Origin of the sequence: Orlajensenia flava (assembly GCF_004801905.1) — a bacterium.
Classification (GTDB): Bacteria; Actinomycetota; Actinomycetes; order Actinomycetales; family Microbacteriaceae; genus Orlajensenia; species Orlajensenia flava.
Map to the genome: position 1 here is coordinate 1 of NZ_SSSN01000004.1, position 56,777 is coordinate 56,777.

General features: G+C 68.4%; 57 protein-coding genes (1 of these 57 running past the window's edge). 12 read left to right on the plus strand and 45 right to left on the minus strand.

Features of this window, described 5'->3' with window-relative positions; all coding sequences use genetic code 11:
• On the minus strand, positions 1-400 hold a 400-nt coding region (locus E6C70_RS07315; protein WP_207670059.1), incomplete at its 3' end, for an ATP-grasp domain-containing protein.
• Positions 401-548: 148 nt separating this feature from the next.
• On the opposite strand from E6C70_RS07315, the gene E6C70_RS07320 reads away from it, so the two are divergent.
• On the plus strand, positions 549-1,364 hold the full coding sequence (locus E6C70_RS07320; RefSeq protein ID WP_136423834.1) for a DUF72 domain-containing protein: 816 nt from the start codon (positions 549-551) through the stop codon (positions 1,362-1,364).
• Between the two features lie 40 nt (positions 1,365-1,404).
• Positions 1,405-3,927, plus strand: coding sequence for an alpha/beta fold hydrolase domain-containing protein (locus E6C70_RS07325; protein WP_136423836.1), 2,523 nt, complete (start codon positions 1,405-1,407; stop codon positions 3,925-3,927).
• Here E6C70_RS07325 and E6C70_RS07330 read toward each other — a convergent pair.
• From E6C70_RS07330 to E6C70_RS07340, 3 genes are all read right to left on the minus strand, one after another.
• Positions 3,924-4,466, minus strand: a complete 543-nt coding sequence (locus E6C70_RS07330) for an NUDIX domain-containing protein (protein ID WP_136423838.1) — start codon at positions 4,464-4,466, stop codon at positions 3,924-3,926. The two genes, E6C70_RS07325 and E6C70_RS07330, sit on opposite strands and share 4 nt — an antisense overlap.
• Positions 4,463-6,889: an ATP-dependent helicase gene (locus tag E6C70_RS07335; protein WP_407921023.1), complete on the minus strand. Its 2,427-nt coding sequence runs from the start codon at positions 6,887-6,889 to the stop codon at positions 4,463-4,465. Before E6C70_RS07335 ends, E6C70_RS07330 begins: the two co-directional genes overlap by 4 nt.
• Before the next feature lie 85 nt (positions 6,890-6,974).
• Positions 6,975-7,988, minus strand: coding sequence for a glycerophosphodiester phosphodiesterase family protein (locus E6C70_RS07340; protein WP_136423842.1), 1,014 nt, complete (start codon positions 7,986-7,988; stop codon positions 6,975-6,977).
• A gap of 145 nt (positions 7,989-8,133) precedes the next feature.
• On the opposite strand from E6C70_RS07340, the gene E6C70_RS07345 reads away from it, so the two are divergent.
• A complete protein-coding gene (locus E6C70_RS07345) occupies positions 8,134-8,952 on the plus strand; it encodes a Bax inhibitor-1/YccA family protein (protein ID WP_136423844.1) in 819 nt (272 codons plus the stop codon).
• A gap of 61 nt (positions 8,953-9,013) precedes the next feature.
• Here the strand turns inward: E6C70_RS07345 and E6C70_RS07350 are convergent, their stop codons facing one another.
• Genes E6C70_RS07350 through E6C70_RS07370 form a run of 5 tightly spaced genes read right to left on the minus strand, consistent with a single transcriptional unit; the run spans position 9,014 to position 13,553 of the window.
• The gene (locus E6C70_RS07350) at positions 9,014-9,961 is read right to left on the minus strand and encodes an L-lactate dehydrogenase (protein ID WP_136423846.1); all 948 of its coding nucleotides are present in this window, start codon (positions 9,959-9,961) and stop codon (positions 9,014-9,016) included.
• 31 nt (positions 9,962-9,992) lie between these two features.
• Entirely contained in the window at positions 9,993-10,712 is a 720-nt protein-coding gene (locus E6C70_RS07355; RefSeq protein WP_136423848.1) for a phosphotransferase, read from the minus strand.
• Positions 10,713-10,728: 16 nt separating this feature from the next.
• A complete protein-coding gene (guaA, locus tag E6C70_RS07360; RefSeq protein ID WP_136423850.1) occupies positions 10,729-12,306 on the minus strand; it encodes a glutamine-hydrolyzing GMP synthase in 1,578 nt (525 codons plus the stop codon).
• On the minus strand, positions 12,303-12,758 hold the full coding sequence (locus E6C70_RS07365; protein ID WP_136423852.1) for a DUF3817 domain-containing protein: 456 nt from the start codon (positions 12,756-12,758) through the stop codon (positions 12,303-12,305). The genes guaA and E6C70_RS07365 overlap by 4 nt, the downstream gene beginning before the upstream one ends.
• Positions 12,759-12,767: 9 nt before the next feature.
• Positions 12,768-13,553 (minus strand): SURF1 family protein, encoded by a 786-nt coding sequence (locus E6C70_RS07370; RefSeq protein WP_235833335.1) that lies wholly within the window; start codon positions 13,551-13,553, stop codon positions 12,768-12,770.
• Positions 13,554-13,862: 309 nt separating this feature from the next.
• Here E6C70_RS07370 and E6C70_RS07375 point away from each other — a divergent pair, with 309 nt between their 5' ends.
• A complete protein-coding gene (locus E6C70_RS07375) occupies positions 13,863-14,828 on the plus strand; it encodes a hypothetical protein (protein ID WP_136423854.1) in 966 nt (321 codons plus the stop codon).
• 179 nt (positions 14,829-15,007) lie between these two features.
• Here the strand turns inward: E6C70_RS07375 and E6C70_RS07380 are convergent, their stop codons facing one another.
• Genes E6C70_RS07380 through E6C70_RS07390 form a run of 3 tightly spaced genes read right to left on the minus strand, consistent with a single transcriptional unit; the run spans position 15,008 to position 19,614 of the window.
• Positions 15,008-16,738: a glycerol-3-phosphate dehydrogenase/oxidase gene (locus E6C70_RS07380; RefSeq protein WP_136423856.1), complete on the minus strand. Its 1,731-nt coding sequence runs from the start codon at positions 16,736-16,738 to the stop codon at positions 15,008-15,010.
• 16 nt (positions 16,739-16,754) lie between these two features.
• Positions 16,755-17,873, minus strand: coding sequence for a GuaB3 family IMP dehydrogenase-related protein (locus E6C70_RS07385; RefSeq protein WP_136423976.1), 1,119 nt, complete (start codon positions 17,871-17,873; stop codon positions 16,755-16,757).
• Positions 17,874-17,928: 55 nt separating this feature from the next.
• On the minus strand, positions 17,929-19,614 hold the full coding sequence (locus tag E6C70_RS07390; RefSeq protein ID WP_136423977.1) for an ABC-F family ATP-binding cassette domain-containing protein: 1,686 nt from the start codon (positions 19,612-19,614) through the stop codon (positions 17,929-17,931).
• A gap of 120 nt (positions 19,615-19,734) precedes the next feature.
• Between E6C70_RS07390 and E6C70_RS07395 the strand changes: the two genes are divergently transcribed.
• Positions 19,735-20,886, plus strand: a complete 1,152-nt coding sequence (locus E6C70_RS07395) for a MalY/PatB family protein (protein ID WP_136423858.1) — start codon at positions 19,735-19,737, stop codon at positions 20,884-20,886.
• Positions 20,887-20,902: 16 nt separating this feature from the next.
• Here E6C70_RS07395 and guaB read toward each other — a convergent pair whose 3' ends face one another.
• The gene (gene guaB, locus E6C70_RS07400) at positions 20,903-22,405 is read right to left on the minus strand and encodes an IMP dehydrogenase (RefSeq protein ID WP_136423861.1); all 1,503 of its coding nucleotides are present in this window, start codon (positions 22,403-22,405) and stop codon (positions 20,903-20,905) included.
• 278 nt (positions 22,406-22,683) lie between these two features.
• Here guaB and E6C70_RS07405 point away from each other — a divergent pair, with 278 nt between their 5' ends.
• Genes E6C70_RS07405 through E6C70_RS07420 form a run of 4 tightly spaced genes read left to right on the plus strand, consistent with a single transcriptional unit; the run spans position 22,684 to position 26,588 of the window.
• Positions 22,684-23,937, plus strand: coding sequence for a branched-chain amino acid ABC transporter permease (locus E6C70_RS07405; RefSeq protein ID WP_235833336.1), 1,254 nt, complete (start codon positions 22,684-22,686; stop codon positions 23,935-23,937).
• A gap of 12 nt (positions 23,938-23,949) precedes the next feature.
• Positions 23,950-24,933 (plus strand): branched-chain amino acid ABC transporter permease, encoded by a 984-nt coding sequence (locus E6C70_RS07410; protein ID WP_136423978.1) that lies wholly within the window; start codon positions 23,950-23,952, stop codon positions 24,931-24,933.
• Positions 24,923-25,837, plus strand: coding sequence for an ABC transporter ATP-binding protein (locus E6C70_RS07415; protein ID WP_136423865.1), 915 nt, complete (start codon positions 24,923-24,925; stop codon positions 25,835-25,837). Before E6C70_RS07410 ends, E6C70_RS07415 begins: the two co-directional genes overlap by 11 nt.
• Positions 25,824-26,588, plus strand: a complete 765-nt coding sequence (locus E6C70_RS07420) for an ABC transporter ATP-binding protein (RefSeq protein WP_136423867.1) — start codon at positions 25,824-25,826, stop codon at positions 26,586-26,588. The genes E6C70_RS07415 and E6C70_RS07420 overlap by 14 nt, the downstream gene beginning before the upstream one ends.
• 153 nt (positions 26,589-26,741) lie before the next feature.
• On the opposite strand, the gene E6C70_RS07425 is transcribed toward E6C70_RS07420, so the two are convergent.
• The 3 genes from E6C70_RS07425 to groES form a co-directional block, all read right to left on the minus strand.
• A complete protein-coding gene (locus E6C70_RS07425) occupies positions 26,742-28,034 on the minus strand; it encodes an ABC transporter substrate-binding protein (RefSeq protein ID WP_136423869.1) in 1,293 nt (430 codons plus the stop codon).
• A gap of 226 nt (positions 28,035-28,260) precedes the next feature.
• A complete protein-coding gene (rarD, locus tag E6C70_RS07430) occupies positions 28,261-29,202 on the minus strand; it encodes an EamA family transporter RarD (RefSeq protein ID WP_136423979.1) in 942 nt (313 codons plus the stop codon).
• A gap of 134 nt (positions 29,203-29,336) precedes the next feature.
• A complete protein-coding gene (gene groES / locus E6C70_RS07435) occupies positions 29,337-29,633 on the minus strand; it encodes a co-chaperone GroES (protein WP_136423870.1) in 297 nt (98 codons plus the stop codon).
• Positions 29,634-29,776: 143 nt separating this feature from the next.
• On the opposite strand from groES, the gene E6C70_RS07440 reads away from it, so the two are divergent.
• Positions 29,777-30,964: a class I SAM-dependent methyltransferase gene (locus E6C70_RS07440; protein ID WP_136423872.1), complete on the plus strand. Its 1,188-nt coding sequence runs from the start codon at positions 29,777-29,779 to the stop codon at positions 30,962-30,964.
• 20 nt (positions 30,965-30,984) lie between these two features.
• Here the strand turns inward: E6C70_RS07440 and E6C70_RS07445 are convergent, their stop codons facing one another.
• The 10 genes from E6C70_RS07445 to glmS all read right to left on the minus strand — a co-directional run bounded on the left by E6C70_RS07445 (position 30,985) and on the right by glmS (position 38,660).
• Positions 30,985-31,305, minus strand: coding sequence for a hypothetical protein (locus tag E6C70_RS07445; RefSeq protein WP_136423874.1), 321 nt, complete (start codon positions 31,303-31,305; stop codon positions 30,985-30,987).
• 46 nt (positions 31,306-31,351) lie between these two features.
• Positions 31,352-32,077 (minus strand): DUF4190 domain-containing protein, encoded by a 726-nt coding sequence (locus E6C70_RS16640; RefSeq protein ID WP_168770879.1) that lies wholly within the window; start codon positions 32,075-32,077, stop codon positions 31,352-31,354.
• A 31-nt stretch (positions 32,078-32,108) separates the two neighbouring features.
• Entirely contained in the window at positions 32,109-32,402 is a 294-nt protein-coding gene (locus tag E6C70_RS07450) for a DUF4190 domain-containing protein (protein WP_207670060.1), read from the minus strand.
• Between the two features lie 90 nt (positions 32,403-32,492).
• Positions 32,493-33,548 carry a tRNA (adenosine(37)-N6)-threonylcarbamoyltransferase complex transferase subunit TsaD gene (gene tsaD, locus E6C70_RS07455; RefSeq protein ID WP_136423877.1) on the minus strand — a complete coding sequence of 352 codons (1,056 nt, stop codon included), beginning with the start codon at positions 33,546-33,548 and terminating at the stop codon, positions 32,493-32,495.
• The gene (rimI, locus tag E6C70_RS07460; protein ID WP_136423879.1) at positions 33,545-34,042 is read right to left on the minus strand and encodes a ribosomal protein S18-alanine N-acetyltransferase; all 498 of its coding nucleotides are present in this window, start codon (positions 34,040-34,042) and stop codon (positions 33,545-33,547) included. The genes tsaD and rimI overlap by 4 nt, the downstream gene beginning before the upstream one ends.
• Positions 34,039-34,689 (minus strand): tRNA (adenosine(37)-N6)-threonylcarbamoyltransferase complex dimerization subunit type 1 TsaB, encoded by a 651-nt coding sequence (tsaB, locus tag E6C70_RS07465; RefSeq protein ID WP_136423881.1) that lies wholly within the window; start codon positions 34,687-34,689, stop codon positions 34,039-34,041. Before tsaB ends, rimI begins: the two co-directional genes overlap by 4 nt.
• A 25-nt stretch (positions 34,690-34,714) precedes the next feature.
• Entirely contained in the window at positions 34,715-35,335 is a 621-nt protein-coding gene (gene tsaE, locus E6C70_RS17290; protein ID WP_407921021.1) for a tRNA (adenosine(37)-N6)-threonylcarbamoyltransferase complex ATPase subunit type 1 TsaE, read from the minus strand.
• Positions 35,332-36,450: an alanine racemase gene (gene alr / locus E6C70_RS07475; protein ID WP_136423883.1), complete on the minus strand. Its 1,119-nt coding sequence runs from the start codon at positions 36,448-36,450 to the stop codon at positions 35,332-35,334. Before alr ends, tsaE begins: the two co-directional genes overlap by 4 nt.
• Positions 36,447-36,806, minus strand: coding sequence for a holo-ACP synthase (locus E6C70_RS07480; protein WP_136423885.1), 360 nt, complete (start codon positions 36,804-36,806; stop codon positions 36,447-36,449). The genes alr and E6C70_RS07480 overlap by 4 nt, the downstream gene beginning before the upstream one ends.
• 3 nt (positions 36,807-36,809) lie before the next feature.
• Positions 36,810-38,660 (minus strand): glutamine--fructose-6-phosphate transaminase (isomerizing), encoded by a 1,851-nt coding sequence (gene glmS, locus E6C70_RS07485; protein ID WP_136423887.1) that lies wholly within the window; start codon positions 38,658-38,660, stop codon positions 36,810-36,812.
• Positions 38,661-38,704: 44 nt separating this feature from the next.
• Between glmS and coaA the strand changes: the two genes are divergently transcribed.
• Complete coding sequence (gene coaA / locus E6C70_RS07490; protein WP_136423888.1) at positions 38,705-39,661, plus strand: type I pantothenate kinase; 957 nt, start codon at positions 38,705-38,707, stop codon at positions 39,659-39,661.
• A gap of 61 nt (positions 39,662-39,722) precedes the next feature.
• Here the strand turns inward: coaA and glmM are convergent, their stop codons facing one another.
• From glmM to E6C70_RS07570, 16 genes are all read right to left on the minus strand, one after another.
• Positions 39,723-41,093 (minus strand): phosphoglucosamine mutase, encoded by a 1,371-nt coding sequence (gene glmM / locus E6C70_RS07495; protein WP_136423890.1) that lies wholly within the window; start codon positions 41,091-41,093, stop codon positions 39,723-39,725.
• 21 nt (positions 41,094-41,114) lie between these two features.
• Entirely contained in the window at positions 41,115-41,600 is a 486-nt protein-coding gene (gene rpsI / locus E6C70_RS07500) for a 30S ribosomal protein S9 (protein WP_136423892.1), read from the minus strand.
• 48 nt (positions 41,601-41,648) lie between these two features.
• Positions 41,649-42,095 (minus strand): 50S ribosomal protein L13, encoded by a 447-nt coding sequence (gene rplM / locus E6C70_RS07505; RefSeq protein WP_136423894.1) that lies wholly within the window; start codon positions 42,093-42,095, stop codon positions 41,649-41,651.
• A 168-nt stretch (positions 42,096-42,263) separates the two neighbouring features.
• Positions 42,264-43,157 carry a tRNA pseudouridine synthase A gene (locus tag E6C70_RS07510; protein ID WP_235833337.1) on the minus strand — a complete coding sequence of 298 codons (894 nt, stop codon included), beginning with the start codon at positions 43,155-43,157 and terminating at the stop codon, positions 42,264-42,266.
• A gap of 150 nt (positions 43,158-43,307) precedes the next feature.
• Positions 43,308-43,859, minus strand: a complete 552-nt coding sequence (rplQ, locus tag E6C70_RS07515; protein ID WP_136423896.1) for a 50S ribosomal protein L17 — start codon at positions 43,857-43,859, stop codon at positions 43,308-43,310.
• A 45-nt stretch (positions 43,860-43,904) separates the two neighbouring features.
• Positions 43,905-44,894, minus strand: coding sequence for a DNA-directed RNA polymerase subunit alpha (locus E6C70_RS07520; RefSeq protein ID WP_136423898.1), 990 nt, complete (start codon positions 44,892-44,894; stop codon positions 43,905-43,907).
• 149 nt (positions 44,895-45,043) lie between these two features.
• Entirely contained in the window at positions 45,044-45,442 is a 399-nt protein-coding gene (gene rpsK, locus E6C70_RS07525; protein ID WP_056008094.1) for a 30S ribosomal protein S11, read from the minus strand.
• Between the two features lie 45 nt (positions 45,443-45,487).
• On the minus strand, positions 45,488-45,862 hold the full coding sequence (rpsM, locus tag E6C70_RS07530) for a 30S ribosomal protein S13 (protein WP_136423900.1): 375 nt from the start codon (positions 45,860-45,862) through the stop codon (positions 45,488-45,490).
• Between the two features lie 136 nt (positions 45,863-45,998).
• The gene (gene rpmJ, locus E6C70_RS07535) at positions 45,999-46,115 is read right to left on the minus strand and encodes a 50S ribosomal protein L36 (protein WP_055821300.1); all 117 of its coding nucleotides are present in this window, start codon (positions 46,113-46,115) and stop codon (positions 45,999-46,001) included.
• An 80-nt stretch (positions 46,116-46,195) separates the two neighbouring features.
• A complete protein-coding gene (gene infA / locus E6C70_RS07540) occupies positions 46,196-46,417 on the minus strand; it encodes a translation initiation factor IF-1 (RefSeq protein ID WP_021759551.1) in 222 nt (73 codons plus the stop codon).
• A 146-nt stretch (positions 46,418-46,563) separates the two neighbouring features.
• Complete coding sequence (locus E6C70_RS07545; protein ID WP_136423902.1) at positions 46,564-47,709, minus strand: mannitol-1-phosphate 5-dehydrogenase; 1,146 nt, start codon at positions 47,707-47,709, stop codon at positions 46,564-46,566.
• A complete protein-coding gene (locus E6C70_RS07550) occupies positions 47,706-48,146 on the minus strand; it encodes a PTS mannitol transporter subunit IIA (protein WP_136423904.1) in 441 nt (146 codons plus the stop codon). Before E6C70_RS07550 ends, E6C70_RS07545 begins: the two co-directional genes overlap by 4 nt.
• A gap of 98 nt (positions 48,147-48,244) precedes the next feature.
• Positions 48,245-49,741, minus strand: coding sequence for a PTS mannitol transporter subunit IIBC (locus tag E6C70_RS07555; protein ID WP_136423906.1), 1,497 nt, complete (start codon positions 49,739-49,741; stop codon positions 48,245-48,247).
• 22 nt (positions 49,742-49,763) lie between these two features.
• Positions 49,764-51,443: a phosphoenolpyruvate--protein phosphotransferase gene (gene ptsP, locus E6C70_RS07560; RefSeq protein WP_136423908.1), complete on the minus strand. Its 1,680-nt coding sequence runs from the start codon at positions 51,441-51,443 to the stop codon at positions 49,764-49,766.
• A gap of 46 nt (positions 51,444-51,489) precedes the next feature.
• Complete coding sequence (locus tag E6C70_RS07565; RefSeq protein ID WP_136423910.1) at positions 51,490-51,762, minus strand: HPr family phosphocarrier protein; 273 nt, start codon at positions 51,760-51,762, stop codon at positions 51,490-51,492.
• A gap of 91 nt (positions 51,763-51,853) precedes the next feature.
• The gene (locus E6C70_RS07570; RefSeq protein WP_136423912.1) at positions 51,854-52,156 is read right to left on the minus strand and encodes a PTS sugar transporter subunit IIB; all 303 of its coding nucleotides are present in this window, start codon (positions 52,154-52,156) and stop codon (positions 51,854-51,856) included.
• Positions 52,157-52,327: 171 nt separating this feature from the next.
• Here E6C70_RS07570 and E6C70_RS07575 point away from each other — a divergent pair, with 171 nt between their 5' ends.
• Entirely contained in the window at positions 52,328-54,223 is a 1,896-nt protein-coding gene (locus tag E6C70_RS07575) for a BglG family transcription antiterminator (protein ID WP_235833338.1), read from the plus strand.
• A gap of 8 nt (positions 54,224-54,231) precedes the next feature.
• On the opposite strand, the gene map is transcribed toward E6C70_RS07575, so the two are convergent.
• The 3 genes in view from map to secY are tightly spaced (at most 4 nt apart) and all read right to left on the minus strand, a layout consistent with a single transcriptional unit that may run on beyond the window.
• Positions 54,232-55,077, minus strand: coding sequence for a type I methionyl aminopeptidase (gene map, locus E6C70_RS07580; RefSeq protein WP_136423916.1), 846 nt, complete (start codon positions 55,075-55,077; stop codon positions 54,232-54,234).
• Positions 55,078-55,081: 4 nt separating this feature from the next.
• The gene (locus tag E6C70_RS07585) at positions 55,082-55,726 is read right to left on the minus strand and encodes an adenylate kinase (RefSeq protein WP_235833339.1); all 645 of its coding nucleotides are present in this window, start codon (positions 55,724-55,726) and stop codon (positions 55,082-55,084) included.
• Positions 55,723-56,777 carry the 3' portion of a preprotein translocase subunit SecY gene (gene secY, locus E6C70_RS07590; protein WP_136423918.1) on the minus strand. It continues 268 nt past the right edge of the window, so 1,055 of the gene's 1,323 nt are visible here — the last part of the coding sequence; the start codon falls outside the window, past its right edge; its stop codon occupies positions 55,723-55,725. The genes E6C70_RS07585 and secY overlap by 4 nt, the downstream gene beginning before the upstream one ends.

The following is a 56,777-nucleotide window of genomic DNA, read 5'->3' on the forward strand; positions in this document are numbered from 1 at the left end:
CGGGCCGCTCGACGGCGAGCACCTCGATCTCCACGCCGCCCTCGTAGCTGGTCAACGAGAGGTAGGACCGGTTGGCCCGATCGAGCAGCACGGAGAAGTAGAACTCCTGCGCGATCCGCGCACCGCCGGCGACCATGACGCGCTGCACCGTGTGGCCCTTGATGTCGAGGCCGAGGATGGCCTGCGCGGCCTCGAACGCCTCGTCGGGGTTCTTCGCGACCTTCACGCCGCCCGCCTTGCCGCGGCCGCCGACCTTCACCTGCGCCTTGACCACGACGACGCCGCCGAGCTTCTCCGCAGCGGCGCGCACCTCCTCGGGCGTGTCCGCGACGATGCCCGGGAGTACCGGGACCTCGTATTTCTCGAACAGGTCTCTGGCCTGGTACTCGTAAAGATCCACGCTGTACTTCCATTCCGTAACGAGGCGTTGTCGGCGCTTATTGTCGGGGTGATGGCCGCGAAAGTATCTCGATGTCGAGAGGGAATTGGGCCGTAGAGAACTCTACTCTCCCTGACTGCGCGGCCCGTTCACGTGGTTCACTGGTGCCATGGCGCAGGCGCGCATCGGCATCTCCGGGTGGACGTACGCTCCGTGGCGCCGCGTGTTCTACCCGCCTGGGCTGCCGCATCGCCGCGAGCTGGAGTACGCGTCGGGTCAGCTGGGTTCGATCGAGATCAACGGGTCGTTCTACGCCCTGCAGCGCCCGACCAGCTGGGAGCGCTGGCGCGACGAGACGCCGGACGGCTTCGTCTTCTCCGTCAAGGGTCCGCGCTACATCACCCACATCAAGCGTCTGCGCGACGTGCGCGCGGCGCTCGCCAACCTGTTCGCATCGGGCATCCTCACCCTCGGCGGCGAGCTGGGCCCGATCCTGTGGCAACTGCCGGCGACCTTCGCCTACGACGAAGCCGTGCTCCGTGGGTTCCTGGAATTGCTCCCCCGCACGACGGGGGATGCCGCGGCCCTCGCCGCCGAGCACGACCAACGGATGGAGGGCCGCACCGCCTTCGCCGTGACCGGGTCCACCCCACTCCGCTACGCCGTCGAGGTCCGCAGCGCGAGCTTCGAGAACGCCGCCTGGCCGAGCCTGCTGCGCGAGCACGGTGTCGCGTCCGTGACCGCGGACACGGCGGGGAAGTGGCCGTTCATCGATGAGGTCACGGCCGATTTCGCCTACGCCCGCCTGCACGGCGACACCGAGCTCTACGCCAGCGGTTACGACGAGGCCGGCCTCGACCGCTGGGAAGCGTGGTGCCGCGCGCATCTGGCCGCCGGCCGCGACGCCTACGTGTACTTCGACAACGACACCAAGGTGCGCGCTCCGTTCGACGCGATGGCGCTGGCCGCGCGGCTTCAGGGCTGACCCCGTAGCCCGCAGCATCGGCCGGCCACTAGCATCCCGGGTGACTCACAACAACGGAGAGGCCGGCATGCCCGAGAACACCGCAGCCGATGACGTGCTGGAACTGCGCATCCACGGCGTCAACAACATGCCTCCGTACGAGCTCCTGGATCTCGACAAGGCCGACACCGAGTTGCTCATGGGCGACCCGTTGGGCAGCTTCTGGCAGCCGACGGCCGACGCACTCCATCGCGGTCGCCAACCCCAGGTCGAGGGCATCGGCCGACGGGCAGTGGTCGACCCGTCCGAGTCTCCGCGCGGATCGGTGCCTCCCGGCATCCACCGCGAGGCGTACTCATGGGGCGGAATGGTGCGGACGATGCCGCCGGACGGAGGAAAGGGTGGAGCCGTCCTCGCGGTCCTGGCTCGGGCCTGCTGGACGCTCGTCCTGCCGTTCTCGATGGCCAACGCCGGAATCTGGGCGTGGCAACTGCCGACGGATCACGCCGGCGCCCGCTTCCGATCCGGCCTCATCCGCATCTTCTGCGTCTTCCTCACCCTTCTGCTTGTGATGTCGTTCGCCTCGGTCGCAATGGACATGATCGCCGCGCAGTGCTTCCGCGGAAGCCGTCTGGTCTGCACGGCGCTTCCCGAGGTGCTCTCCAGCACGGCTCGGTGGAGCGGGGCGCAGCGCGTCGCCGCCGGTTCGCTCGTGCCCATCGCCGTGGTCATCGCCGTGTTCGTGGTCACCGGGGGCGCGCGACTGCGCTACAACGTCGCCGGAAGCATCCTGAAGCCGACGGCGCAGGACGACGGCGAGCCCCTGCTCGGCCAGCCTCGCTTCTGGCAGACGCGCAGTGAGACCCACCGGCTGGCCATCACCCACCTCGCGAGCGCGATCGCCTTCGTGGCCATGCTGTGCGGGGCGGCGCTCATCGCGGCCCAGCTGCCGGGCGCGGGCATCCCGGTGATCGTGGTGTCGGCGCTCGTGCTCCTCGTCGCGCTGGTGCAGGCGTACCTGACCGACACGATGCCGTTCGAGCGGGTCGACGCCTCGCCGCGGGCCACCGTCACGGTGCTCGGGGCAGCGGTGGCCGTCTACCTCGTCGCCGCCATCGTCCTGGGTTTCGGACCCCACACCGTGCTCGACGGCTACGCCCTGCGTCAGGCCTTCAACTGGGTGATGGTGACGACGGTCCTGGTGTCGGCACTGCTGATCGCCGCCACCCTGTTCTTCCGCGTGAGTGTCGACCGTCGCTTCCGCGTCTGGCACGGATTCGGGCCAGCCGTCTTCCTCAGCATGGGCTTCCACGTGGGGCTGATCTGGTCGAGTCTCGTCAACGTCCTCATCGGCAACTGGCTCAACGGGGCCCGGTCGGCAGCGTCGCTCGCCCGGGAGGCGCCGGTCGTCGACCCGCGCTGCCTGGAGGCCTACTGTCGAACCGGCAACCCCGACATCCGCATCGGCACGTTCTACCCATGGCTGCTCGGCATCCTGCTCATCGCCCTCATCGTCGTGCTCGTCTACCTCGCCATCGGCCTCTCGTTCCGCCGCGATGTCGACGACCGCCTCGAACATGAGGAGCGAGCCAACCTGACGCTGCCGCCGACCGAGCCGCGGTCGAGCCTGCAGGGCCGGCTGGCCGGCGAGGTGGCCAGCAAGCGCGCGGCCGCTGCACGGTTCCATCTCGTCGAACCCGTCCTCGGCGCCCTCATGATCGGCGCGGGGGTCGCCGTGATCCTCACGCTCGGCGCGGCCTACGGCTCGATTCTGCCGTTGGGGGACATGCCGCCGTGGGTCATCGCGTATCGCACGTTCGTCGTCCACTTCATGGCCCTGTGGATCGGGCTCTCCCTGGCCACCTGGGCGGTCATCGGACTCGCTGTCATTGCCGGACTCGTCTTCGGCGGCTCGAAGGTCGTGCGTCCGCTGGGCCTCATCTGGGACCTGGCCTGCTTCCTGCCGACGGCCGGGCACCCTCTGGGAGCGCCGTGCTACACCGAGCGCGCGGTCCCCGAGGTGACCCGGCGCATGATGTGGTGGCTCGATGCGCCCGCCCAGCATCCGGGCCAGCGGCGCATCGTGCTGGTCGCGCACAGCATGGGCGGCGTGGTGGCCGCCTCGGCTCTGTTCGCCCTCGGCAACGAGAAGAACGGCGACGACTATCGCGAGAGGGTGACCCTGCTGACCTTCGGAGTGCAACTACGGCCCTACTTCGGCCGCTTCTTCCCCGAGGTGCTCGGGCCGGGAGTCATCGGCACCGTGCCGTGCCGCGCGCCACGTCTGTGGGCACGGGACCCGTGGAGGAGCGATCGCGATTCGGTCCGCTCCGGGCGGGCGGTCGCCGTCCCTTCCGCCCTTCCCACGTCGAAGTGGATCAGCCTGTGGCGGGCGACCGACTACCTCGGCTTCCCCGCGGGTTCGACCATTCCCAACGATCGCGATCGCTACGCCCAGGAGGTCGACGCGGGCGGATACGTCGGTGCGGTCGACACCCACAGTTCGTACATGCGAACCCCCGTCTACCGATCGGCGCTCGGTGAACTGGCCGAGCTGCCGCCGCGGGCGCCCGGCGCCCCCTAGCCGAGGCGCCCGAGTGCGATCGCCGCGTACATCAGCGCGGCGACCGTCTCGCCGTCGGTGATGGTGCCATCGGCGATCATCCCCATCAGGCGGGTCCACGGCACGGCGCGGACGTCGGTGACGCCCTCCTCGAGCTGCCCACGGCCCTCGTCTGCCGACATCCGCAGGTCACGAGCCAGGAACACGGTCTCGGGCGCCCTGCAGATGCCGTTGAGCGCCGTCATCCGCCCGATCCGCTGCCACGATTCGGCTTCGTATCCGGTCTCCTCCGCGAGCTCGCGCTGGGCTGCGCTCAGCAGGTCCTCGCCGTCGCTGCCGCCGGCCGGCACCTCCACGGACGCGCCGACCGTGTGTCGATCGACGGTCACCAGGATCACCTCGTCGGCCTCGGTCATGGCGACGATGAAGACAGCCTCATTACGCACCTCGACGACGCCGTAGATGCCCTGTGATCCATCGGGCCGGGTGACCTGGTCCTCCGAAACGACGATCCAGGGGTTCTCGTAGACGGTCCGCTTCGAGGCGATCGGCCAGGTCACGCGATCTTCTCGATCGGTGCGATCTTGATGAGCAGCTTCTTGGGGCCGGCGGCATCGAACTGCACGTGGGCCACCCGCTTGCTGCCCTCACCCGTGACCTGGGTGACGCGACCGTCGCCGAAGTTGGCATGCCGGATGCGATCGCCGGCCACCAGCTCGAGGTCGCCGTTGTCACGGACCTCCGCCGTGATGCGGTTGGGCCACTCGGTCTTGGGCTTCAGTCCCGGCGTCGGAGCGTCACGGAACCCGCCGCCGATGCCGGGGCCGAGGCTCCGACCGTCGCGACGGGCGTTGAGGGCGCGCGGCTGCGTTCCACCGCGCGAGTTGGCCATGCCTGGCGACTGCCGCCAGTCGATGAGCTCGGCCGGGATCTCCTGCAGGTAGCGGCTCGGCATGGCCACCGAGGTGTCACCGAACTGAGACCGGGTCATCGCCAGGGAGAGGTGCAGCCGCTTCTTCGCGCGCGTGATTCCCACGTAGAACAGGCGGCGCTCTTCCGCGAGCCCGCCGGGCTCGTTCGTGCTCATCTTGTGCGGCAGCAGCTCCTCCTCGATTCCGGTGAGGAACACCGCGTCGTACTCGAGGCCCTTCGCGGTGTGCAGCGTCATCAGCGAGACGGTGCCCGACGAGTCGTCAAGCTCGTCGGCGGCGGCGACGAGGGAGACCTGGGTGAGGAAGTCGACGAGCGTCGCGCCCGGGTTCTCGCGGTCGAAGTCCTTGGTCTGCGCCACGAGCTCCTCGACGTTCTCGGCTCGCGTCTCGTCCTGCGGGTCCCGGCTGGTGCGCAGGGTCTCGTGCAGACCACTCTCGGTGACCAGGAAGGTGAGCAGGTCGGAGACGGATGTCACGCCCGCCGGATTCTCGGGGTCGACCTTGGCTGCGCTCTCATCGAGCACGGCGGCCAGCGCGAGGATGGCGGTGGTCACCTTCGGCCCGAGCCCGAGCGCCCCCGCCGAGCGCATCGCCTCCCGGAACGAGATCTCGTTCGTCTCCGCGAACGACTGGAGGGCGGTCTCCGTCGCGGGTCCGATCCCGCGCTTCGGGGTGTTGAGGATGCGTCGCAGGGCGAGCTCGTCGATCGGGTTGGCGACGGCGATGAGGTAGGCCATCGCATCCTTGATCTCGGCACGCTCGTAGAACTTGGTGCCACCGACCACCCGGTAGGGCAGTGCCGAGCGCACGAAGATCTCCTCGAGCGGCCTCGTCTGCGAGTTCACCCGGTAAAACACGGCGATGTCGCGGTACGCCATTCCCGCGCGGTGCAGGGTCTCGATCTCGTCGGCCACGAACTGGGCCTCGTCGTGCCCCGAGTAGCCGGTGTAGCCGACGATCTTCTCGCCGTCGCCGACCGTCGTGAAGAGGTTCTTGGCCTTGCGGTCGAAATTGTTCGAGATGACGGAGTTGGCCGCCGAGAGGATGTTCTGGGTCGAGCGGTAGTTCTGCTCGAGCAGCACGACGCTCGCGCCCGGGAAGTCCCGTTCGAACTCGGTGATGTTGCGGATGTCTGCTCCGCGGAAGGCGTAGATGGACTGATCGGAGTCGCCGACGACTGTCAGCGAGGCGCCCGGGATGCCGCCGGTCGAGTCGAGCAGGCGCTCGACGTGCAGACCGTCCCGCTGCATCTGCGCCGAGAGCTCGGCGGTGACGGGCTCGGTGAACTCGCGGATGAGGGCGTACTGGGCGTGGTTGGTGTCCTGGTACTCGTCGACGAGCACATGCCGGAATCGCCGGCGGTAGAGGGCGGCCACATCGGGGAAGGCGCGGAACAGGTAGACCGTCTCGGCGATGAGGTCGTCGAAGTCCATCGCACCCGCCGCACGCAGGATGCGCGTGTAGTCGCGGTAGATGGCGAGGAACTCCACCTCCTTGGGGTCGCCCATGTTCGCGTTGCGTGCGAAGGCCTCGTCATCCGTCAGCTCGTTCTTGAGCTTCGAGATACGGCTCGAGACACCGCCCGGCGTGAACCCCAGGGTGTCGGCGTCCCGCGCCTTGATGATGCGCTTGATGACGGTGCGACTGTCGGCTGAGTCGTAGATGGTGAAGGTCGCCGGCAAGCCCATCTTCTGCGCCTCCCGCCGGAGGATGCGGACGCACGCCGAGTGGAACGTCGAGATCCACATGCCGTCGGAGGCCTGGCCGAGGAGGGCCGCCACGCGCTCGCGCATCTCGGCGGCCGCCTTGTTGGTGAAGGTGATGGCGAGGATCTGGCTGGGCCACGCCTCGCGCGTCTCGATCAGTCCCGCGATGCGATGCGTCAGCACCCTCGTCTTGCCCGATCCGGCGCCCGCGACGATGAGCAGAGCCGGGCCGCGGTACTCAACGGCCGCCTTCTGCGGCGGGTTCAATCCGTCGGTGAGGCGGCCGGAGGGCTTCGGACGCTCGCGCTCACCGTGGCCGGAACCCGGGGCGTCGTGCACGATCATCGGGGCGGTGCCCTCGGTCTCGGGTGCGGGTTCGTGGAGAGTGCTCATGACTGCTGTAATTCTAGGCTCGACCGCCCACAGCGCCTCAGTCGGAGCGGCCGTCGCGAGCGAGCACCGCGAGGTCGGGATGATCGGTGAAGACACCGTCGACGCCCGTCGAGAGGATGAGGTTCCACTCCTCCTCCCATGCTCCGAAGTCGGCGGCACGCACGCCGGACCTGAAGGGGGCGGACAGGAAGTGATTCTCGGGCCGGAGCGTCCAGGTGAAGACACGCAGATCGTGCCCGTGCGCCTGCTCGACGAGAGCGAACCCGCTCGGCCCCCCCGCCGCGTCCTGTCTGAGGAGCATCGCCTTGTCGACGCTGACGCCCTGCACGCGGGCCCCGAGATTCCGCAGTCCCGTCTCGGTGAGGAAGTCCGCGTATTTCGGCGCCTTCGAACCCGAGGCGGCCACGGCATCCGCCGGTGAACCGGCCTTCTCGATCAGGAACACGCGCGGCGCACCGACGCCATGCTCCCGCAGCTGATCGAGCACGGTCAATTCGAAGCTCTCGATGGTGAGCCGCTCGTCGTCCGTCGCCCAACCCGCCGCGGCTAGTTCGGCCGCGAACAGGTCGGCGAGCGGCAGACCGATGGAGTCGAAGTAGGTCGCGTGCTTGATCTCTGCGACCATGCCGATCGAACGTCCGGCATCCTCCGCGTCGACGAGCGCGAACAGATCGCGCAACCGCAGCAGCGGAAGGCGGTCGTCGAAGCCCGCATTCGACGGCCGGAGCTTCGGGATGCGCTCGCGGGCGCGGAGGGTCGACAGTTCCGCCCACGTGAAGTCCTCGGTGAACCATCCGTGCAGCCGCTTGCCGTCGACGGTCTTCGCCGTTCTCCGGTCGGCGAACTCGGGATGCGCCGACACGTCGGTCGTACCCGAGATCTCGTTCTCGTGCCTGATCACGAGCACGCCGTCGCGCGTTGCGACGATGTCGGGCTCCACGGCATCCGCCCCCATGGCGAAGGCGAGCTGGTAGGCCGACGCGGTGTGCTCCGGCCGATAGCCGCTGGCACCACGGTGACCGATGATGAGCGGATGAGGGCGGCCGACCATGTTGCAACGCTAGCGTCCGGCCCCGGCCGCCGCTGATCGCCCCGGGCGAACCCGATGCGGATTCTCAGGCCGGCCCGGTAGATTTGCTGGAAGCGATTCTCGGAATCGCGCCCCGTCCCGCCTGAGAGCGAAGGATCACACGCACATGGCAATGACCAACCCGGCGTTCAGTCGGAACAAGGCCTTCTCCGAAAAGGGAGGGACCACGAGCGCAGCCGTCCTCAACGGCGCATCCGTGCAGCAGTTGCAGGACATCTACAACCAGCCGTCGGCGAATGCGGTCGACACGGATCGCATGACCGTCGAGGACACCACTCTGAAGACGGCGATCTGCTTCGGGCTGTTGATCGTCGGAGCGGCTGTCGGATGGTTCCTGGCACCCACCATGCCGGCCGTCATCTGGATCGCCGCCATCATCGGCTTCGTTCTCGCGATGGTCAACATCTTCAAGAAGGAGCCGTCCCCTCCGCTGATCCTGGCCTACAGTGCCGCGCAGGGAATCTTCATCGGCGGAATCTCCTTGGTGTACGAGACCCAGTGGTCGGGCATCGTCGCTCAGGCCGTCATTGCGACGATCGTCGTCTTCGGCGTGACGCTCGCCCTGTTCGCGAGCGGAAAGATCCGCGCCTCGAAGCGCGCGACGAAGGTCTTCCTCATCGCGATGGTCGGCTACCTCGTGTTCTCTCTGGTGAATGTCGTACTCATGATCACCGGCATCAACAAGGATCCGTGGGGCCTCTTCGGCGCCGAGATCTTCGGCATTCCTGCCGGACTCCTCATCGGGGTGCTCGTCGTCATCATGGCTGCGTACTCTCTCGTCCTCGACTTCGACGCCATCCAGCAGGGCGTGAAGAACCGCGCTCCCCGCAAGTACGGCTGGAGCGGAGCGTTCGGCATCATGGTCACGGTCATCTGGCTCTACCTCGAGATCCTGCGCATCATCGGCATCGCGCGCAGTAACTGACGCGCCGGCGAGCGAAGGGCCGCTCCCGATGGGGGCGGCCCTTCGTCATGCTCCGGCCGGCCTAGAAGCCCAGGGAGGCCAGGGAGGTCCGGAGGGCCGCCGCCGAGTCGTGCAGCAGCCGATGCTCCTTCTCCGAATACGGGGTACCGGCCACCGGGACGGCTCCGGCCGCGCTCACCACGCTCGGCACCGACAAGGCAACGCCGCTGATGCCCTGGTAGTCGTCGAGCACGGTGCTCACCGGCATCACCGCGTGCTCGTCGCGCAGCACGGCCTCCACGATGCGCGCGCCCGACAGGCCGATCGCGTAGTTGGTCGCGCCCTTGCCGTTGATGACCTTGTAGGCCGCGTCGCGCACATCCAGCGCGATGCCGTCGAACTCGCTCTCGGTCACGGCTCCCGCCCTGCTCCAGTCCAGCAGCGGCACCGGTCCGACGGATGCCGACGACCAGAGCGGGAACTCGGTGTCGCCGTGCTCGCCCACGATGTACGCGTGGATGCTCGACGTGGAGACGCCGAGCCGCCGACCGAGCTCCCAACGCAGCCGCGACGTGTCGAGCACGGTTCCCGACGCGAACACCCGGTTGACCGGGAGACCCGAGATCTTCTGGGCGATCACCGTCAACACGTCGCAGGGATTCGTGACCAGGATGTAGGTGGCGTCGGGGGCGTGCTCGAGCAGTTGCGGCATCATGCTCTGCAGGATCCGCACGTTGGTCCCGGCCAACTCGAGGCGTGTCTGTCCCGGTTCCTGCTTGGCGCCCGCCGTGATCACGACGACGTGCGACCCCTCGATGACGGAGAGGTCGTCTCCGCCGATGATCTCGCTCGATCCGGTGAACTGCGTGCCGTGCGCGAGATCGAGCACCTCGGCCTCGACCTTCGCGGTCTGGATGTCGTACAGCGCGACCGTTCTGGCGGACTGACGGATGAGGGCGGCGTACGCGAGGCTCGAGCCCACGCTTCCGGCACCGATGACGGTCAACTTGGAGTTAGCGATCTCAGCCATGACCCCATCCTGTCGTCTGGGGCTCGGCGCGTCACCCCGCTGCGGCGAGATGGGCGGCGTCGGCTCGATACTGCTCGGCGTGACGCGCGAAGTCCGGCTCCGCCTCGTCGACCGCGCGACGGTCGCTGAACGCGGCCAGTTCCAGCAGCCGCTCGAACGCCACGGCTTTCAGCGAATCGGCGGTCGCATCCGTTCCGTAGGCCGTGAGGAGAAGCTCCAGCCGACGCTCGCGTTCGCTCGTCGAGAGGTCGACGTCGTCCTCCGTACCCGGGGCGGTCAGGGGCACGATGCGATAGGCGAGGTAGGCGAGATCCCAGAGTCGCGGCCCGGGCGACACGGTGTCGAAGTCGATGGCGCCGACGCAGATCCCGTCGCGGTAGGCGAGGTTGTACGGCGCGAAGTCGTTGTGGCAGATGACCTCGACGGGGTCGTGGATGGGCGAGCGCCAGACCTCATCGCCCATGAGCGCCGCGACGAGGGGAGCCGATGCGTCATGCAGCTTCCGCAGCAGACTCGCGGACGACGTGACGGCGGCATCCGTCCACAGCCATGGCGGCATGGGGAAGTCGGGAACGACGCCGTCCACGAACGAGAGCACCTCCCGGCGCTGTTCATCGAACCCGAGAACGCGCGGAATGCCGGCGATGCCGGACCCCTCGAGCGCGCGCAGCACGGCATGTACGCTCGGCGTCCACTCCCCCGTCGAACGGTGGACACCGTCGGAGAGCACGGCGACCTGCGAGTACGTCACGGTCGGCGCGCTCCGCTCACTCCCACTCGATGGTGCCCGGCGGCTTGCTCGTGACGTCGAGCACCACCCGGTTGACCTCGGGCACCTCGTTCGTGATGCGGTTCGAGATGCGCGCGAGCACGTCGTAGGGAAGCCGAGTCCAGTCCGCCGTCATGGCGTCCTCACTCGAGACCGGGCGCAGCACGATGGGGTGACCGTAGGTGCGGCCGTCACCCTGCACACCGACGGAGCGCACGTCGGCGAGGAGCACGACGGGGCACTGCCAGATCTCGGCGTCGAGGCCCGCGATGGTCAGTTCGGCGCGGACGATGGCGTCGGCCTGGCGCAGCAGGTCGAGCCGGTCCTGGGTCACCTCTCCGATGATGCGGATGCCGAGACCGGGGCCGGGGAACGGTTGCCGGGCGACGATCGCCTCGGGGAGTCCGAGCTCCCGGCCGATCGCCCGCACCTCGTCCTTGAAGAGGGTGCGCAGTGGCTCGATGAGTTCGAACTGCAGGTCTTCGGGCAGACCCCCGACATTGTGATGGCTCTTGATGTTCGCCGTGCCGGTTCCGCCGCCGGACTCCACGACATCCGGATACAGGGTGCCCTGCACGAGGAAGCGGATCGGCTCGCCGTCGGCCTCCGCCTCGGCGATGAGGTCGGCCTCCGCCTGCTCGAAGCTGCGGATGAACTCGCGCCCGATGATCTTGCGCTTGGTCTCGGGGTCGCTCACCCCGGCGAGCGCCGAGAGGAACTGCTCGCGGGCGTCGATGGTGACGAGACGGATGCCCGTGGCGGCGACGTAGTCCTCCTCCACCTGACGCCGCTCGTCCTGGCGGAGCAGCCCGTGGTCGACGAAGACGCAGATCAGCTGATCGCCGACGGCCTGGTGGACGAGAGCTGCCGCGACGGCGGAGTCGACGCCTCCGGAGAGGCCGCAGATGACCCGCGCCGAGCCGACTTGCGCGCGGATCTTCTCGACCTGCTCGGCGATGACGCTTCCGCTGTTCCAGTCGGCCGGGATGCCGGCCGCCTTGTGCAGGAAGTTGACGATGACGTCCTGGCCGAACTGGGAATGCTTGACCTCGGGGTGCCACTGCACGCCGTAGAAGCCCTTCTCGTCGCTCGCGAACGCCGCGACCGGCGTCGACGCGCTCGAGGCGAGCACGTCGAAGCCCTCGGGAGCGATCGCCACGGAGTCACCATGGCTCATCCACACGATCTGCGCTTCGGGCTGGCCACCGAGCAGCGAGTTCTCGTCATCCGTCCGCACCGTGACGGCGGTCGATCCGTACTCGCGCTGACCGGTGTGGGCGACCTCACCACCGAGCTGGCGGGCCATTACCTGGAAGCCGTAGCAGATGCCGAGCGTGGGGATGCCGAGCCCGAGGATTCCCTCGTCGAGCGCCGGCGCTCCCTCCTCGTACACCGAGGACGGCCCACCGGAGAGGACGATGCCCACGGGGTTCTTGGCGGCGACCTCGGCTGCCGTGATGGTGTGCGGCACGATCTCGGAGTAGACGGATGCCTCGCGCACGCGCCGCGCGATGAGCTGGGCGTACTGGGCGCCGAAGTCGACCACGAGGACGGGACGCTGCTCGGTGTCGCTCACTGTGCGGCCTCCGCGGACTCGACGGTGACGGTGGTCGCGGCATCCGCTTCGCGGGCGGCGAGGTAAGCGCGGACCTCGCGCGAGAAGCGTGCCTCGAGGAAGAACGAGAGCAGCGGCACGACGCCGCCGAGCGCGATGACGATGAACCGCGAGAACGGCCAGCGCATGAGGCTCCAGAGGCGGAAGTCGGCGAACAGGTAGACCACGTAGAACCAGCCATGGACGATGAGGATGCCCGTGGAGAGGTTCACGGCCGTGACGGTGTCACGCGGCACGAAGCCGAGGAAGCCGGCCGGCCCACCGAGCTCGAGCTCGTAGCCGAAGCCGTACTTGATGAGCACCTCGGCGCAGAGCGCCAGCAACAGCACTCCGGTGATGATCGACGACACCTGATAGAACGTCACCGCCCCCCGGATGCGCGGAAAGTCACGGGGTTTGGGTTCGAGGGCCATGCAACGATTCTACGGCGCGGTAGAGGATGCTCCGGCCTGCTCGCGCGCCTCCTCCGCGTCGTCGAGCTCGTCCTGCTCGCGCTGGTACGCGTCGCGCACGAGCCGGTACCAGAGGAAGATCGCGAAGCCCGCGAACACCGTCCACTCGATGGCGTAGAACACGTTGAGCCAGTTCAGCTCCACCTCCTGCGACGGCGGTGGCGAGTCGATGCGGTCGAGGCCGGAGACGACACCGTGGTCGACGATGTAGGCCTCGTAGACGTCGTGTTCGTCGTACTGGGTCCAGAGGTTCATGAGCGCCGCGACGGCGACGGTGGTCATGGTGTGCGGGTCGGCGCCCTCGGCCGGCTGCTCCGGCGCCTCGGTCGGCAGCAGGCGACCGGTGACGGAGGTGTCGGATGCCGGCTCGGCGGCCAGCGAGCGCGCCGCCGACGCCGCCTCCTTCTCGGTGGCGGCCCATCCGCGTGCCACCGGGATGCCGGCGTCCATTCCGTCAACCTCGAAGTGGCCGACGACCCACCAGCCGGTGGCGCCGCCGTTCAGACGCCCCGACACCAGTTGCTCGTCGCCCGGCACCCAGCGCCCGTCGGCCTCGACCATCTGGCCCGTAGAGGTCTGGCGGATCGGCGCGGACGGTGCCGCGGCATCCGCCAACGGCATGACCGTCTCGGTCGGCAGCTTCTCGACGTGCCCCGACTGCACGGCCCGCCCGAGCTGCCACTGGCCGAGCAGGGCGAAGCCCGCGGCGATCGCGAGGGCGAGCAGCAGCATGAGCACCCAGCGCGGGCGCACCATCATTCGGAGCATGGAGGGTCGGGGTTCCTGTTTCTTTCGCCGGAGGCGGCTCGTTCCATTCTCCTCCACTCGCCTGCTCGCTCCGTCTGCGGTGAATCGGCCGGCGAGGCACGCTCACCGCGTACCGCGGCCGGACGCGCGTTAGCGCCAGTTGATCGGCCTCCGCGCCATGCCGAATGGCGCGCTGGCCGATGAAGTGGCGCGGCGCTCTACGTCGTCGGCTCCTCCACAGGCGCGAGCTCAGTGCCGCTCTCCCGCAGACGCGCGCTCAGCGGCGACTCCGCACGCCCGTCGCGAGATGCTCGGGCCATGGATCGCCCACTTCCGTCGTCCGAGCTGTTGCTGGCGCGGGATGCTACGTCCCTCGGCACGCACGACGCATTACTCACCGCCGCTCGACACGGGAGCATCGTGCCGCTTCGTCGCGGGGTCTATATCGCGGCGCAGACTCTGGAACTCTCGGGACCGGCGGAACGACATCGCGCGCTCGCGCTCGCCGTCGGCCACCAACGGGTCGCGCCCGTCTTCGCGGGTTTCACGGCGGCGGTGCTGTGGGGTCTGCCCGTGGTCGGTGCGACGCCTGCCGAGGTCTTCCTGCTCTCGCCTTCGGCATCCGGCCGGCGGCGAGGCGGGGTCGTCGAGTTCGCGCGCACGCGCCGGATCGACCTCGTGCAGTCGGACGGCATCACGCTGACGTCCCTGCCAGACACTCTCATCGACGTCGGCCGCACGATGCCGCATCTCACCGCGCTGGTCATGCTCGACGCGGCCCTGCACCGAGATCGTTTCAGCACGGACGAGCCGCTCACCACGATCGACGAATTGCGCGAGCAGTTCGTTGCGCGGTTGCCGTTCCCGGGGAGCAGGAAGGTTGCCGCCCTCTTGGACATGGCGACGGAGGATGCGGACTCGCCGTTGGAGACACTCAGCAGGTGGAGAGCGCGCGAGCTCGGCTTCCCCGAGCCGGAGTTGCAACGAAGGGTATGGATCCCGTCGCTCGGGATGTACGTCTATCTCGACCTCGCCTGGCCGGAGTTCGGGGTCTGGGGCGAGGCGGATGGGGCGGGCAAGTACCTCGGTGCCTTCTCCGCAGACGGCCAAGATCGACCGGCAGCCGACGTCGTCCTCGACGAGAAGCGGCGCGAGAATGCCGTGCGCCGCGCGACCCGATGGAACTGCGCACGGTGGGGGTGGCCGGAGGCGTGGAATCCATCCGCTTTCCGGAGCATCCTGCTCGAGGCCGGTCTTCCCATCCTCGGTCGGCGACCGCGCTGAGGCGGCGCGGCGGGCTGAGTGAAGCGTCGGAAGCGGTCGCCGGAGCAGGTTCGGTCTCAGCAGCAGCGCCGACTGAGCGGCTCCCGCGCCAGTTGATGTGGCGCACGGGGCGCCGAACTGGCGCGGAGGCCGACGACTGCCGGGCCCGGCCTCGCGGCCTACTCGACCGCGGGCGGCGGTCAGTCGGTGGGCTGGATGTCAGGTGCCTCCAGCCGCACCCGGTCGGCCGACTCGTCGTCGGGCTGCTCCTGCGACTCCCGCTCGGCGGTCACGCGCTTGAGGTAGTTGGCCACCTCGGACTCCTGACGCTCCTTGTCCCAGCCGAGCACGCCGGCCATCAGCTCGGCCGCGACCGGAGCGGCCGAGACCCCGCGGTCCCACGCCTCGATCGAAATGCGGGTGCGACGCGCGAGCACGTCCTCGAGGTGCAGTGCTCCCTCATGAGAAGCCGCGTAAACGACCTCGGCCGCGAGGTAGTCGTCCGCACCGGGCAGCGGCTCACCGAGCTTCGGATCGTCGCGGATGAGGTCGAGCAGCTCATCCGTCAGGGTTCCGTAGCGGTTCAGCAGGTGCTCGATGCGTACGCGGTGCACGCCGAAGGCGTCGGCGATGCGGCCGCGCTTGTTCCACGCGGCCCAGTACCCCTCGGCGCCGAGCAGCGGGATCTCCTGCGTGGTGGACTGCGGGACGCGTCCGTCGAGGGCGTCCACCGCGGCGTCGATGGCGTCCTTGGCCATCACGCGGTAGGTCGTCCACTTGCCGCCGGCGATCACGACGAGACCGGGAACGCTGTGTCCGACGAGGTGTTCGCGCGAGAGCTTCGACGTCTGGTCGCTCTCGCCCGCCAGCAGCGGCCGAAGTCCGGCGTAGACACCCTCGACGTCTTCGCGCGTGAGCTTGACGGCGAGCACCTGGTTGACGTGCTCGAGCAGGTAGTCGATGTCGGCTGCCGTCGCAGCGGGGTGCGCCTTGTCGAGGTTCCAGTCGGTGTCGGTCGTTCCGACCAGCCAGTGCCGTCCCCACGGGATGACGAACAGCACGCTCTTCTCGGTGCGGAGCAGCAGCCCCATCGACGACTGGAAGCGATCGCGTGGCACGACGAGGTGGATGCCCTTCGAGGCTCGCACGTGGAACGTGCCGCGCTCGCCGACCATGCGGGCCGTGTCATCCGTCCACACGCCGGTCGCGTTGACGACCTGCTTCGCGCGCACCTGGAAGTGCTCACCGGTCTGTAGATCGTGGGCCTCGACGCCGACGACGCGCTGGCCCACCTTGATGAAGCCCTCGACCCGCACACGCGAGGCGATGTGAGCCCCGTAGAAGGATGCCGTGCGCGCCAGCGACGAGACGTACCGCGCGTCATCGACCTGGGCGTCGTAGTAGGTGATGCCGCCGACGAGGGCGTCGTTGGCGAGCGACGGGATGGAGTTCATCACCTGACGCTTGGACAGGTGCTTGTGGTGGGGCACGCCAGGAGGCCGCCCACCGCTGTAGCTGAAGATGTCGTACAGCAGCATTCCGGCGCCGATGTAGAGGCGCTCGAACACCCGCTTCTTGAGCGGGTAGAGGAAGCGGACCGGCTTGACCAGGTGCGGTGCGATGCGCTGCAGCAGCAGACCGCGCTCGATGAGGGCTTCGCGCACGAGGCGGAAGTCGAGTTGCTCCAGGTAGCGGATGCCGCCGTGCACCAGCTTGGACGACCGGCTCGAGGTTCCGGAGCCCCAGTCCCGCTGCTCGAGCATTCCGACGGAGAGTCCGCGTGTCACCGCGTCGAGGGCCGATCCGGTGCCCACGATGCCGCCGCCGATGACGAGGACGTCGAGTTCTCGGTCCTTCATCCTCTCCAGGGCGGCAGCCCGCTCCTCCGGTCCGAGCTTCGACGACCGGCTGACCGTGTTCTTCTCTGCCATCGTGTACCTCCCTGGTTCAGTTGCCTTGATACGGCGCGACGACGACCTCGACGCGCTGGAACTCCTTCAGATCCGAGTATCCCGTCGTCGCCATCGACCGACGGAGCGCTCCCACGAGATTCGCAGTTCCCTCTGCCACGGGGGCCGGTCCGTACAGGACCTCCTCGAGCGGGGCGATCGTTCCGACCTCGACCCGATTGCCGCGTGGGAGCTTGGAGTGGTGCGACTCGGCGCCCCAGTGGTAGCCACCGCCGGGAGCATCGCTCGAGCGGGCGAGGGCCGTGCCGAGCATGACGGCATCCGCTCCGCACGCGATCGCCTTGACGATGTCGCCCGACGTTCCGAGGCCGCCGTCCGCGATCACGTGCACATAGCGGCCGCCCGACTCGTCGAGGTAGTCGCGGCGAGCGCCGGCGACATCCGCCACTGCCGTCGCCATCGGCGCGTGGATGCCGAGGGCCGCGCGGGTGGTCGATGCCGCGCCGCCGCCGAAGCCGACGAGTACGCCCGCCGCCCCCGTGCGCATGAGGTGCAGGGCGGCCGTGTAGGTGGCCGCGCCGCCGACGATGACGGGCACGTCGAGTTCGTAGATGAACTTCTTGAGGTTCAGCGGCTCGGTGCCCTTCGACACGTGCTCGGCCGACACGGTGGTGCCACGGATGACGAACAGGTCGACGCCCGCGGCGACGACGGTCTCGTAGAGCTCCTGCGTGCGCTGGGGCGACAGAGCTCCGGCCACGGTGACGCCGGAGGCGCGGATCTCGGCGAGGCGCTCGGTGACGAGCTCGGGCTTGATGGGCTCGGTGTAGATCTCCTGCATGCGGCGGGTGGCCTGATCCGCCGGCAATGTGCGGATCTCGGACAGCACGGACTCCGGGTCCTCGTAGCGGGTCCAGACTCCCTCGAGGTCGAGGACGCCGAGGCCGCCCAGCTGGCCCATCATGATGGCCGTGCGCGGCGAGACGACGGAGTCCATCGGGGCCGCCAGGAAGGGGATGTCGAACTGGTAGGCGTCGATCGACCAGGTGACTGAGACGTCTTCGGGGTCACGGGTGCGCCGGCTCGGCACGACGGCCACGTCGTCGAAGGCGTACACCCGGCGGCCGCGCTTGGCACGACCTATCTCGATCTCCATGCTCACCTGACAACCCTATCGTCGCGACCCGACCGCACAGCCGGGTTGCGCCTGCTCAGCGAGCGCGCTGCACGCGCCGCTCGTCCCACACCGGCGCATCCGACTCGTAGACCTCGCCGTCCGACCCGAACACGAGGAAGCGGTCGAATCCGCGTGCGAACCACCGATCGTGGGTGACCGCGAGCACCGTGCCGTCGAAGGCGAGCAGGGCCTCCTCGAGCGCCTCGGCCGAGACGAGGTCGAGGTTGTCTGTCGGCTCGTCCAGAAGCAGCAGCGTGGCTCCCGACAATTCGAGCAGCAGGATCTGCAGACGGGCCTGCTGGCCGCCCGACAGGGATTCGAAACGTTGCTGCGCGGATGCGACCAGTCCGTACCGGTCGAGTGCCCCACTCGCCGCCTCGCGTGCCATGCCGGCGCGGTCGTCGTCACCGCGGTGGAGGATCTCGAGCAGGGTCCTGCCCACCAGCTCGGGATGCTCGTGCACCTGGGCGAACCACCCCGGTACCACGCGGGCGCCGAGCACAGCCCGACCGGTGTGCGGCACGGCATCCAGAGTCTCGGCGACGCTCGTCACATGCCCGAGCAGCCGATCCGGTTCCGTGCCGCCTCGCGCCAGCAGGCGGAGGAAGTGCGACTTGCCGGATCCGTTCGAGCCGAGCACAGCCACCCGATCGCCGTACCAGACCTCGAGGTCGAACGGCTGCATGAGGCCGGTCAGCCCGAGCCGCTCGGCGATCACCGCCCGCTTGCCGGTGCGCGCCCCGCGCAACCGCATGGAGACGTCCTGTGCCTGGGGTCGCTCCTCGGGCGGTCCGGCATCCTCGAACCGGCGCAAGCGGGTGAGGGCGGCCTGATACCGGGATGCCATGCCGTCGTTGTAGGTCGCCTTGACCTTCAGCGACTGGACGAGTGCCTTGAGCTTGGCGTGCTCCTCGTCCCAGCGCCTGCGGAGCTCGTCGAGTCGATCGAACCGGTCGGAGCGTGCCTGGTGATAGCCGTCGAAGCCGCCACCGTGCATCCACGTGGTGTTGCCTGCCGCCCCGAGCTCGACGGTGATGATGCGGTCGGCCGCACGCGCTAGGAGTTCCCGATCGTGCGAGACCAGCAGCACGGTCTTGCGCGTCTCGCGCAACTGCTGCTCGAGCCAGCGCTTGCCGGGTACGTCCAGATAGTTGTCCGGCTCGTCGAGCAGGAGCACCTCCTCAGGACCCCGCAGCAGGGCTTCGAGGGCAAGGCGCTTCTGCTCGCCGCCCGAGAGGGTCGTGACGTCGCGATGGCGCGCCCGCTGCCACGGCACTCCGAGCGCAGCGATGGTGCACGTGTCCCAGAGCGTCTCCTGCTCGTAGCCGCCTGCTTCCGCGTAATCTGCGATCGCCGTCGCGTAGCGCATCTGCGTGTCTGTCTCGTCCCGCTCGATGAGCGCCTCCTCCGCGGCGTCGAGCTCGACGGCGGCGATGCGGACCCGGGCCGGCGCCACGGAGACGAGCAGGTCGTGCACGGTTCCGGATGCCGCATGCCCGACGAACTGGTCCATCACGCCGAGGCCGCCGGAGACCGTGACGACGCCGTCGTCAGGTGCGAGCTCGCCCCGGATGATGCGCAGCAGTGTCGTCTTGCCGGCGCCGTTCGCGCCGATGAGTGCGGCGGTGACGCCGTCGCCGACCCGGAACGAGACGTCGCTGAGCAGCGGACGCCCGTCGGGGAGGCTGAGGGAGATGAGGGAGGCGTCGATGTGACCCATGGGCGGTGCTTTCGTCGGGCTGGCGGCTCGGGCCGCCCATCGGGCAGCCGACCAGAATACAGCCTCGGCCATCCGCTCGTGCCCTTCCCGTCTGTCACCCGGATGCGGAAGGCTGGAGGCATGACGAGGATCGACGCCGAACCGCTGGCCGCCCTACGCACCCGCACGAGCGAGAAGTGGACGTCATTCCCCGACGACGTGCTTCCGCTGCCCGTCGCCGAGATGGACTTCCCGCTGGCCGAGCCCATCGTCGAAGCGCTGCAGGCCGCCATCCGCCGATCGGACACGGGATACAACTCGGGCAGCCGCGCCGTAGCCGAGGCTTTCGCGCCGTTCGCCATCGACCGCTGGAACTGGCAGGTCGACCCGGCGCGCGTGACGTGCACCGCCGATGTGAGCATGGGCATCGTCGAGGTCTTGCGTCAGGTCATCGAGCCGGGTGACGCCGTGATCATCACTCCCCCGGTGTATCCGCCGTTCTTCCTGCTGGCACCCGAGGCGGCGGGACGCATCGTCGAGGTGCCGTTGCTCGGAGGCATCGACGAGGGCTGGCGGCTGGACCTGGACGGCATCGACGCCGCATTCGCCGCCGGCGCGCGGTCGATGGTGCTGTGCAACCCGCACAACCCCGTCGGCCTGTGTCACAGCGCAGACGACCTCCGCGCGCTCGCCGAGATCGCAGCGCGTCACGACGTCACGATCGTGAGCGACGAGATCCACAATGCCCTGCTCATGCCCGGCGCGAGCTTCACGCCGTTCCTGTCGGTGTCGGATGCGGCTCGCGAGCACGGAGTGACCGTCACGTCGGCGAGCAAGGCCTTCAACATCGCGGGACTCAAGTGCGCGCTCATCGTCACCGCGAGCAAGCGGACGGATGCCATCCGCGCCGGTTTCGCCATCGAGGTCGAGTGGCGCACGAGCATCTTCGGGGCGATCGCGAGCGTCGCGGCGTTCCGTGACGGCGGCCCGTGGCTCGACGGCGTGCTCGAGACCCTCGACGGCAACCGTCGGCTGCTCGCATCGCTGCTCGCCGATCACCTGCCCGAGGTGCGCTATCGGCTGCCCGACGCCACCTACCTGACCTGGCTCGACTTCTCCGCGCTCGGGTGGGGGGACGACCCGGCCCGGTTCACGCTCGAGCGCGCTCGGGTCGCGCTGGCCAACGGCCCCGAGTTCGGAACCGCTGAGGGTCGGGGGCACGCGCGCCTCAACATCGGCACGTCACCCGAGGTCATCACGGAGGCTATCGAGCGCATCGCCGCCGCCCGCTGATCGACCGGCAGGCGCGTCAGCGGGTGTAGTTGGGGGCCTCGACCACGATCTGCACATCATGCGGGTGCGACTCTTTGAGACCGGCGGCCGTGATGCGCACGAACCGACCCTTCTCCTTGAGCTCGGCGACCGTGCGAGCGCCGACGTAGAACATCGACTGGCGCAGGCCGCCGATGAGCTGGTACGCCACCGCCGAGAGCGGCCCACGGTAGGGCACCTGACCCTCGATGCCTTCGGGGATGAGCTTGTCGTCGCTCGGCACATCCGCCTGGAAGTAGCGGTCCTTGGAGTAGGAGGTCTTCTTGCCGCGCGTCTGCAGCGCCCCGAGGGAGCCCATGCCGCGGTAGGTCTTGAACTGCTTGCCGTTCTGGAAGACCAATTCGCCGGGGCTCTCGGCGGTGCCGGCGAGCAGCGAGCCGAGCATGACGGTGTCCGCGCCGGCGACGAGGGCCTTCGCGATGTCACCCGAGTACTGCAGGCCGCCGTCGGCGATGAGCGGAACACCCGCCGGCATGGTCGCCTTCGAGGCCTCGTACACGGCGGTCACCTGCGGGACTCCGACGCCCGCGACGACGCGGGTGGTGCAGATCGAACCGGGCCCGACACCGACCTTGACGGCGTCGGCGCCGGCATCCACGAGGGCCTGAGCGCCTTCGCGGGTCGCAATGTTGCCGCCGATCACGTCGATGTGCGCGAAGCTCGGGTCGCTCTTGATGCGACGGATGATGTCGAGCACGCCTGCGCTCTCGCCGTTGGCGGTGTCGACGACCAGCACGTCGACTCCGGCGTCGCGCAGTGCCTCCGCGCGCTCCCAGGCGTCTCCGAAGAAGCCCATGGCCGCACCGACGCGCAACCGACCCTCGGAGTCCTTGGTCGCGTTGGGGTACTGCTCGCTCTTGTCGAAGTCCTTGACGGTGATGAGGCCGGTCAGGCGGCCGTCGTCGTCGATCAGGGGCAGTTTCTCCACCTTGTGCTCGGCGAAGATGGCGATCGCCTCGTCGGGGTTCATGCCGACGCGGCCGGTGATGAGCGGCATGGGCGTCATCACGTCGCTCACAAGCGTCGTCGACTTCTCGAAGTCGGCCACGAACCGCATGTCCCGGTTGGAGATGATGCCCACGAGCTTGCCGTCCTCGTCGATGACCGGCAGTCCGCTCACGCGATACGTCGAGCACAGGGCGTCGACATCCGCCACCGAAGCGTCGGGAGTCGTGGTGACCGGGTTGGAGACCATGCCCGACTCGCTGCGCTTGACGCGGTCGACCATCTCGGCCTGGTCGGCGATCGAGAGGTTGCGGTGCAGGATGCCGATGCCGCCCTGGCGAGCCATCGCGATGGCCATGCGCGACTCGGTGACGGTGTCCATCGCCGCCGAGAGGAGCGGGGTGGCGACCTCGATGCGTCGGGTCAGCCGGGAGCGGGTCTCCGCCTCGCTCGGGATGACGTCGGTGTGCCCCGGCAGGAGCAGGACGTCGTCGTACGTCAGTCCGATGAAGCCGAACGGATCGTGCTCGCCCATGTGATTCCTTCGCAGTTCCAGATCGTCGTGAAATCGGTGATCTGCGCTGATCCTTCCGAGTACTACATCTTAAGTCAGTTTGCATCCGCGGCATTCCCCGACCACAATCGGGCAACACGAAACGCGCAGTGTCGAAACACATGCGACATAATCAGCACGTACTGTCGACGGAGTTGTCGACGGAAATGACCCGGTGCCCCGCTGCGGCGCCACATGGAGGTTCAGTGAGACCCACTGATGTGGTTCAGACGAGATCACCGGGACGAGTAGTCCTCCTGTTGTGTCTCCTTCTCGCGGCACTGGGCCTCAGCCTGTTCTCCGCTTCTCCCGCGGACGCCGACACGGTGGGAGGCGATCTCCCGTACCAGTTCGTGGGCAACGTGCAGAACAACCAGAAGCCGCTCGCCGACGTGGAGATCACCGTGCAGGGCAACGGCTACAAGGCGACGGCCAAGACGGATGAGAAGGGCCAGTGGAAGATCGGCGTGCCCACGAAGGCCGCATACAAGGTGACCCTCGACGAGGACACGCTCCCCAAGGGCGTCGTCGTGGTCAAGGGCGGCGCGACCACCACCGCGGAGTTCGGCCTCACCAACACCAAGGCGGTCAACTTCTTCCTCGGCAAGGGTGAACGCGTCACCACGGACTTCTTCAGCCAGCTCTTCGGCCGTATCGTCAACGGCCTGCAGTTCGGCCTCATGCTCGCCCTCGCGGCCATCGGACTCTCGCTCATCTTCGGCACCACCGGGCTTTCGAACTTCGCCCACTCCGAGATGATCACCTTCGGCGCCCTGATGACGCTGACCTTCTCGAGCATCCTCGGCTGGCCGCTGTGGATCGGCATCATCATCGCGCTCGTGCTCAGCGCGTGCCTGGGCTGGAGCATGGACGCGGTCATCTGGAAACCGTTGCGGCGCAAGGGCGTCGGCCTCGTGCAGATGATGATCGTCTCGATCGGCCTCTCGCTCGCCATCCGCTACGTCTTCCAGTACTTCTACGGCGGCGCAACACGTCAGCTGCCCGGGGCGACGCTCCCCTCCACCATCCGGTTCGGCGCCGTCGCGCTGTCCTGGGTCGACATCGCGAGCATGATCATCAGCCTCGTGGTGCTGGGCGGAGTCGCCTACTTCCTCCTCCGCACCCGCATCGGCAAGGCCACCCGGGCCGTCTCGGACAACCCGAGCCTCGCGGCGGCGAGCGGCATCGACGTCGACCGCGTCATCCGCATCGTCTGGGTGCTCGGCGGCGCGCTCGCGGGCCTCAGCGGCATCCTGTACGCCTACTACCGTCCCGGGGTCTCGTGGGACATGGGCTTCCAGATCCTGCTGCTCGTCTTCGCCGCGGTCACCCTCGGCGGTCTCGGCACCGCGTTCGGCGCCCTGGTCGGCTCGCTCGTGGTCGGCCTGTTCGTCGAGCTGACGACGCTGTGGCTGCCCTCGGACCTCAAGTACGTCGGGGCTCTCGTCGTCCTGATCCTGGTGCTGCTGTTCAGACCTCAGGGCATCCTGGGTCGCAAAGAGAGAATCGGATAGGGGCCGGCCATGATCGACTGGGGAGCAATCTTCTCGAACGCGGCGCAGGAGCTCATCAGCCCGACGACCGCCGCCTACGCCCTCGCGGCACTGGGCCTCGCCATCCACTTCGGCTACACCGGCCTGCTCAACTTCGGTCAGGCCGGGTTCATGGCGCTCGGTGCCTACGGCTACGCCATCTCCACCCTGACGTTCCACTTCCCCGTGTGGGCAGCGGTGCTGGTGGGCGTGGGGGCGTCCGTCGTGTTCGCCCTCATCCTCGGTATCCCGACCCTGCGACTGCGAGCGGATTATCTGGCCATCGTCACCATCGCCGCTGCCGAGATCCTGCGCCTGCTGTTCACCACCAACACCTTCGACTCGGTCACGGGCTCGGCGACCGGCCTGCAGGGCTACAAGGGCGGTTTCGCGGCACTCAACCCGTTCACCTTCGAGGGCACCGTCGGCTTCGGCCCGTGGCAGTACAACGCCTACGACTGGTGGATCCGCCTCGTCGGGTGGATCGTCGTGATCCTCGCCGCTGTCTTCACGTGGCTCATCATGCGGGCGCCGTGGGGTCGCGTCATCAAGGGTATCCGCGAGGACGAGGACGCCGTGCGCGCACTCGGCAAGAACGTCTACTCCTACAAGATGCAGAGCCTCATCCTCGGTGGCGTGTTCGGCACGCTCGCCGGCATGATCTTCGTGCTCCCCCGAGCGGTCGTCCCGGCCAACTACCAGACGTCGCTGACATTCTTCATCTATGCGATCCTGCTGCTCGGCGGCGCAGCCACCATCCTCGGACCGATCGTCGGCTCGATGGTCTTCTGGGTCCTGCTCTCCTTCTTCTCGGGCTTCATCGCGCGTGCGGTCGCCGCGGGCTGGCTGCCGTTCATGTCCCAGGTGCAGGCCGGTCAGCTGCGCTTCATCCTCGTCGGCGTGGCCATCATGCTGATCGTGATCTTCAGACCACAGGGCATCCTCGGAAACAAGAAGGAGCTGGCCTTTGTCAAGTGACGTCACTCCCACGGCAACGCCGGTCAAGACGACCGGCCTCCACATCGGCTACGCCGAGCCCGGGTGCCGCAAGGTCGACCCGATCCTGGTGGCGGATGGCGTGAAGCGCACCTTCGGCGGTCTCACCGCCGTCGACGTGCAGCACGTCGAGGTCCCTCGTGGAGCCATCACCGCACTCATCGGGCCCAACGGTGCCGGCAAGACCACGTTCTTCAACCTGCTCACCGGCTTCGACAAGCCGGACGAGGGCTCGTGGGAGTTCGACGGCCGGTCGCTCGCCCACATCCCGGCGTACCGGGTGGCGCGCATGGGCCTCATCCGCACCTTCCAGCTGACCAAGTCGCTCGGCCTGCTGTCGGTGCTCGACAACATGAAGCTCGGCGCGAAGGGCCAGACCGGTGAGAACCTGTTCCGGGCCATCCTGCCGTTCCTCTGGCGCAGCCAGGACAAGGAGATCGAGGCGAAGGCCGAGGACATCCTCGCCCGCTTCAAGCTCGACACGAAGAAGGAGGACTACGCGGCGTCGCTCTCGGGCGGCCAGCGCAAGCTCCTCGAGATGGCACGCGCCCTCATGAGCGACCCGACCCTCGTGATGCTCGACGAGCCGATGGCCGGCGTCAACCCGGCGCTGACGCAGTCGCTGCTCGACCACATCCTCGATCTCAAGACGCAGGGCATGACCGTCCTGTTCGTCGAGCACGATATGCACATGGTGCGACACATCGCCGACTGGGTGATCGTCATGGCCGAGGGCAAGGTGGTGGCCGAGGGCGACCCGCACACGGTCATGGCCAACCCCGCCGTCATCGACGCCTACCTGGGCAGTCACCACGACAGCGACCTGGGTGCAGAGGATCCCGAGCACGAGCACGTCTTGAAGGAGCTTCTCGATGACCAGCAGTAGCCCCATGGCGCCGGAGGCGCCGGCATCCGTCGCCACGCCCGTCGTCGAGGTGAGGAACGTGACCGCGGGCTACCTGCCGGGCGTGAACATCCTCAACTCGTGCTCGCTCGTGGCAAACGACGGTGAGCTGATCGGGATCATCGGGCCGAACGGCGCCGGCAAGTCGACGCTGCTGAAGGCGATCTTCGGGCTCGTCAAGGTGCGCGACGGCGACATCCGTCTGCGCGGCGAGGTCATCACCAACCTCAAGGCCAACAAGCTGGTCGCCCAAGGCGTGGGCTTCGTGCCGCAGACGAACAACGTCTTCCCGTCGCTGACCATCCAGGAGAACCTCGAGATGGGCATGTTCCAGAAGCCCAAGGGCGTCAAGGAGCGGCTCGAGTTCGTCACCGAGATCTTCCCGGAGCTGCGCAAGCGACTCGGCCAGCGCGCCGGATCGCTCTCGGGCGGCGAGCGTCAGATGGTGGCGATGTCGCGGGCGCTCATGATGGGTCCGCACGTGCTGCTGCTCGATGAGCCGTCGGCCGGCCTCTCCCCCGTTCGACAGGACGAGGCGTTCCTGCGCGTCAAGGAGATCAACAAGGCTGGCGTGACCACCATCATGGTCGAGCAGAATGCTCGTCGCTGCCTGCAGATCTGCGACCGCGGCTACGTGCTCGATCAGGGCAAGGATGCCTACACGGGCACCGGCCGCGAGCTGCTGAACGATCCCAAGGTGATCGGGTTGTACCTGGGCACCCTGGGCGACTGAGCCACTCGTAGGAACCGGGGGCGGATGCTGGTGCATCCGCCCCCTTTTTCTATGCACGCCACCGATCATCCGTTGGAGGACGGGTGATCGGGGCGGATGCTCAGGGCACGCAGAAGGGCCCCGGCCGAAGCCGGGGCCCTTCTTCACTCGCGTCTAGTTGATGCGGGTGTACTTGTTGTCGGCACCGTACTGGTAGATGCCGATGGTGGCCTCGGTCGGGTCACCGTGCTCGTCGAGCGTGATGGGTCCGCTGAGACCGTCGTAGTCGATCTGCTTGCCCTGCTTGAGGAGCTTGATGCCCTCTTCGTAGGACTTGACCTTCTCGCCCTTGCCGCTGCCGCCTGAGACCTGCTGGAGGTACTTGGCGATGTCGGTGCCCTTCGTGCTGTTGGCCGCGTAGGAGGCCAGCGCGATGAGCACCGTGGCGTCGTAGGACTCGGGGCCGTAGCTGAAGTCCGTCAGAGCCGGGTCGGCGCCGAGCAGCTTGTTCTTGGCCTCGTCGCCCAGCTTGGGGCCGGGGAGCGTTCCCTTCGAGCCCTTGATGAGGCCCGGAGCGAAGTCCTTCGAGTAATCGGCCAGGTTGCCGTCGACGAAGTACAGCTTGTCACCGGGGTAGCCGCTGCCCACGAGGGCGGGGACGGCGACCTTGGCCTCGTCGAAGGTGATGACCGCGACGGCGTCGGGCTTCGCGGCGTTGATGGCCGAGAGCTGCGAGTCGAAGTTGGAGTCACCGGAGTTGAACAGCTCCTGCGCGACGACCTTGCCGCCGGCCGACTCGAACGCCTTGGTCGTCGCCTTGGCGAGACCGGTGCCGTACGGGTCGTTGAGGACGAGCAGACCGAGGGTCTGGTTGCCGTCCTCGGCGATCAGGTTGCCGAGCACCTCGCCCTGCAGCAGGTCGGACGGTGCCGTGCGGAAGTACAGGCCCTTGTCGTTGTAGTTCGTGAAGTCCGGCGAGGTGTTGGCCGGGGAGAACTGCACGACGCCCGCGCCGACGATCTGGTCGATCACCGTGAACGAGACACCAGACGATGCCGCACCGACGATAGCCGAGACGTCCTGCGAGAGCAGGTCGGTGACCGAGACGGTCGCGGTGTCGGTGGTGGTGTCACCCGAGTCGCGGAAGATGACGTCAGCCTTGAGACCGTCGCCCGCCGCGTTGATGTCCTTCGCGGCCGCCTTGACGCCGGCCTCTTCGGGCGGGCCGAGGAAGGCGAGGGTGCCGGACTCGGGGAGGATCGTTCCGATCTTCAGGGACAGATCGCGGTCGCCCGCCTTGATGGGGAGCGCGCTCCCCGCATCGGCCGACGCTGTGGCGGTCGAGGTCGACCCGCCGCCGCCGCTGCTGCACGCGGTCAGTAGGAGGGCGGAGACGCCGATGACGGCGATTCCGCTCAGTACTGCCCCGGCAGAGCGCGAGGTCTTGGCCTTCGCAAATACGCTCATGTTGCTCCTTGGGCGCTTCGAATGTGAACACAGATCGGCGATCCGACCGGACCGCCGTGCTGTCACAGTATTCGGCAAGCAGACGCCAGACAAGCGAATCACGTCACAGTCCGGCGATCCGGCCCGAATCGTTACATCGGCGCAAAAAAACCCGCTCGCCGCGACGGAATCTGTACGGGAACCGCTCCGTTCACGACGTTTTCCGGCGTCAGACCCCGTCGCGGCGCTACGCCGTCTCGACGACCGCCCGCCGTGAGGAGCGCGAGTTGCGAATGAGGTCGACCGTCAGCACGGCCAGCGCGAGCCACACCAGCGCGAATCCGAACCAGCGCTCCGGCGGCATCGACTCGTGCAGGATGACGACGCCGACGAGGAACTGGATGAAGGGCGCGAAATACTGGATGAACCCCATCACGATGAGGGGAAGGCGACGGGACGCCGCGGCGAAGAACAGCAGTGGCACGGCGGTGATGACGCCCGCCGCCACGAGCAGGAGGGCGTTCGGCAGGCCGGCATGGCCGAACGTGAGCCCCGTCGTCGCGCCGACGATCGCGATCACGACGGCCGCGACCGGGGCAAGCCACAGCGTTTCGAGGGTGAGGCCTCCCACGGCGTCGACACGGGGTCCGACGCGTTTCTTGATGAGGCCGTAGAGGCCGAAGGAGAGGGCCAGCGCGAGGGCGACCCACGGCAGGCTGCCGTAGCCGACGGCGAGGACGACCACGGCGATGATGCTGACTCCGACGGCCGCCCACTGTAATGGCCGCATCCGTTCGTGCAGGACGAGGACGCCGAGGAAGACGGTGACGATCGGGTTGATGAAGTAGCCGAGCGCGGCCTCGACGACCTGCCCGCTGACCGTGGCGTAGACGTAGGTCTGCCAATTGATGAAGATGAGCGCACCGGCCACGCCCATCGTGAGCGTGATGCGCGGCTGACGCAGGAGCGCGAAGAACCCCGGCCATCCGCGCGTGACGGTGAGCAGCAGTGCGCAGAAGACGAGTGAGAACAGGATGCGCCACGCGACGATCTCGAACGGTCCGGTCGGTGCGAGCGCGATGAAGTAGATCGGCAGGAAGCCCCACAGGCCGTAGGCGGCGATGGCGTAGACGAGCCCGCGGGAGGTGTCGTGTTCGGGAAGGGCGGATCGAGTCGAATCAGGTTTCACGGACACTCCACGCAGCCTACGCCGTGCCGACGGAGCGCCCGACGCACGGGCCTGCCAATGGGGCGCGATCTCCTGCCACAAGCGAAGGGCCCCGGATGCATCAGCATCCGGGGCCCCTCAGGAAGAACTGCGGCTCAGCGCACGACCACGGCGAGCACGTCGCGAGCGGAGAGGACGAGCAGGTCGTCTCCGCCGAACTTGACCTCGGTTCCGCCGTACTTGGAGTAGATCACCTTGTCGCCGACAGCGACGTCGAGGGGGATGCGGTTGCCGTTGTCATCGATGCGACCCGGTCCGACGGCCACGACCTCGCCCTCCTGGGGCTTCTCCTTGGCGGTGTCGGGGATGACGAGACCCGAAGCAGTGGTCTGCTCCGCCTCGACCTGCTTGATGACGATGCGATCCTCGAGCGGCTTGATGGAGACCGGCACGGTTGACCTCTTTCTTGAGCTAAGACTGGGTTAGCAGACTCGGTATGAGAGTGCTAACACGAGTGTAGGGGTTGGCTGGCACTCATGCAATGTGAGTGCCAGCGCATCGCGACGCGGCCGCGTGGGTGCGTTAGCGTCGGATCATGCAACGCTCGGAGCTCGTGGCCCTGCTCTCTCCGGAGGGCCTCGCACTGCTCGACTCCCTTCCCGCGTGGAACAGCACGGACGACGTCGTCCGCATGGTGAGCGGACTGCGCGCGGCCGGTCACGCCCCCGCGCTGGTGTCCGCTGTCCTCAGCCAGTCCAAGCTGCGCTCCCGCGCGGCAGCCAAGTTCGGGCCGTTCGCCGAGCGGATGCTGTTCACCTCCGCCGGGCTCGAGCAGGCGACCCGACTGCCTGTCGCCGCCATCCACGCCGGACGGTTCTCGCGTGCAGGGCTGCATCGGGTGGCCGACCTCGGTTGCGGGATCGGAGGCGACGCCATGGCGTTCGCCGCCCTCGACCTCGACGTTCTGGCTGCCGATGTCGACGAGGTGACCGCCGCAGTGGCCAGTTACAACCTCGCCCCCTTCCCGGACGCCCGGGTGGAGCAGGCGGCCGCCGAGGATGTCGACCTCGGCGGCATCGACGGCGTCTGGCTCGATCCGGCCCGCCGCACTCCGGGGCACGGTCAGACCGAGCGCATCACCCGGCCGGAGGACTACTCCCCGTCGTTGGCGTTCGCCTTCGACGTCGGTTCTCGGCTGCCGACGGGCGTCAAGCTCGGCCCGGGTTTCGACCGTAGCCTCATTCCCGAGGACGCCGAGGCGCAGTGGGTGTCGGTCGATGGCGACCTGGTCGAGATGAGCCTGTGGTTCGGCAACCTCGCCCGGCCCGGCATCCGTCGATCCGCCCTGCTCGTGACGGATGCGGGAACCGTCGAGCTGACGGCCCCGGCCGACAGCGTCGACGAACCCGTCGGGGCTCAGGGCGACTACCTGTACGAACCCGATGGCGCCGTGATTCGAGCGCGCCTGATCGGCGAGGTCGCCCGCGGCATCGACGCGCGCATGCTGAGCGACGGTATCGCCTACCTGACGGCCGACGAGTACCGCCCCACGCCGTTCGCCACCGGATTCCGCATCATCGAGGAGCTCCCGACCGACGAGAAGCGTCTCAAGGCCGCGCTGCGTGCACGCGACGTGGGAGTGCTGGAGATCAAGAAGCGCGGCGTCGACGTGGATCCCGCCGCGCTGCGCAGACGGCTGCAGCCGCGCGGTGCAGCGTCTGCCACGATCGTCATGACCCGTCGGGCGGGGCGTCATGTGACCCTGCTCGTCGAGAGGATGTGACACCCGCGTCTTCGCGCCCCCTAGAAGTTGTCGCCCGGCACCATGCTCGCCGCCAGCAGGACCACGGTAACCCAGACGACCGCGACGATGATGCCGACGAACCCCGTGATGATGGCGGTGAGTCGTGCGCCGCGGGTCTCGGGAAACCCCCGACGGGCGACGAACCCGAGCACGACCGCCAGGACGGAGAGCACCGCGCCCCACGGCATGAACAACGCCACGATCAGGCCGACGACGCCGAGGAACGCCGCCGACCAGGCCGGGCCGGGTGAACTCTCCGTTCCGATCGGATCGAACGGCGCCGGCGCCGCAGCGGGCGCTGCGGCTGTCGTCTGCGTCATGACACCCCCGTGCGCGGCGGCCGGGGGACCCGGCCGCCGCTGCCCGTCAGTAGTTGTTGTAGTCCCGGTAGTTCGCCACGAACACACCCCAGAAGATGAGCGAGATGATGGCGATGGCGATGCCGACGAAGCCGAGGATGATGCCGGTGAGCCACATTCCGCGAGCCTGGGGTTCCTTGCGCTTGCCGAGGAAGCCGAGCACGACCGCCGCCGCCGGGATGAACAGCTGGAGCACGCCGCCGACGAACGGGAAGACCACGACGAACGATCCGACGAGGCCCACGATTCCGGCGATGAGCGAGATGATGCTGAGGACCGGTGACTTGGCAGTCGGGCCGGGCGCTCCGTAGGCGGGAGCTCCGTAGGCTCCGCCCGCGGGAGCGCCGTAGGCGGGCGGCGCGGGCGGGCCACCGTAGGCCGGCGCAGGAGCCGAACCGTTCGCGCCGGGAGCTCCGGGAGCGCCAGGCCCGCCGGGCGCTCCGTACGCAGGCGGCGCGGGCGGAGCGGGCGGAGCACCATAAGACGGGCCCGCAGGCGGCACAGGAGGCGCCGGAGGTGCGGGCGGAGCCGGGGGCGCTGGCGGCACGGGAGCCTCCGGCGGGGTCAGCGGTTCGGCCGGGCCGACCGGCTCGGGTGCGACTCCGGGCTCGGTGCCGGGGTCGGTGGCCGGCTCCGGCTCGATGGCCGGCTCCGGCTCGATGCGCGGTTCCGGGGTCAGCGGCTCGCCCGGCTCGACGGGAGGCTCCGGGTTGGTGTCCTTCGGATCGGTCATGTCTTCGTCCCCTTCGAGGCGATGTGGGTGGTCAGTGGGAGGTGGGCGACGCGGCGGCGAAATATCCCCAGGAGACGATCGCCACCACCCAGAACAGGAACCATAGTGCGACGCCGATGTAGCCGATCACGAGTCCGGCGATGGCCAGGCCCGCTCCCTGTTCGCCGGACCGCCGTGTCTGCGCGACACCGATGTGTCCGCAGACCACGCCGACGACGCTCAGGCCGACGATCGCCGTCACGAAGGCGACGATCGAGAGGGCGTTCCAGCGCGCGGGCACGTCGGTGCGGGGCACTGCTTCAGGCGGCGCGGCGATATCCGTCACCACGACCCCCTCTCGCTCGGCACGTCCCGATTTCACCCTAGCGGGGCCCGCTGCAACGCGAAAGGGCCGGTGGTCGGCGCATCCGACGGCTCAGCGCACCTGGATGTCGGTGACCGGCAGCGTCGAGTCCGCTCCGAATCCCAGGCTCGACGGAGCGTGGCCGGCCATCATCAGCCCGGCGCCGAGAGCCGCGATCATCGCGCCGTTGTCGGTGCAGAGCTCCAGCGGCGGGATGCGCAGCTCGATGCCGACGGCAGAGGCGCGCTCCTCGGCGAGGCGTCGTACTCGCGCATTGGCGACCACACCGCCCCCGAGCAGCAGTCGGGGCACGCCGAGGTCGGTGCAGGCGGCGATCGCCTTCGTGAGCAGGACGTCGGCGACGGCCTCGCGGAAGCTGGCCGCGACATCCGCCACGGGAACCTCCTCGCCGGCATCCTGCTTCTTCTCCACCCAGCGCGCCACCGCCGTTTTCAGGCCCGAGAAGCTGAAGTCGTACCGGTGCGCGGCCATGTCCTTCGGCTGCGACAGTCCTCGGGGGAAGCGGATGGCCTTCGGATCGCCCGCCGCAGCGAGGCGGTCGATCTGGGGGCCGCCGGGATAGGGCAGCCCCAGAACGCGCGCCACCTTGTCGAAGGCCTCCCCCGCCGCATCGTCGATGGTCTCGCCGAGCAGCTCGACGTCGCTCACGAGATCGCGGACGAGCAGCAGGGAGGTGTGACCGCCGGACACCAGCAGCGCGATGGTCGGGTACTCCAGATGCTCGGTGTCGTCCAGAACGTCGGCGCCCACGTGTCCGACCAGGTGGTTGACCGCGTACAGCGGCTTGTCGAGAGCGACGGCCAGCGCCTTGGCCGCACCGACTCCCACCATGAGCGCCCCGGCGAGGCCGGGTCCGCTCGTCACCGCTATCGCGTCCAGGTCATCGAGACGGATGCCCGCCTCTGCGACGGCCGCCGAGATGGTGGGGGTCATCGCCTCGAGGTGCGCGCGAGCCGCCACCTCGGGCACCACGCCGCCGTAGCGGGCGTGCTCGTCCATCGACGAGGCGATGACGTTGGCAAGCAGGTCGGTGCCGCGCACGATACCGACACCGGTCTCGTCGCAGGAGGTCTCGATACCGAGCACGAGCGGCGCGTCAGGCGTCATCGTGCGGACCCCTCCGTCGTGGGCGCCGTGCGGGCAGGCGTCACGGGAGCGCGCATGACGATGGCGTCCACCCCGTCGGGCTGGTAGTAGCCCCTGCGCACCGCGATGTCGGCGAATCCGAGGCTCTCGTAGAGACCGTGGGCGATCGGGTTGTCTGCTCTCACCTCGAGGAGGATCTCGCCCACACCCCGCCGACGTGCCTCGTTGACGAGCGCGTTCATCAGGCCGCGTCCGAGCCCACGTCCGCGGTGGGCGGGCTGGACGGCGATGGTCTGGATGTCGCCGCCACCGCCGCGGGGCGCCGCCAGGCCGGCGTAACCGACGATCGTGTCGGGCGCATCCGGGTCGAAGGCGACGAGATAGTAGGTGTGCGAACTCGCCAGCTCGGCGCGCATGGTCTCCGAGGACCAGGCATCCGTCGTGAAGGTCGCGCTCTCGATGGCCATGATGGACTCGAGGTCAGCGGAGTGCGCACGCCGCAGCTGCCAGCTCACGCACTCACCCGCTTCGGGCCGGCCGACAGTGTCACATCGGGTGAACGCAGGTAGAGCGCCTCGTCGGCAGCGAACGGACGACCCGCCGCGAACGCGACCTCGGCGATCATCCCGAGTCGCCCCGCGCTCACGCTGGTCGCGTCGACACGGAACAGGTCGTCATGGGCGACGGCGTCGGGCTTCGCGAGCGCCGGTCCGTCCTGCCGAACCGGAAGACCCACTTCGTCTAGACCGGAGTAGGCCGACCAGTACAGCTCGCGACGGCGAGCGTCGGTGACGACGAGGATGCCGCGGGGCCCACCGGGTCGGTGCTCATCAGCGGTGTACAGCTCCGAGACGAACGCCTCAGCGGCCACGGCGTCGTGGCTGACGACGGGGATCAGGGGCCGGCCGATCCCGAACGCGAAGGTACGAGCCGCGGCGATGCCGACCCGCAATCCCGTGAAGGGGCCGGGGCCCATTCCGGCGACGACCCCCGACAGGTCTAGGGGACGGACGGATGCTGCGTCGAGTGCCCGGGCGATCAGGTCGCCGATGACCTCGGCATGGCGCATGCTGTCGCCGCTGTCGAACTCGGCGATGACACCGGCGTCGCGGTCGACGACGGCGACGCTCGATCCCGCAGAGGTGTCGATGGCCAGCAGCACCCTACGAGCCTAGATCAGCGGCGCCTCAAGCGAAGCGGGTGCCCGCCCAGCGTTGGCCGATACCCCGCACGGTGATGGTGCGCGGCTCGTCGTCAGCCGCATCGTCGTCGGCGGCGGCGGCGTCGGCCGCGGCGTCGTCGGCCGCGGCGGCGTCGGCCGCGGCGGCGTCGGCCGCGGCGTCGTCGGCCGCGGCGGCGTCGGCCGCGGCTTCGTCGGATGCAGCGTCGTCGGATGCGCCATCGTCGGCGCCCGCATCCGTCCCGCCCATGGGGCGCTCGATGTCGATCTCCAACCACGAATCGCTCACGCCGTCGAGCATTCCGCCGCCCCATTCGACCACGACGACGGAACCGGCGAAGTCGATGTCGAGGTCGTCGAGCTCGAGCGCGCTACCCAGCCGGTAGGCGTCGACGTGCACGAGCGCTGGGCCATCCGCGAGCGGAGGATGCGTGCGGGCGAGCACGAAGGTCGGACTCTGCACCCTCCCGCGCACGTCCAGGCCCGCGCCGAGCCCGCGTGTGAAGGTGGTCTTGCCTGCGCCGAGCGGCCCGGTCAGGACGAGCAGGTCTCCCGCTCGCAGCTCGGACGCGAGGGACTCGCCGAAGGCGGTCATCCGCTCGGCCGTCGCCACGGTCGCGCTGATCACGCGGCGCCGTAGGTGCGCGGCACCCGGTTGCCGATGCGCGTCACGATCTCGTAGTTGATCGTCCCGGCGGCGAGTGCCCAGTCGTCGGCCGACGGGGGCCCGGTCGCGGGATCGCCGAAGACGACGACGGTGTCTCCGATGCCAACCGGGGTGTCGCCGACGTCGACGATGAACTGGTCCATCGCGATGCGCCCGACCACGGGGTGCCTGACGCCGCCGATGGACACCTCGGCCGAACCCGATGCCTGTCGGGGAATGCCTTCCGCGTAGCCGAGCGGCACCAGCGCGAGCGTGGTCTCGCGCTCGGCCCGCCAGGTGAGGTCGTAGCTGGCGCCGGTGCCCGGCTGCACCCGGCGGAGGTGCGCGACGCGACCCCGCAGGGTCATCGCGGGCCGCAGGTTCGCGCCGGCATCCCTTCCGGTCCACGGCGAGAGGCCGTACATGCCGATGCCGATGCGTACCAAGGAGAAGCGACTGTCCGGCTGGGTGATGGCGGCGCTCGTCGACGCGAGGTGGAGCAGATCGGGACGGATGCCTACCGTATGGGCGGCTTCGACGGCGGTCTCGAAGGCGGTGCGCTGCACGGAGTCTTCCTCCGGCGACGCGCCGGACAGGTGGCTGAACAGCCCGGTCACCCGCACCCGTCGGTCCTCCTGCAGGCTCGCGGCGCGGTCGAGCACCGCTTGCCACTCCGAGCGGGGGATGCCGTTCCGGCTCAGCCCGGTGTCGAACTTGAGGTGCACGTCGGCGACTACACCGTCGCCTGCTGCCGCCGCGGCCGCCTCGAGCTGATCCAGCGACGAGACCCCGATCGTCACGCCGGAATTCACCGCGTCGGTGAAGTCGGTGTCCGGGTCGTGGAGCCATGCGAGGATCGGCGCCGTGATGCCGGCACCGCGCAGCTCCATCGCCTCGGCGATCTCGGCCACTCCCAGCCAGTCCGCTCCCCCGGCGAGCGCCGCCCGGGCCACCGGCACGGCTCCGTGGCCATACGCGTTCGCCTTGACGACCGCCATGGTGTGAGGGGTGCCGACGACGGCTCGGATGGCGCGCATGTTGTGCTCGATCGCCGCAAGGTCGACGAACGCCTCGCGGAAGAGCGGAGGGCCGGTCACGGGGCATCCGTCTCGGCGATGACGAAAGCCGTCGCGACGCCGCCGTCGTGACTCATCGACACGTGCACGCGACCGATGCCGCGGCTCTCGGCTGCGCGAGCGACGGTGCCGGTTAACTGGAACGACGGATCTCCGTCGTCGTTCTGGGCGATCACCATGTCGTGCCAGCGGAGGCCGTCGTCTCCCCCGAGCGCCTTGATGAGCGCTTCCTTGGCGGCGAAGCGGGCCGCCAGGGAGCGTGGATGCCTCCCACGTTCGCTCTCAGCGAACAGCCGCTCGATCAGCCCCGGGGTGCGGGCAATCGCGCGCTCGAAGCGCGCCAGATCTACCACGTCCACCCCGATGCCGACGATCATGCGTTACTCGACGGTGACCGACTTGGCGAGGTTGCGCGGCTGGTCGACGTCGAGGCCCTTGGCGGTCGAGAGCTCCATCGCGAACAGCTGCAACGGCACCACCGCGAGGATCGGCTCGAACAGAGGAGCGGCCAGCGGAATGCGGATGACCTCGTCGGCGAACGGCAGGACGGCGACATCCCCCTCCTCGGCGATGGCGATCACGCGAGCCCCGCGGGCACGGATCTCCTGGATGTTCGAGACCACCTTGGCGTGCAGCAGCGCCGAGTGACGCGGGCTGGGCACGATCACGAAGACAGGCTGACCGGGCTCGATGAGGGCGATGGGTCCGTGCTTGAGCTCGCCGGCCGCGAACCCCTCGGCATGGATGTAGGCGAGCTCCTTGAGCTTGAGCGCCCCCTCCATCGCGACGGGGTATCCCACGTGGCGACCGAGGAAGAGCACCGACCGGGTGTCCGACATCCAGTGCGCCAGGGTGCGGATGGATTCGCCGACGCCCAGCACGCTGGAGAGCTTCGCGGGGATCGCCTCGAGCTCGGCGAGCTGCTCGCCGATCTGGTCTGCCGAGAGCGACCCGCGCACGCGCGCCAGGTGCAGGCCGAACAGGTAGAGCGCGGTGATCTGCGCGACGAAGGCCTTGGTCGACGCGACGGCGACCTCAGGGCCGGCGTGGGTGTAGATGGCCGCATCCGATTCGCGGGGGATGGTGGCGCCCTGCGTGTTGCAGATGGAGAGCGTGCGTGCGCCGGCCTCGCGGGCGTACTTGACGGCCATGAGGGTGTCCATCGTCTCGCCGGACTGCGAGATGGAGACGATGAGGGTGTCATCACTGATCACCGGGTCGCGATAGCGGAACTCGTGGCTGAGCTCCACCTCGACGGGCACGCCCGCCCAGTTCTCGATCGCGTACTTGGCGACGAGGCCGGCGTATGCGGCCGTTCCGCAGCCGATGATGATCACGCGACGGATGGCGGAGAGCGCCTCGTCGCCGAATGCGGTGAGCTCCGGCACGTCGACGACGCCGTCGACGATGCGACCGCGGATGGTGTTGGCCACCGCGTCGGGCTGCTCGGTGACCTCCTTGGCCATGAAGCTCGGCCATCCGCCCTTGTCACCCGCCGCCGCGTCCCAGGCGACGTCGAACTCCTCGGTCTCGACCGGTTCGCCGTCGAAGTCGGTGACCTCGACCGCGTCGGCGGTGATGGCCACCATCTGGTCCTGGCCGATCGCCATCGCGCGACGCGTGTGCTCGACGAATGCCGCGACGTCGGAGCCGAGGAAGTTCTCTCCGTCACCGAGGCCGATCACGAGCGGCGAGTTGCGGCGTGCACCCACGACGAGGCCAGGCTCATCCTGGTGCACGGCGAGCAGGGTGAACGCTCCTTCGAGCTGACCGACGACGCCGAGGAAGGCGCTGCGCAGGTCGCCGGTCGCACGGTACTCGCGGCCGAGCAGTACAGCGGCGACCTCGGTGTCCGTCTCGCTCTCGAAGGTGTAGCCCTCGGCGAGCAGCTCGTCCTTGAGGGCGGAGAAGTTCTCGATGATGCCGTTGTGGATCAGCGCGAGCCTGCCGTCGTCGCCGAGGTGAGGGTGCGCGTTGCGATCGGTGGGGCCGCCGTGCGTGGCCCAGCGGGTGTGGCCGATGCCAGTGCCGCCGTCGTTGATGGGGTGCGCCAGCAGCTCGTCGGTGAGCTTGACGAGCTTTCCGGCCTTCTTGGCGGTGGCCAGTCGGCCCTCCCCGTCGATGACGGCGACGCCCGCCGAGTCGTACCCTCGGTACTCGAGACGACGGAGTCCTCCTACGAGCACCTCCAACGTCTTGTCCGAGCCGACATAGCCCACGATTCCACACATGCCATCGATTTTAGGGGGCGGGACGGCCGCTAAGCTGTGAGGCGATGTCCGAGCCGCTGCACACGAACGGCGTGCCCGTTCACCCCTCCCCCTTCGTCGAACTCGACCGGGGCGACTGGGCGGCACTGGCCCGATCGACGCCGCAGCCGCTCAACGAGATCGAGCTCGTCCAACTGCGGGGCCTCGGCGAACCGCTCAGCGTCAGCGAGGTGAGCGAGGTCTACTTGCCCATCTCGCGGCTGCTCAACCTCTACGTCACGGGCAGCCGACGCCTGCACGAGGCGACCAACGACTTCCTCGGAGAACGGTCGGAGCGGACGCCCTTCGTCATCGGCATCGCCGGATCCGTCGCCGTCGGAAAGTCCACCATCGCGCGCCTGCTCCGCGAGCTGCTGGCCCGCTGGGACAATACGCCTCGGGTCGAGCTCGTCACGACCGACGGGTTCCTGTTCCCCAACGCCGAGCTCGAGCGGCGCGGCCTCATGGCGCGCAAGGGCTTCCCCGAGTCCTACGACCGACGGGCGCTGCTGCGCTTCGTCAGCGACGTGAAGGCCGGCTCCGCGGAGGTGCGGGCGCCGTTCTATTCGCACCTGACCTACGACATCGTGCCCGACGCGCAGATCACCGTGCGTCAGCCCGACGTTCTCATCGTCGAGGGTCTCAACGTGCTGCAGCCGCCAGGGCCCGGCCATCGGCTGGCCGTCAGCGACCTGTTCGACTTCACGATCTATGTCGACGCCCGCACGGCCGACATCACGCGGTGGTACGAGGAGCGCTTCCTCAAGCTGCAGCGCGGCGCGTTCAGCGATCCGAAGTCGTACTTCCACCGCTACGCGTCGCTGTCGGAGGCCGAGGCGCGCGCCCGTGCCGGGGAGATCTGGCGCTCGATCAACGAGCCGAACCTGCTGCAGAACATCCGCCCTACGCGGTCGCGGGCCACGCTCGTGCTGCGCAAGGACGCCACGCACGCGGTCAGCAGCGTGCTGCTTCGCAAGCTCTGAGCGCTGGCGGCTGGCCGGCAGCGCCGAGCGGACGTCCGGCGCCGTCGGTTAGGAACGAGGCTCAGCCGACGGGGAGCGCCAGGCGCTCGAGCACGACATCCGCGAGTCGATGTGCGAGTCGGTCGGCGGTCGCCTGATCGGCGGCCTCGACCATCACCCGCACCATCGGCTCGGTGCCCGACTTGCGGAGGAGGACACGGCCGGAGTCGCCCAGCTCGGCCTCGACCTCGCGCACGGCGGCCGCGACGACCTCATCGGACTCCAGAGCGTGGTGGTCGACTCCGCGCACGTTGACCAGGATCTGCGGGAAGACGGTCATGACCTCGGCCAGCTCGGCGAGCGACTTGCCGGTCCGCGCCATCTCCGACACGAGGTGGAGTCCGGTCAGGATCCCGTCACCGGTCGTGGCGTGCTCGGTCATGATCACGTGCCCGGACTGCTCTCCGCCCAGCGCGTAGCCGTGCTCGTTGAGCTCCTCGAGCACGTAGCGGTCGCCCACGGCGGTCTGGATGACACGGATGCCCGCATCCTCCATCGCCTTGTGCAGTCCGAGGTTGCTCATCACCGTCACGACGAGGGTGTCATCGGTCAGGTGGCCGCGCTCCTTCATTGCCACGGCGAGGATGGCCATGATGCGATCCCCGTCGATGACGTTGCCGTCTGCGTCGACGGCGAGGCACCGGTCGGCGTCTCCGTCGTGGGCGATGCCGACGTCGGCTCCCGCCTCGCGGACGCGTGCGGCGAGGTGATCGAGATGGGTCGATCCGACACCGTCGTTGATGTTCACGCCGTCGGGATCGGCTCCGATGAGAGTCACCTGTGCGCCGGCGACGGTGAACACCTCGGGCGAGATGGCGGATGCCGCGCCGTTGGCGCAGTCCAGCACGACGTGCACGCCGTCCAGCCGATGCGGAAGAGTGCCGAGCAGGTGCACGACGTAGCGGTCCTCCGCGTCGGCGAACCGACGGATGCGACCGACGTCGCCTCCCGTGGGAAGCAGCTTCTCGATGCCGAGGTGCTCCTCGATGCGGTCCTCGACCACGTCGGGCAGCTTCGTGCCGCCGACGGCGAAGAACTTGATGCCGTTGTCGGGGGCCGGGTTGTGCGAGGCGGACACCATCACGCCGAAGTCGGCGCCGATGTTCCCGATGAGGAATGCGGCCGCGGGGGTCGGGATGACGCCGGCGTCGAGCACGTCGACGCCCGACGAGGCGAGTCCCGACGCGACGGCGGCCGTGATGAACTCGCCCGAGACGCGCGGGTCACGTGCAACGACGGCGACCGGCCTGCGGCCCTCCGCGCGACGCTCCTCAGCTCGTCGCCCCTGCGTGAGGACGAACGCGCTGGCTTGGGCGAGGCCCAGGGCCAGGTCAGCCGTGAGTTCACGGTTGGCCAGGCCCCGGACGCCGTCCGTACCGAATAGACGAGGCATGTCTGCCAGTCCCGGCGAGGTTTAGCGCTTCGAGAACTGCGACGCCTTGCGGGCCTTCTTGAGACCGGCCTTCTTGCGCTCGATGACGCGAGCGTCACGGGTCAGGAAGCCCGCCTTCTTGAGGGTGGCGCGGTTGTTCTCGCGGTCGATCTCGTTGAGCGAACGCGCGATCGCCAGACGCAGCGCGCCGGCCTGGCCGGAGGGGCCGCCGCCGGTGATGCGGGCGATCACGTCATAGCTGCCGACGAGGTCGAGGACGGTGAACGGGTCGGTGATGAGCTGCTGGTGCAGCTTGTTCGGGAAGTAGTCCGCGAACTCACGGCCGTTGACCGTGAGCGTGCCGGAACCGGGCACGACGCGCACGCGGGCGATGGCCTGCTTGCGGCGGCCGACGGCTGCGCCGGACACGTTGAGGACGGGACGGGGAGCGCGGGGCGCATCCTCGGCCGGGGTTTCGGTGCTGTAGCTCTCGGGAGCCACGTCGATCTGGTCTGCGATCTTCGCCACGGTGATGGGAATCCTTTGTCTGTGAGTCGAGAAGTCGGGGGCCGCGCGCTACTGAGCGACCTGGTTGAAGACGAACTGCTTGGGCTGCTGCGCCGCGTGGGGGTGCTCCGGGCCGGTGTAGACCTTGAGCTTCTTCAGCTGGGCGCGACCGAGCGAGTTCTTCGGCAGCATGCCGCGGATCGCCTTCTCGACGGCGCGGGTCGGGTTCTTCTCGAGCAGCTCCGAGTAGCTGACGGCCGAGAGGCCTCCCGGGTAACCCGAGTGGCGGTAGGCCTTCTTCTGCTCGGCCTTCGAACCGGTGAGCGCGACCTTGTCCGCGTTCACGATGATGACGAAGTCGCCCGTGTCCATGTGGTTGGCGAAGGTGGGCTTGTGCTTGCCGCGCAGGAGGGCGGCGGTGTGGCTGGCCAGACGACCGAGCACGACGTCGGTCGCGTCGATGACGAACCAGTCGTGAGTGATCTCACTGGCTTTCGGGGTGTAGGTGCGCGTCACTTCAGTGGCTGCTTTCTGTTCGAACGGAGGTGTTCGTGAATCCCACTCCGGGTGGATTCCTGATGAGGAATCGTGTCGATGGAGGGCTCACGTTCGCGGGCCGCGCCGCCAAGGCGCAGGCACCAAGGAGCTATGTTACGGCATCCGGATGCGGCGGGCAATTCGAGGTCACAGCACCCGGCGGGCTCGAGTCTGCTCGGCGCGGCTTGCCAGCTGGAGGTCGTCGGGATAGCCCACCTGCGTCAACACGAGCCCGCGGGCTGGCATCACTTGGAAGGCGCTGGTGCGAAGACTCGCATCACGCAGGGCGATGAGGTCGTCGGGGGCGAGCCGCCCCTCCCCCACAACGACGCAGGCCCCGACCAGGGCACGCACCATGCTGTGGCAGAACGCGTCGGCCTGGAGGGACGCGACCAGCACTCCATCGGCCTCCCGCGCCCAGCGGAAGGACTGCAGCGTTCGAATGGTCGTGGCGCCCGCGCGCGGCTTGCAGTAGGCCGCGAAGTCGTGCAGGCCGCAGAGAGCGGCTGCAGCGCCATCCATCCGCTCCACGTCGAGAGCGCCCGGATACCACGCGGTCGACCGGCGACGGAGCGGATCCTTCGTGGCCACGGCGTCGGCCACCCGGTACTCGTAGCGACGCCAGATGGCGGAGAACCGCGCGTCGAAGCCGGGCGGCGCGATCCGCGCGCCGGTGAGGACGACATCACCGTCCTGGCCCATGATGCCGTTGAGCCGGCGCTGCAGTGCCACGGCGACGTCGGTGTCATTACCGCGATTGCGATCGCGCTGCGGGCGGATGAGACTCGCGCACTGCTCGGCCGTGAGGTCGAGGTGCGCGACCTGACCGCTCGCGTGCACCCCCGCATCCGTCCGTCCCGCGACGACGAGTGAGGGAGCCGGGCCGAACCGACGCAGGATGGAGCCGAGTGCGGCCTCGATGGCGCCCTGTACGGTGCGCAGGGCCGGCTGCCGACCCCAGCCGTTGAAGTCGGTCCCGTCGTAGGCGATGTCCAGCCGGATCCGAACAGGCGACCCTGCCTCCTTGATCGCCTCATTCACCCGTTCATCCTAGGGCTGGCTCCCACACCGCCCCGAGACCGCAGAATCTGCGGGTGCTGAGCTGGTCGCACCCGCTAAAACTGCGTTCTCGGCGGAATGACGAACGGCCCCTGCATCATCGATGCTCGGGGCCGTTCGGTCGGACGTGTACTACTTGGCGTCGGTCGCCTCAGCTTCGGTCGACTCGACATCGGCCGACTCAGTGGCGGTCGGCTCGGCATCCGTGGCGACGGCCTCGTCGACAGCGGCCTCGGAGTCCGTCACGGTCTCGTCGTCCTCGACCACGGGGGCCACGGCGGGGGCGTCGGCCTTAGTCGCCTTGGCGGGCTTGGCCTTCTTCACGACGGGCTCGAGCACCAGCTCGATCTGCGCCATGGGGGCGTTGTCACCCTTGCGGTAGCCGATCTTGGTGATGCGCGTGTAGCCACCCTCGCGCTCCGCCATCAGCGGGGCGATCTCGGTGAACAGCTCGTGCACGACGCTCTTGTCGCCGATCACGGCGAGCACGCGACGACGCGCGTGCAGGTCGCCGCGCTTGGCGAACGTGATGAGGCGCTCGGCGATCGGACGCAGGCGCTTGGCCTTGGTCTCGGTCGTCTTGATCGACTTGTGCGTGAACAGGGCGGCGGCCAGGTTCGCGAGCAGCAGGCGCTCATGTGCGGGTCCGCCTCCGAGGCGGGGGCCCTTGGTGGGCTTGGGCATTATGTCTCCAGTATGTGAAAGGTCGAAAAGCTCTTACGACGAGCTTTAGATGTTCTCGTCGTCGTAGCCGCTGTAGAAGTGGGCGCCGTCGAATCCAGGGACCGAGTCCTTGAGCGACAGGCCGAGCTCCACGAGCTTGTCCTTGACCTCATCCACCGACTTCTGTCCGAAGTTGCGGATGTTCATGAGCTGCGTCTCCGAGAGGGCGACGAGCTCGCTGACGTTATTGATGCCCTCGCGCTTGAGGCAGTTGTACGAGCGGACCGACAGGTCGAGGTCCTCGATCGGGATCGAGAGCTCGCTCGAGAGGACGGCGTCGACCGGCGCGGGGCCGATCTCGATGCCCTCGGCTGCGGTGTTGAGCTCGCGGGCCAGACCGAACAGCTCGGTGAGCGTGCGACCTGCCGAAGCGATCGCGTCGCGGGGGCTGATGGCCGACTTGGTCTCGACGTCGACGACCAGGCGGTCGAAGTCGGTGCGCTCGCCGGCACGGGTGGCCTCGACGCGGTAGGTGACCTTCAGCACGGGCGAGTAGATCGAGTCGACCGGGATCTGGCCGGCCTCGCTGTACTCGTTGCGGTTCTGCGTCGCGGAGACGTAGCCGCGGCCGCGCTCGATGGTCAACTCGAGCTCGAACTTGGCCTTCTCGTTGATGGTCGCGATGACGAGCTCGGGGTTGTGCACCTCGACACCGGCGGGAGCGGAGATGTCCGCCGCGGTGACCTCACCGGCGCCCTGCTTGCGCAGGTAGGCGGTGATGGGCTCGTCGTGCTCGCTGGAGACGACCAGGTTCTTGATGTTGAGGATGATCTCGGTGACATCCTCCTTCACGCCGGGAACGGTGCTGAACTCGTGCAGCACGCCGTCGATGCGGATGCTGGTCACGGCTGCGCCGGGGATGGACGAGAGGAGGGTGCGGCGGAGGGAGTTCCCGAGGGTGTAGCCGAAGCCCGGCTCGAGGGGCTCGATCACGAACCGCGAGCGGAACTCGGAGATGTTCTCCTCGGTGAGCGTGGGGCGCTGTGCAATGAGCACTGTTGATTCCTTTCGGCGAGGCGTCCGCTATATGACGCCTGCGATGGCGACGGGTGGCTGGCCCGGCGATGTTTTGAGTTATTGAGGAAACGGATGATCGCCGTCCGGGCGGCACGCCTCAGCGCGCCGCCCGTCGGCGTGAGTGCTGACTAGACGCGGCGCCGCTTGGGCGGGCGGCAACCGTTGTGCGCCTGCGGGGTGACGTCGTTGATCGAGCCGACCTCGAGGCCGGCGGCCTGGAGCGAACGGATGGCGGTCTCACGACCCGAGCCCGGTCCCTTGACGAAGACGTCGACCTTCTTCATGCCGTGCTCCTGCGCCTGGCGGGCGGCCGACTCGGCGGCCAGCTGTGCGGCGAACGGGGTCGACTTGCGCGAGCCCTTGAAGCCGACTCCACCAGAGGATGCCCAGCTGATGACGGCCCCGCTGGGGTCGGTGATCGAGACGATCGTGTTGTTGAACGTCGACTTGATGTGGGCCTGGCCCACGGCGATGTTCTTCTTTTCCTTCTTGCGCGGCTTGCGAACGGCCGACTTGGGTGCTGCCATGATTTCTCCTGAATCCTAAAGGCGCGATGGTTCGCCGGCCGGGGCCTAGCGAGCCTTCTTCTTGCCGGCCACGGTGCGCTTCGGGCCCTTGCGGGTGCGAGCGTTGGTCTTGGTGCGCTGTCCGCGCACGGGAAGGCCACGACGGTGGCGGATGCCCTCGTAGGAGCCGATCTCGACCTTGCGGCGGATGTCTGCTGCCACCTCGCGGCGCAGGTCGCCCTCCACCTTGAAGTTGCCTTCGATGAAGTCGCGGAGCGAGACGAGCTGGTCGTCGGTGAGGTCCTTGACGCGGATGTCGCCGGAGATCCCGGTCTCCGCGAGGGTCTGGAGGGCGCGGGTGCGGCCGACTCCGTAGATGTAGGTCAGTGCGACCTCCACGCGCTTCTCGCGCGGGATGTCGACGCCGGCTAGACGTGCCATTGTGGCTTCTCCTGTGAGTGTGTGAGAGGTGTGGTGCGGTTCCGGTGCCTCGGCCTCTCACCGAAGGTGTCCCCCGCTCGCGCGGGATCGTGGAACTGCTGTTCTCGTTATCGAGTTGTGGGGTGCTGCGCGGAGACTAACCCTGGCGCTGCTTGTGGCGCGGGTTCGACTTGCAGATGACCATGACGCGGCCGTTGCGGCGGATCACCTTGCAGTGGTCGCAGATCGGCTTGACGCTGGGGTTGACCTTCATGAGTGTTTCTTCCTGTTCGCTGTCTTCGTACCTGGCGGTTCCGCTCGCGGAGCCACTCAGGCCGTTACTTACAGCAACCGTTACTTGTAGCGATAGACGATGCGGCCGCGGGTCAGGTCGTAAGGGCTGAGTTCCACGATCACGCGGTCTTCGGGGAGGATGCGGATGTAGTGCTGCCGCATCTTTCCAGAGATGTGAGCGAGGACCTTGTGTCCGTTGGTCAGCTCTACGCGGAACATCGCGTTCGGCAGAGCTTCGACCACCGAGCCTTCGATCTCGATGACGCCGTCTTTTTTGGCCATAGCCTCTTCGTCGCTAAAAGTAGTGGATGCTGGTCGTGCGGATACGGTGACCCCGTCGCCACGCCTGCACGCGGGCAGGCAGGCGCAGAGCACCAAAGATCGATCTTATGCCATCCGGCGACGATGTGCCAATCGGCAGAAGCCCCTCAGGACTGCGCGCCGGCGACGATCTCCCTCAGTGAAGAGAACAACGGATGGCCCACGCTGATTCCCATGGCGCCTTCGACGACGGCCTCCGGCGTCTGCGTCTGCAGCAGCTCACGCAGCTCCACGCTCTGCTCGTCGTCGGGCACGTCGAAGCGCAGGGCGGCGTCGACGGCTTCCACGAGCGCGCTGGTCGGCAGCCCGAGCTGAGCGAGCTCCGCGGCAGGGCCGATAAAGCGCTCGTGCCTGCTGAGCTTCCGCAACGGCTGCCGCCCGACGCGCTGCACGGTGTCCGGGAGTGCCGGGTTAGCGAACCGACGCAGGATCTTCTCGCGGTACGCGCGCTGCACCTCGGGGTCGAGGCCGTGCTTCGCGACAAGCAGCGTCGAGGTCTCCTGCAGCACGCGCGTGGCGATGCGGGCGACCGTCTCGTCGCGCAGCGCATCCGAGATCTTGGTGTGACCCTGCACGAAGCCGAGGTACGCGACGGTCGCGTGACCGGTGTTGACCGTGAACAGCTTGCGCTCGATGTACGGCGCCAAGTCCTCCACGAAGGTGGCGTCGGGGATGGCAGGCACGTCGCCCCCGAAAGGTCCGCTCTCCACCACCCACTCGAAGAAGGTCTCCACCGTCACGTCGAGGCCCGCATCCGCCGCCTGACCCGGCACGATGCGATCGACCGCGGTGTTGGCGAACACGGCTCGAGAGTGCAGCTTGGCCCACTCATCCTGACCGAGGGATGCGGCGACCTCGTCGCGCAGGATGTCGCTGGCGTTGATCGCGTTCTCGCAGGCCATCACCTGCAGCGGCGCCAGTTCCGCGGGACGTCGGCGCAGCGCCTCGGCGACGTGGGGGGCGACGAAGCGCAGCACGGTCGGTCCGACGGCGGTGGTCAGGACGTCCGCCGTGGCGATCTCGTCGCACACGCTGTCGGCATCCGTCGCACTGTTGAGGGCGCGGAAGGTGTCGACGACTCGGTCCCGGCCGCCCTCGCCCACCTCGTGCACCGTGTAGGAGTCGGCCGCGGCGAGCGCATCGATGAGCGGAGCGGCAACGTCGGCGAAGACCACCTCGTAGCCGGCGTCGTGCAGGATCAGCCCGACGAAGCCGCGCCCGATGTTGCCCGCCCCGAAGTGGACGGCCTTCATCCCTCGTTCACCTCGCCGAGCAACGCGTAGAGTTCCTCCGCCGAGCCGGCGGCCACGAGCTTGGCGACCTCGTCGTCATCGCTGAAGATGATGGCGATCTTCGAGAGGATCTCGAGGTGCTCGTTGTCGATGCCGGCGATGCCCACGACGAAGCGCACCTCGTCGCCGTTCCAATCGACTGCATCCGGGTAGCGGATGAACGAGAGCGCCGACGCCTTGATGGCGTCCTTGGCGTCGTTCGTGCCGTGCGGGATGGCGAGGAAGTTGCCCATGTAGGTCGACACCGACCCCTCGCGCTCGAGCATCGCGTCGACGTACGCCGGTTCGACAGCGCCCCGTTCGACGAGGATGGCCCCCGCCGCTCGGATCGCGTCATCGCGCGAGACCGGGCCATCGGCGAGCCGCACGGAATCCTGGGACAGTATCGGATCGCTCACGGCGTTCCCCCTCTTCGTTCACTTGCTTCGGTTGTCCCCCTGCACCGGCGAACGACGTCACGCTGCCGGCAGGAGGACCGACAGCGCGACGTCGTGCTTCACCGCACCCCCTCGCCCTCCAGCAGGTGGACGACCTCGTCGTACTTGGGCGAGTTCATGAAGTTCTCGACCGAGACGTGGACGGCGTTCGGCGACATCAGCTTCGCTCGATCGGTGAGGTCCTGGTGCGTGATGACCAGGTCGACGTCGTCCGTGAGGTTGGCGATGGCGGAGTTGGTCACCGTGACGCTGTCGATGCCGGCCTTCTTGATCTTGTTGCGCAGCACCGTTGCGCCCATGGCGCTCGAACCCATTCCGGCGTCGCAGGCGAAGATGATCGAATGGATCGGCTTGCGGTCGAACGCGGCCGCCTCTCCCTCATCGACGAGCCCGCCGCCCGCGGCGACACCGTCGGCCTGCAGGTTGCCCAGCACGCTGGATGCCTTGCCCTTGTTGGCCTCGGTCTGCGCGATGGCCATGCCGAGGTCGCCTCCGCCGTTCTCGAGGTCGCGCTTGCGGCTGGCCCTCAAGATGATCGATGCGACGACGAACGAGACGGTCGCGGAGAGGACGACGGACAGGATGACACCGACGTAGCTGTCCGATGCGGTCTGGAGCAGCACCGCGAAGATGCTTCCCGGCGATGCCGGCGCCCGTAGTCCGGACTGGAAGACGACGTTGGTGGCGACACCCGTCATGCCTCCGGCGATCACCGCGATCACGGTGAGCGGCTTCATCAGCACGTACGGGAAGTAGATCTCGTGGATTCCACCGAGGAACTGGATGATGATCGCGCCGGGAGCACTCGCACGGGCCATGCCGACACCGAAGAAGGTGAACGCCAGCAGCAGTCCGAGACCGGGGCCGGGGTTCGCCTCGATGAGGAACAGGATCGACTTGCCCGCCTGAGACGCCTGCTGCGTCCCCAGTGGCGTGAACACACCCTGGTTGATGGCGTTGTTCAGGAACAGGATCTTGCCCGGCTCGACGAGGAGGGAGAGCAGCGGCAGCAGCCCGAGCTGGGTCAACCAGTCGACCGCCTGCTCGAGCAGACCGCTCAGCCACTGCACCGCAGGACCGAAGCCGAAGAAGCCGGCGATCGCGAGGATGGCCCCGACGATGCCCGCCGAGAAGTTGTTGACCAGCATCTCGAAGCCGGCCTTGATCTTGCCGTCCCAGATGCGGTCGACCTGCTTCATGATCCAGGCCGCGAGCGGGCCCATGATCATCGCGCCGAGGAACATCGGGATGGTCGTTCCGACGATGACACCCACCGTCGCGATCGACGCCACAACGCCGCCGCGGGTGCCGTAGATCAGCCGACCGCCCTGGTTGGCGATGAGCAGCGGCAGCAGGTAGGTGATCATCGGGCCGACGAGCTTGGCGAGATCCTCGTTGGGCGTCCATCCGGTCGGGATGAAGAACGCCGTGATGAGACCCCACGCGATGAAGGCCGCGATGTTGGGAAGGATCATGTTCGAGAGGAACGACCCGAACCTCTGGATGCCGACGCGCGCGCCTCCCGGCGCCTTCGCGTCTACTGACGTCGTTGTCATGATTTCTGTTGCCTCTTTCGTATCAGGTCGCCGAGGCGACGACCGCTGTGAGACCGGCTGCGACACTCTTCGCCGCCGCTTGCGCCTCCGCCGCGCCATCCGCGGCGAGGGCTGCCTCGGCGATCGCGTGGGCGTCGTCGAGAGTGAATCGCGCGAGGGACGCGCGCACGTCCGCGAGAGCGGACGGTGACATCGAGAGGGTGGTCGCGCCGAGGCCGACCAGCACGACGGCGAGCAACGGATCGGCCGCCGCCTCACCGCAGATGCCGACGGGCTTGCCGAGGTCGCGACCGGCCGCGCCGACGGAGCCGACCAGGCTCAGGACCGCCGGATGCCAGGGGCTCTGGAACCGCGAGACCGAGCCGAGTAGCCGGTCGGCCGCCATGGTGTACTGCGTGAGGTCGTTCGTGCCGATCGACGCGAATCCCGTCGCCGCGAGCACCCGGTCGGCCAGCAGCGCCGCGGACGGCACCTCGACCATGACTCCCGCCATCCGGATGCCGAGTTCGTGAGCGAGGTCGGTGAAGTAGCGGGCCTCCTCGGCGTTGGCCACCATCGGAGCCATCACCCAGAGGTCGGCGTCGGTGGCCGCATCGGCCGCGGCGAGCGCCGTGAGCTGCTCGCGCAGGATGGTCTCGTTGCTCCGGAGCGCACGGATGCCGCGCAGCCCGAGCGCCGGATTCTCCTCGTCGGCGTCGTTGAGGAACGCCAGCGGCTTGTCGGCGCCGGCATCGAGCACGCGCACGACCACCTTCTTGCCGGAGAACGCCTGCAGGAGACGGGTGTACTGCGCCTGCTGGTCGCGGACCGTCGGCGCGCTCTGGGCGTCGAGGAAGAGGAACTCGGTGCGGAACAGTCCGACACCCTCCGCCCCGGCCTCGAGGGCGGCCGGCGCGCCGTCCGCCGAGCCGAGGTTGGCCAGCAGCGGCACCAAGGTCCCGTCAGCCAGCTGGCCCGGAGTGAGCGGCGCCGCGGCGCGCGTCTTGCGCTCCTCGACCCGCGCCCGCGCCTCAGCGAGCTCGGCCTCGCTCGGCGCTGCGACGACCACGCCGTTCTCGGCGTCGACGATGACCGCGTCACCGTCGCCGAGCGATGCGGCATCGGCGGCGCCGACGACGGCCACGATGGCCTTGTCTCGGGCCAGGATCGCGGTGTGCGAGGTGGGGCCGCCATCCGTCGTCACGAGCGCGAGCACCTGGTCGAGGTCGAGCATCGCCGTGTCGGCGGGTGCCAGGTCGCGGGCGACGAGGACGTAGGGATGCCCGGGGTCGGGCAGGCCGGGAGCCGGGACCTTCAAGAGGTGGGCGATCACGCGCTGCGCGACGTCGTCGAGGTCGGCGGCACGCTCCCCCATGTAGCCGCCCATGCCGGCCAGCAGGTCGCGGAAGGAGGCGAACGCCTCGAACACCGCGCGCTCGGCGGTCTTCCCCGTGGCCAGCCGGGTGGTGATGTCATCGGTGAGGGTCGGGTCCTCGGCCATCATCGCCTGGGCCTCGAGGATGTCCTGCGCCGCACCGCCCGCCTGAGCGCCGCGGCGATTGAGCTCCTCCGCGACGACCGAGAGTGACGCACGGGCACGCTCGCCCTCGCGCTCCGCGTCGAGGTGGCTGGGCCGATCCACGGGCTCCGGCAGTGGGCCGGCCATCCGTGCCACCGGCCCCAGGGCGATCCCCTGGCCGATTCCGATTCCCTGCAGTTGCATCTAGTCGTCCTCCATCCGTGAGCGGTGGGAAGACGGACGTGCGGCGTTACTCGTCGTGGTCGGTGAGCAGCAGTTCCACGAGCTGGTCGAGCACCGTGTCGGCGTTGTCACCATCGACAGCGACGGTGACCTCGTCTCCATGGTCGATGCCTTGCGAGATGACCGCGAGGATGCTCGCGGCATTGACCGGAGCACCGTCCCCCTTGGCGACCGTGACCGCAGCGCCGGATGCACCGGCCGCCTGCGAGAAGAGCTTGGCCGGCCGGGCGTGCAGCCCGTGGCTCGATGCGATCCGTACTGTTCGCTCTGCTGTCGGCATGTCTCCGGCCTCCGTCGCCCGCGTCCGTTCCTGTCTTCACCATAGCGACCGCACGCCGCGGCCACCATGCTCGTCTGCTCGCCGCGGCCGGTCACGGGCTCACCCCGACCACGGCGAGTGCTGCCGACAGGGCGGTGAGCCCCGAAGAATCAGTGAAGGCGGCCTCGGGCAGTACCGCGACGGCGACGGACGTGCGCCCGCGCAGGGCGTCCGCCTCCCGGCCGAGGTGCGCGCCGAGCAGCACGACATCGGCGTCCGGCAGCTCGGTGTCGAGCATCGCGAGGGCCGTCGGAACCACGTCGACGGCGATGTCGCGCTCCCGCGCGGCGCGACGGACGCGCTGGGCGACGAAGGTGCTGGACGCACCCGCTCCGCACACCACGATGATCTTCATCGATCAGCCCTTCCGCCGCTCTTCGGGTTCAGTCTGGCCATCGACCGACTCGTCCGGCCAACGGGCTTTCTTCCGGTGGGGCGGCAATCCGCCCGGATCCGCCCGATCGCACGGCCGATGCTGGTTGACTCGGTACCACGGCGCATGGTGGCGCGCGGGAAGGACGACGCGGTGAGTGATCGGCAGGAGCGGATGCTCGACCTGCTGGCGCGCTCCGATCGCCCGATGACGGCAGCGGAGCTCTCGGAACGGCTGGGCGTCACGCCCCGCAGCGTGCGCAACTACGTCTCCGCCATCAACTCCGACGGCCGTGAGCTCGTGCAGTCGGGCTCGGATGGGTATCGCATCGATGCCGCCGCGTACGCCGGCCTGCGTTCGGAGATCGCGGTGGCGTCGACGGCTCCCGGCGGACGGGTCGCACGGCTGCTGCGGATGCTCACCGACCGCAGCGACGGCATCGACGTCTTTCAGGCGGCCGAGGAATTCCACATCAGCGAGTCGACCCTCGAGGGGGACCTCACAAAGGCCCGCGCCCGCCTGGACGGCACCGGCCTGGCGCTGCGACGGACGGCATCGACAGTGGTGCTCGAGGGGACCGAGACGGCGCGGCGTCGCCTGATCGGCGCGCTCTTCCGGGAGGAGTCCTTCCGCGACATCCTGGGTATCGAGGCGATCCAACTGGCGTTCCCCACCGCTCGGCTGGGCGAGTTCAAGACCGATCTCATCGAGCGGCTCGAGGGCGCAGGCGCGACCATCAACGAGTACGGGCTCAGCAATGTGCTCCTGCACATCTCGATAGCGGTCGACCGGGTACGCCGTCACCATCAACTCGAGGCGGCCGGGCCCGCGGTGTCGGCGGACGACAACGCCGCGATGCTCGCCGAGCTCGTGGCGACCCACTTCGACGTTCGCCTGGACGGCGAGGACCTGGCCTACCTGAGCTACCTCGTGCGCAGTCGGGTCGCCACGGAGGCTCCTCGCGCCGACGCCTCCGCTGCGGGCCTCCTGCGGCCCGAGGATGTCGCGGCGCTCCGCGCCATCGTGGTGCGGGCGGGCGGTGAGTTCCTCGTCGATCTGGACGATGAGGAGTTCCTCGTGCGGCTCGCCCTGCACGTCCGCAATCTCGTCGCGCGGGCCGCGACCTCCTCGTACTCACGCAATCCGCTCACCGGGTCGATCAAGTCGGGCTATCCGATGACGTACGAGCTGGCGGTCTACATCGCTCGGGAGTTGCAGGAGACGCGCGGCATCCGCATCAATGACGACGAGATCGCGTACATCGCCATGCATGTCGGTGCGCTCGTCGAGCAGCGTCGCAAGCGCGATGACGACGCCGTGGGCGCGACCATCGTGTCACCGGCCTACTACGACCTGCACCTCGCGGTGCTCCAGCGCATCTCGGCCATGTTCCCGACCGATCTCGTCGTGGAGTCGCTGGTGACCCGGACCGACATCGACTGGTCGCGACTGGACGGCGATATCGTCATCTCGACCGTCGAGCCGCCGGTTGCCACCGACCGGGTCGTCGTCGTCGCCCCGTTCGTCTCGGACGTGGACGCGGAGCGCATCCGTTCCGCCATCGCCCGCACCCGGCGCGTGCGCCGTCGTGCCCGGCTCACGCAGGAACTCACGCAGTACTTCGACGAGCGGCTGTTCTTCCGCAACCTCGGCATGCGGGACCCCGAGGCCATGATCCGTCTGCTGGGCGAGCGGATGGCGGCGACGGGGGTCATCGACCAGGCCTACATCGACGGGGCGATCGACCGGGAGCGTCTCTCGTCGACCGCGTTCACCGAGGGCCTGGCCGTTCCTCACGCCCTCGCCATGACGGCCGCACGTACCACGATCGCCATCGTCCTCGATGAGCAGCCGATGGACTGGGCGGGCACCGGTGTCAACGTGGTGGCGTTCATCGCCTTCAGCGAGAGCGACCGCGCCCGGTTCCAGTCGGTCTTCGACCAGTTCGTCGAGGTGTTCTCGGAACGATCGGCGGTGCAGTCCCTGCTGCGGGACGCTGTCGACTTCCCGAGCTTCATCACCGCGCTCGTGCACGTGATGGAGAGCTGAGCGCCGCCTCAGGGAACGGGCACCGGCGTGATGCCGAACGGTGCGAGACCGGCTCGCCCGCCGTCGGTGGCGGTCAGCACCCAGATGCCGTCACGGTGCACGGCGACACTGTGCTCCCAGTGGGCGGCGTCTCGACCGTCCTCCGTCGACACCGTCCAGTCGTCGTCCTGGACGATCGTGTCGATCGCACCTTCCACGACCATCGGCTCGATCGCCACGACGAGCCCCGCCTTGACGTCCGGGCCCTTCTGCCTGACGCGATAGTTGAACACCGGCGGATCCTCGTGCATGGTGCGCCCGATGCCGTGGCCGACGTAGTCCGTGAGGATGCCGTAACCCTCCCCCGACGCCGCCGGATGCTGCTCGACGTGCGCCTGGACGGCGTCACCCACCTCGTTGAGATGACGGGCGCTCGCCAATCGCGCGACGCCGGCCCACAGCGAGCCCTCCGTGACCTGGGACAGGCGCTCGCGCGTGGCCACCAGTTCCGGCCGAGTCTCGTCGGGGACGACCACGGTGACGGCGGAGTCTCCGTTCCAGCCGTCGACCTCGGCACCCGCGTCGACCGACACGATGTCGCCCGCCTCGATCGGCACCGACGAGGGGATGCCGTGGACGACATCGTCGTTGACGGAGACGCACAGCGTGTGCCGGTAGCCCGGGACGAGCTGGAAATTGGGGATGCCCCCGCCGTCGCGGATGACCTGCTCGGCGATCGCATCCAGTTCGAGCGGAGTGACGCCGGGGCGGATGGCATCCCGAACCGCAGCGAGGGCCGACGCCGTCAGCAGGCCGGGAGCGACCATCGACCGCAGCTCGGCCGGCGACTTATAGATCGATCGGCGGAACGGCATCGGCTCAGGAGGCCGCTTCCACGTCGGCCTCACCGATGCCGCGCGAGGCCAGCGCGTCTGCGATGCGATCGCCCACCTCGTCGGGCGTGCCGACACCGTCGACGTCGACGAGGAGTCCGCGATCGCGGTAGATCTCCACGAGCGGGGCCGTCTCGCGGGAGTAAACCTCCTGGCGGTGACGGATGGCGTCGACCGAGTCGTCGGCGCGGCCCTGCTCCTCCGCGCGTCGGGTCAGGCGGGCGATGATCTCCTCCTGGTCGGCGACGAGGCGGATGACGGCCTCCAGCGGGCGGCCGTCGCGCTCGAGCAGGTCGTCGAGATAGGCGACCTGATCGACCGTGCGCGGGTAGCCGTCGAGGAGGAACCCGTTCGCGGCGTCATCCTCCATCAAACGGTCGGTGACGATCGCGTTGGTGAGTTCGTCCGGAACGTAATCGCCGGCGTCCACGATCGCCTTGACCTGCACGCCGAGGGGGGTCTCGGTGCGAATGTTGTGACGGAAGATGTCGCCGGTCGAGACATCCGGGATACCGAAGGTCTCGCCGATGCGCTTGGCCTGGGTGCCCTTGCCGGAGCCCGGAGGACCGACGATGAGCAGGCGGGCGCCGCGCTCGCGGTTCGCCGCGACCTGGTCGTGCCCGGGAGTCACCGGAGCAGTCCCTCGTAGTGACGCTGCTGCAGCTGGGAGTCGATCTGCTTCACGGTCTCGAGACCGACGCCGACGATGATCAGGATCGATGTGCCGCCGAACGGGAAGTTCTGGTCGGCGCCCACCAGCGAGAACGCCACCAGTGGCAGGAGCGCTATGAGTCCGAGGTAGAGCGAACCGGGCAGCGTGATGCGGGTGAGGACGTAGTCGAGGTACTCGGCCGTCGGACGCCCGGCTCGGATGCCGGGGATGAATCCGCCGTACTTCTTCATGTTGTCGGCGACCTCTTCGGGGTTGAAGGTGATCGCGACGTAGAAGTACGTGAAGCCGACGATGAGGAGGAAGTACAGCAGCATGTAGAGCGGGTGATCGCCCTTGGTCAGGTAGTTAGTGATCCAGGTGACCCACGGCTGCGGAGCGGCGCCGGCTGCCGGCTGGTTGAACTGCGCGATGAGGGCGGGCAGGTACAGCAGGCTGGACGCGAAGATCACCGGGACCACGCCGGCCATGTTGACCTTGATGGGGATGTAGGTGTTGTTTCCGCCGTAGGTGCGGCGCCCCACCATCCGTTTGGCGTATTGCACCGGGATCCTGCGTTGGGACTGCTCGACGAAGACCACGGCCGCCACCACCAGCAACCCGATGACGATCACCAACGCGAAGGTGTTGAAGCCCTTGCTCTGGAAGATGGCCCAGAGCGAAACGGGAAAGCGAGCGGCGATCGAGGTGAAGATCAGGAGCGACATGCCGTTGCCGATGCCGCGCTCGGTGACGAGCTCGCCCATCCACATGATGACGCCGGTTCCCGCGGTCATGGTGATGACCATGAGCATGATGGCGTACCAGGAGTCGTTCGTGATCAGCTGCGAGCACTCGCTGGACGCCGAGGTGCCGAACAGGGCACCGGATCGGGCGACCGTGATGAGCGTCGTCGACTGGAGGACGCCGAGCGCGATCGTGAGGTAGCGGGTGTACTGGGTGAGCTTGGCCTGACCCGACTGCCCCTCCTTGTAGAGGGTCTCGAAGTGAGGGATCACCACGCGCAGCAGCT

Coding starts and splice junctions, on each gene's coding strand:
- E6C70_RS07320 (WP_136423834.1), top strand. CDS start 549: ATGGCGCAGGCGCGCATCGGCATCTCCGGGTGGACGTACGCTCCGTGG.
- E6C70_RS07335 (WP_407921023.1), bottom strand. CDS start 6,889: ATGATCGTGCACGACGCCCCGGGTTCCGGCCACGGTGAGCGCGAGCGT.
- E6C70_RS07340 (WP_136423842.1), bottom strand. CDS start 7,988: ATGGTCGGCCGCCCTCATCCGCTCATCATCGGTCACCGTGGTGCCAGC.
- E6C70_RS07345 (WP_136423844.1), top strand. CDS start 8,134: ATGGCAATGACCAACCCGGCGTTCAGTCGGAACAAGGCCTTCTCCGAA.
- E6C70_RS07350 (WP_136423846.1), bottom strand. CDS start 9,961: ATGGCTGAGATCGCTAACTCCAAGTTGACCGTCATCGGTGCCGGAAGC.
- E6C70_RS07365 (WP_136423852.1), bottom strand. CDS start 12,758: ATGGCCCTCGAACCCAAACCCCGTGACTTTCCGCGCATCCGGGGGGCG.
- E6C70_RS07370 (WP_235833335.1), bottom strand. CDS start 13,553: ATGGTGCGCCCGCGCTGGGTGCTCATGCTGCTGCTCGCCCTCGCGATC.
- E6C70_RS07375 (WP_136423854.1), top strand. CDS start 13,863: ATGGATCGCCCACTTCCGTCGTCCGAGCTGTTGCTGGCGCGGGATGCT.
- E6C70_RS07380 (WP_136423856.1), bottom strand. CDS start 16,738: ATGGCAGAGAAGAACACGGTCAGCCGGTCGTCGAAGCTCGGACCGGAG.
- E6C70_RS07385 (WP_136423976.1), bottom strand. CDS start 17,873: ATGGAGATCGAGATAGGTCGTGCCAAGCGCGGCCGCCGGGTGTACGCC.
- E6C70_RS07390 (WP_136423977.1), bottom strand. CDS start 19,614: ATGGGTCACATCGACGCCTCCCTCATCTCCCTCAGCCTCCCCGACGGG.
- E6C70_RS07395 (WP_136423858.1), top strand. CDS start 19,735: ATGACGAGGATCGACGCCGAACCGCTGGCCGCCCTACGCACCCGCACG.
- guaB (WP_136423861.1), bottom strand. CDS start 22,405: ATGGGCGAGCACGATCCGTTCGGCTTCATCGGACTGACGTACGACGAC.
- E6C70_RS07420 (WP_136423867.1), top strand. CDS start 25,824: ATGACCAGCAGTAGCCCCATGGCGCCGGAGGCGCCGGCATCCGTCGCC.
- E6C70_RS07425 (WP_136423869.1), bottom strand. CDS start 28,034: ATGAGCGTATTTGCGAAGGCCAAGACCTCGCGCTCTGCCGGGGCAGTA.
- E6C70_RS07440 (WP_136423872.1), top strand. CDS start 29,777: ATGCAACGCTCGGAGCTCGTGGCCCTGCTCTCTCCGGAGGGCCTCGCA.
- E6C70_RS07445 (WP_136423874.1), bottom strand. CDS start 31,305: ATGACGCAGACGACAGCCGCAGCGCCCGCTGCGGCGCCGGCGCCGTTC.
- E6C70_RS16640 (WP_168770879.1), bottom strand. CDS start 32,077: ATGACCGATCCGAAGGACACCAACCCGGAGCCTCCCGTCGAGCCGGGC.
- tsaD (WP_136423877.1), bottom strand. CDS start 33,548: ATGACGCCTGACGCGCCGCTCGTGCTCGGTATCGAGACCTCCTGCGAC.
- E6C70_RS07480 (WP_136423885.1), bottom strand. CDS start 36,806: ATGATCGTCGGCATCGGGGTGGACGTGGTAGATCTGGCGCGCTTCGAG.
- glmS (WP_136423887.1), bottom strand. CDS start 38,660: ATGTGTGGAATCGTGGGCTATGTCGGCTCGGACAAGACGTTGGAGGTG.
- coaA (WP_136423888.1), top strand. CDS start 38,705: ATGTCCGAGCCGCTGCACACGAACGGCGTGCCCGTTCACCCCTCCCCC.
- glmM (WP_136423890.1), bottom strand. CDS start 41,093: ATGCCTCGTCTATTCGGTACGGACGGCGTCCGGGGCCTGGCCAACCGT.
- rplQ (WP_136423896.1), bottom strand. CDS start 43,859: ATGCCCAAGCCCACCAAGGGCCCCCGCCTCGGAGGCGGACCCGCACAT.
- rpsK (WP_056008094.1), bottom strand. CDS start 45,442: ATGGCAGCACCCAAGTCGGCCGTTCGCAAGCCGCGCAAGAAGGAAAAG.
- rpsM (WP_136423900.1), bottom strand. CDS start 45,862: ATGGCACGTCTAGCCGGCGTCGACATCCCGCGCGAGAAGCGCGTGGAG.
- rpmJ (WP_055821300.1), bottom strand. CDS start 46,115: ATGAAGGTCAACCCCAGCGTCAAGCCGATCTGCGACCACTGCAAGGTG.
- infA (WP_021759551.1), bottom strand. CDS start 46,417: ATGGCCAAAAAAGACGGCGTCATCGAGATCGAAGGCTCGGTGGTCGAA.
- E6C70_RS07545 (WP_136423902.1), bottom strand. CDS start 47,709: ATGAAGGCCGTCCACTTCGGGGCGGGCAACATCGGGCGCGGCTTCGTC.
- E6C70_RS07555 (WP_136423906.1), bottom strand. CDS start 49,741: ATGACAACGACGTCAGTAGACGCGAAGGCGCCGGGAGGCGCGCGCGTC.
- ptsP (WP_136423908.1), bottom strand. CDS start 51,443: ATGCAACTGCAGGGAATCGGAATCGGCCAGGGGATCGCCCTGGGGCCG.
- E6C70_RS07565 (WP_136423910.1), bottom strand. CDS start 51,762: ATGCCGACAGCAGAGCGAACAGTACGGATCGCATCGAGCCACGGGCTG.
- E6C70_RS07570 (WP_136423912.1), bottom strand. CDS start 52,156: ATGAAGATCATCGTGGTGTGCGGAGCGGGTGCGTCCAGCACCTTCGTC.
- map (WP_136423916.1), bottom strand. CDS start 55,077: ATGCCGTTCCGCCGATCGATCTATAAGTCGCCGGCCGAGCTGCGGTCG.